We start from the raw sequence: 57,245 nt of genomic DNA, 5'->3' as shown, positions 1-57,245 counted from the left end.
GCCGCGGTCGCCACGGGACTGCTCACCGCCCTCGCCGCCGGCTGGGCGGCCGGGCGTCGGCCCGCGAGGATCAAACCGGGACAGGCGCTCGCCGAGGCGTCGGTGGAGCGGCTGCGGCCCGGCCTGGTCCGTACGGTGCTGGGCGTGGGCGCCCTCGTCGGCGGTGGAGTCCTCACCGGCGTCTCCGCCGGCTCCACGGGAGGTGACGCGGCCGGCGCCGCCCTCGGCGTCGTCATGCTCTTCATGCTGGCCGTCGCGCTGCTCGGCCCGCTGGTGGCGCGGCTGTGCGCGGGCCTGTTCGGCCTCCCCCTGCGGGGCGCGGGCCCGGCCGCGCAGCTCGCGGCCGCCAACTCCCGTACCAACGCCCGCCGCCTCGCCTCCGCGATCACTCCGATCGTCCTCGCCATGGCCTTCGCCTCGACCCTCGTGTTCATGCACACCAGCGAGACCCACGCCGCCGACAAGCAGCTGCGCGCGGGCGTCACCGCGGACCACGTGGTCACGCACCCGGCCGGGCTCCCCGTGGACGCGGTGGCACGGGCCGCCCGCGCGCCGGGCGTGGACGCGGCCGTCGGCCTGCTGAACACGCGGGTGCTGGTGCCGACCGGCTCCGGCGAGTTCACGTCACTGCTGGGCGCGGCGACCCAGGGTGTCAGCGGCTCCGGCGCCGAGCTCGCGAAGGTGCAGGACCTGGACGTACGCGAAGGCAGTCTCGACCGGCTCGGCGAGGGCCGGATCGCCATCGACAAGACCCTCGCGAACGCGGCGGACGCCGGCGTCGGCGACCGGCTCCCGCTCTACCTTCCCGACGGCACCGAGGCCGGCCCCGAGATCGTCGCCGTCTACGGCCGAGGCCTCGGCCTGGCCACGGTGACCATGGACCGGGCGTCCCTCGCCGGGCATGTCACCTCGGGCTTCGACGACACGTTGCTGGTGAGGGGCGGCTCGGAGACGTCACTCAGCGCCCTGGGCGAGGTCACCGACGCCTCCGGCTACGCCACCGAGCGGAACCTCGACGCCGAGCTGGGCGCCTGGATGAACAACACCATGGCCGCGGTCCTCGGCGGCTTCGCCGCCGTCGCCGCCGCCAACACCCTGGTGATGACGGTCCTCGACCGCCGCCGCGAGCTGGGCACACTGCGCCTGGTCGGCTCCACCCGGCGCCAGGTGCTGACGATGCTCGGCTGGGAGGGCCTGCTGGTCTCCACGGTGGGCGTGGTCCTCGGCTCCGCGATCGCCGCGGCCACGCTCATCCCGATGATGCGCGGCACGACCGGCGAGGGGCCGTACGTGCCCCCGCTGATGTACGGATCCTTCGCGGCCGCCGGCGTCGGCCTGGCACTGCTCGCGGTCACGCTGCCGGCGCGAGCGGCGCTGCGCCGCTGGTCGTAGCACGTGCGTACGGCGCGACGGCCGGCCCCACGCCGGCTCCCGCCCCGTACGACCTCTCGGGGCCCAGGGCCGCAGAGCAGCGGGCGCATGGTGCCGCGACGGCCCTGGCCGGCTTGTGGCGCGGGCCGCGACACGGCAGCGCCACGCCTGCCGCCCCCCTTCCACCCGCCCGGCAACGAAGGAAAGGACGTTCATGACCGACACTCTGGCTCCCCCCGTCCGCATCGGGAAGGCAGCCGTCGGGGCCCTCGGCATACTGGCACTCGCCACCGGTGCCCTGGAGTCGGTGGTGACACCGACGCTTCCGCTCCTGCAACGCGAGCTGGACATGAGCCCCTCCGAAGGGGCGCTGCTCAGCATCGTGCTCCTCATCACCGGCGCGCTCATCACACCGCTGGCGGGCAAGTTCGGCGACCGCTACGGCGGGAAACGGATCCTGATCCGGCTGATGGCGGTGGTCTGTGCCGGCGGTCTGGTGTCCGCCCTGGCGCCGAACCTGCCCGTGCTGCTGCTCGGCCAGGTACTCCAGGGGGCGATGGTGGGCGCGCTGCCCCTGTCGTTCATCGTGGTGCGCAAACACCTTCCCGCGGGAGAGTCGAAGGTGGCCATCGGGGTGGTCAGCGGACTGTTCGTCGGGGGCGGGATGGCGGGAACGCTGTCGGCCGGGCCCGTGGCGGAAGCGCTCTCCCGGCACTGGATGTTCGCGCTGCCGACGCTCGCGGTCATCGGGGCCACCCTGCTGGTGAACCGGCTGATGCCGACTGATCCGCCGGGCCGGTCGGACGACGCCGGGATCGACTGGCCCGGCCTGCTCCTCCTGAGCGGGACGCTGGTCACGCTCATGCTCGTACTCGCGCTGGCGCCCGACCTCGTCTCGCAGCCCCTCGTGCTCGGCGCCCTCCTCGTGGCTCTGGCCGCCTTCGTCACCGGATGGGTGGCCGTCGAACGGCGTGCGGCCTCGCCGATGATCGATCTGCGCATGCTGGCACGGCCCGCGATATGGAAGGCGTGCGCGCTGACGTTCGTGATATGCCTCGGTACCTCGATGGGGGTCTATCTCGTTCCGCAGCTGTTCGACGAGACCGGCGACGGATACGGATTCGGGGCCAGCGCCACCCAGATCGGTTTCTTCCTGCTGCCCGGCGCCATCGCCGCGTCGCTGGCCGGGCCGCTCGGCGGGATCGGGGACCGGCGTTTCGGCTCACGTGCCGTCGTCACGGCCGGAGTGGTCATGATGGCCGTCTCCCTGGCCGCCCTGGCAGCCGTGCACACCGAGGTCTGGCACCTCGTCGTCGGCAAGGCGCTGATCGCGCTGGCCAACGGTCTGTGCGTCACGGCGATGATGACCAGCACCGCCACGGCCGTCGACCGGAGCGACACCGGCATCGCCACCAGCCTGGTCCTGGTGAGCCGCGTGCTCGGTTACGCCGTGGGCGGGCAGCTCGGCGGCGCGCTCCTCACCGCCGCGACTCCGTCCGGAGCGGATGTCGCGGCCGAATCGGCCTACGTCACCGGCTTCGTCATCGCCGGCGCCGTCACGGCGCTGGCCCTGCTTGTCACCCGCACCATGAGCAAAGGAGTCAAGGCATGACCCGCACCGATCAGCCGGCAGACACCCGCACCACGCCGAGGCGCACGGTCCTGATCTCGGGGGCCAGCATCGCGGGCCCCGCCCTGGCGTTCTGGCTGAACCGCTGTGGACACGCGGTCACGGTGGTCGAGAAGGCGCCCGCACTCCGAGGCGGTGGTTATCCCGTCGACGTGCGCGGCACCGCACTGGACGTCGTGGAGAGGATGGGCATCCTGCCGCGACTGCGGGACGCGCACATCGACCTGCGCCGGCTGACCTTCCTCGAGGGCGACGGCAGCGAAGTGGCCTCGCTCCATCCGCACACCGTCACCGGCGGCGCCGCGGGACGGGACCTGGAGGTGCGGCGCGGGGACCTGTCCGACGCGCTCTACACGGCGGTCCGCGACGACGTGGAGTTCCTGTTCGACGACTCCATCGACACCCTCGACCAGTCGGGCCACGGGGTCGACGTCACCTTCCGCGGGGGCGGCCGGCGTACCTTCGACGTGGTGGTCGCCGCGGACGGCGTGCACTCACGTACCCGGGAGATGCTGTTCGGACCCGAAGACCGGTTCCACCACTACCTCGGCTACTGCTTCGCCGTGTTCACGATGCCCAACACCCTCGCGCTCTCGCACGAGACCGTGATGTGGAACAGCCCGGGCAGGGCCGCGGCGCTCTACGCGGTGGGGGACGACGACGAAGTGCACGCCTTCCTGAACTTCGCCCGCCCACAACCGCCAGGGGACGCGCTCCGCGACCCGGAAGCCCGGCAGGAGCTGGTCGCCTCGGTCTTCGCCGACGCGGGGTGGGAGATCCCGGGCATGATCGCCGCCATGCGCGACGCGGACGACCTGTTCTTCGACGCGGTCGGCCAGATCCGTATGCCCCGCTGGTCCAGTGGCAGGGTCGCACTGGTGGGCGACGCCGCGTGGGCGCCCTCGTTCCTCACCGGCCAGGGCACCAGCCTCGCGCTCGTCGGCGCCTACATGCTCGCCGCCTCCCTGGCCCGCCAGGACCACGCCGCGGGCTTCGCCGCCTACGAACACGGCACCCGCGAGTTCGTCACCATGAACCAGGCACTGGTCGGCACGGGCGGTGCCACCCTCTTCCCGACCACCCCCCAGGACCTGGAGCGACGCAACAACAGGCTCCGCGAACTCAGCACCATCCCCTCCGGGAAGGGACAGCCCGCCCACTCGGCCCTCACCCTGCCCGAACCCCTCGGGGACAGCCCAGGGAACGGCTGACACTCCGACGCGGCGATCACGTGGCCGCCGCCGGGAGGCTGTGGCCGGCCTCCGCCAGGGCCGGCTTCCAGCCCCGGCCGCTCCCCGTCCGGCAGCGGCTCCGGTCGCCGTGCGAGGTGGTCGGGACCGGCCGCCCGGTGCGCCTCCGCGCTGGGCGAAGCCCGCACCCTCAGCACTCGATGATGTTCACCGCGAGCCCGCCCCGGGCCGTCTCCTTGTACTTGACCGACATGTCCGCGCCGGTCTCCTTCATGGTCTTGATGACCTTGTCGAGGGACACCTTGTGGGAGCCGTCGCCGCGCATCGCCATCCGTGCCGCCGTGACCGCCTTGACGGCGGCCATGCCGTTGCGCTCGATGCACGGGATCTGGACCAGGCCGCCGACCGGGTCGCAGGTCAGGCCGAGGTTGTGCTCCATGCCGATCTCGGCGGCGTTCTCCACCTGCTCCGGCGTGCCGCCCAGCACCTCGGCGAGCGCGCCGGCCGCCATGGAGCAGGCGGAGCCGACCTCGCCCTGGCAGCCGACCTCGGCGCCGGAGATGGAGGCGTTCTCCTTGAAGAGCATGCCGATGGCGCCCGCGGCCAGGAGGAAGCGGACCACGCCGTCCTCGTCGGCGCCCGGGACGAAGTTCATGTAGTAGTGCAGGACCGCCGGGATGATGCCCGCCGCGCCGTTCGTCGGGGCCGTGACGACCCGGCCGCCGGCGGCGTTCTCCTCGTTCACGGCCATCGCGTAGAGGGTGATCCACTCCATCGACAGGGCCAGCGGGTCGCCCTCCGAGCGCAGTTTGCGCGCGGTGTTCGCGGCGCGGCGGCGGACCTTGAGGCCGCCCGGCAGGATGCCCTCGCGGGACATGCCCCGGTCGACGCACGCCCGCATGACGCGCCAGATCTCCAGCAGGCCCTCGCGGATCTCGTCCTCGTCGCGCCAGGCCCGCTCGTTCTCCAGCATCAGGGCGGAGATGGACAGGCCCGTCTCCCGGGCCAGGCGCAGCAGCTCGTCGCCGGTGCGGAAGGGGTACTTCAGCACCGTGTCGTCGAGCACGATGCGGTCCGCGCCCACCGCCTCCTCGTCGACGACGAAGCCGCCGCCGACCGAGTAGTACGTCTTCGAGAGCACTTCCGCGCCGGCCGCGTCGTACGCCCACAGCGTCATGCCGTTGGCGTGGTACGGGAGGGCCTTGCGGCGGTGCAGCACCATGTCGTCGTCGTAGGCGAAGGCGATCTCGCGCTCGCCGAGGAGGCGGAGGCGGCCCGAGGCTTTGATCGTCTCGACGCGTTCGTCCGCCGTCTCCACGTCCACCGTGCGCGGTGAGTCGCCCTCCAGGCCGAGCAGCACCGCCTTGGGCGTGCCGTGGCCGTGGCCGGTGGCACCGAGCGAGCCGTACAGCTCGGCGCGGACCGAGGCGACGGAGCCGAGCAGCTCCTCGTTGCGCAGGCGCCGGGCGAACATGCGGGCCGCGCGCATCGGGCCGACCGTGTGGGAGCTCGACGGGCCGATGCCGATCGAGAACAGGTCGAAGACCGAGATGGCCACGGGGACTCCTCAGAACGGGGGTGGTGCAGAGGGTGGTGCTTGGTCGGGGTGGGACGCGCCGTGCCCGCTTGTGGCGGGCACGGCGCACCTGAACACGTGGGGTGCTACTTGTCCAGACCCGGGTACAGCGGGTGCTTGTCGGCCAGGGTCTTCACCCGTGCCTTGAGGGCCTCGGCGTCGTAGGACGGCTTCAGCGCCTCGGCGATCACGTCCGCGACCTCGGCGAAGTCCTCGGCCGTGAAGCCGCGGGTCGCCAGGGCCGGCGTACCGATGCGCAGACCCGAGGTCACCATCGGCGGACGCGGGTCGTTCGGGACGGCGTTGCGGTTGACCGTGATGCCGACCTCGTGGAGGCGGTCCTCGGCCTGCTGTCCGTCCAGCTCGGAGTCGCGCAGGTCGACCAGGACCAGGTGGACGTCCGTGCCGCCGGTCAGCACCGAGACGCCCGCCGCCTTCGCGTCGTCCTTCACCAGGCGCTCGGCCAGGATGCGGGCGCCTTCCAGCGTACGGCGCTGGCGCTCCTTGAAGTCGTCGCTCGCGGCGACCTTGAAGGCGACGGCCTTGGCGGCCACCACGTGCTCCAGCGGGCCACCCTGCTGACCGGGGAAGACGGCGGAGTTGATCTTCTTGGCCAGTTCGGCCGTGGAGAGGATCACACCGCCGCGCGGGCCGCCCAGCGTCTTGTGGGTGGTGGTGGTGACGACGTGGGCGTGCGGCACCGGGTTCGGGTGCAGGCCCGCCGCGACCAGACCGGCGAAGTGCGCCATGTCGACCATCAGGTACGCGCCGACCTCGTCCGCGACCTTGCGGAACGCGGCGAAGTCCAGCTGACGCGGGTAGGCCGACCAGCCGGCCACGATCAGCTTCGGCCGGGTCTCCTTGGCGAGGCGCTCCACCTCGGCCATGTCGACCTGGCCGTCGTCGCCGACGTGGTACGGGACGACGTTGTAGAGCTTGCCGGAGAAGTTGATCTTCATGCCGTGGGTCAGGTGCCCGCCGTGGGCGAGGTTCAGACCCATGATCGTGTCGCCGGGCTTGAGCAGCGCGAACATCGCGGCCGCGTTGGCCTGGGCGCCCGAGTGCGGCTGGACGTTGGCGTGCTCGGCGCCGAAGAGCGCCTTGACCCGGTCGATGGCGATCTGCTCGACCACGTCGACGTGCTCGCAGCCGCCGTAGTAGCGGCGGCCGGGGTAGCCCTCGGCGTACTTGTTGGTGAGGACCGAGCCCTGGGCCTCCATGACCGCGACCGGGGCGAAGTTCTCCGAGGCGATCATCTCGAGGGTGGACTGCTGGCGGTCCAGCTCGGCGTCGACGGCGGCGGCGACGTCGGGGTCGAGCTCGTGCAGGGGGGTGTTCAGAAGCGACATGCGGTCCGTGACTCCTCAGCCGGCGGTGAAGGCGGTGTACTCGTCGGCGGAGAGCAGGTCGGCCGGCTCGTCCGTGATCCGCACCTTGAACAGCCAGCCGCCCTCGAAGGGCGCGCTGTTCACCAGCGACGGGTCGTTGACGACGTCCTCGTTGACCTCGGTGACCTCGCCGGAGACGGGGGAGTAGAGGTCGGAGACCGACTTGGTCGACTCCAGTTCGCCGCAGGTCTCGCCCGCGGACACCGAGTCGCCGACCTCGGGGAGCTGGACGAAGACGACGTCACCGAGTGCGTTGGCCGCGTGCTCCGTGATGCCGACCGTCGAGGCGCCGTCCTCGGCGCCCGACAGCCACTCGTGCTCCTTGCTGTAGCGCAGCTGCTGGGGGTTGCTCATGGCCTGAATTCTCCTGTACGCGAGGGAGTGCTGGTGACGGGGGGCTGCTGGTGAAGGGGCTGCTGAAACCGCTGGTGAGCAGCGAGGACACGCGCGGGGCGACGAGGACACGCGCGGGGCGACGAGGGCGCCGCCGTCCGCCCGGTGTCTACTTCTGCCGCTTGTAGAACGGCAGCGCCACGACCTCGTACGGCTCGTGGCTGCCCCGGATGTCCACGCCCACACCCGCGGTGCCGGGTGCCGCGTGCGCGGGGTCGACGTACGCCATGGCGATCGGCTTGCCCAGCGTCGGGGACGGCGCCCCGGAGGTGACCTCGCCGACGACCTCGCCGCCGGCGACGACCTGGTACCCGGCGCGCGGCACCCGGCGGCCCTCGGCGACCAGGCCGACCAGGACGCGGGGCGGGTTCTGCTCGGCCCGGGAGGCGGCCTCGGTCAGCGCGGCGCGCCCGACGAAGTCGCCCTCCTTCTCGAACTTCACCACCCGGCCGAGCCCGGCGTCGAAGGGCGTCAGCGCGGTCGACAGCTCGTGCCCGTACAGCGGCATGCCCGCCTCCAGGCGGAGCGTGTCCCGGCAGGACAGTCCGCACGGGACCAGCCCGGCGCCCTCGCCCGCCCGGGTCAGCGCCTGCCACAGCCCGACGGCGTGCTCCGGCTTCACGAACAGCTCGAAGCCGTCCTCGCCGGTGTAGCCGGTGCGCGCGATGAGTGCCGGGACGCCGGCCACGGTGCCGGGCAGACCGGCGTAGTACTTCAGGCCGTCCAGGTCGGCGTCGGTCAGCGACGCGAGGATCGCCGGGGACTCGGGGCCCTGCACGGCGAGCAGCGCGTAGGCGTCGCGGTCGTCGCGCACCTCGGCGTCGAAGCCGGCCGAGCGCCCGGTCAGCGCGTCCAGCACCACCTGGGCGTTGGAGGCGTTGGCGACGACCATGTACTCCTGGTCGCCCAGGCGGTAGACGATCAGGTCGTCCAGGATGCCGCCGTCCTCGCGGCAGATCATGGTGTAGCGGGCGCGGCCCGGCTTCACGCTGCCGATGTTGCCGACCAGCGCGTAGTCCAGCAGGTCGGCGGCCTGGGGCCCGGTGACCGTGATCTCACCCATGTGGGAGAGGTCGAAGAGCCCGGCCCGGGTGCGCACCGCGACGTGCTCGTCCCGCTCGGAGCCGTAGCGCAGGGGCATGTCCCAGCCGGCGAAGTCGGTCATCGTCGCGCCCAGCGCGCGATGCGTGGCATCGAGCGCGGTACGGCGGAGTTCGGTACTGCTCATCGGTCGTTCGTCTCCCAGGACAGGACGTGGCGAGGTCGATCCTCCCCATCTGTCATCGGAACCTGAGAGGTTCGTCACGGCCACCGGAGCGCGGTGGCCGGGACTTGCACCTTGGGTGGGGCAGCCCGTCGAGGGGCGGCCCGCTTTTCAGATGTGCCTCGCCCGCGCGGTAACGGGGCCTGAGAGATTCAAGGGAGGGACTTGCTCCTTCGGCGCCCCGGCGCGGCCGGGGACTCTCCCGCGCGGATTCAAACGGCCGGTATGCAGTTGGCGCCGCCATCATTGCACGCCCCGCCGATCCGTGGGCAGACCGATATCTGTAACCGGCTTGTGGCAGTAAGCGCACGAAAACGCGAGACCTGCGCATTACCTTCTCTTTACACTCGACGGGGATGGGAACTCGTGAACCGCCCCAGGGGAGGACGATCACGGTGAACAGGACCACGGCGTACGCCACCACCTCCGGTCTCGCGCTGCCCGAGCAGCCCGTCGCCCCGGCACCCCAGGCGTGCGCCGAGCTGCCCGCACCCGTCGTCCGCGATCTGCGGGACCGGGACGGCCGCAGCCCGCACGCCCTGCTCTTCGGACCCCGGGACCTGGTGGTGATCACCGGCCTGCCCGGCAGCGGGAAGTCCACGCTGATGGAGCGCACCGTGCGCGGACCGCGCATCGACTCCCAGGACACCCGGGACCGCTGGGACCGCCGCATGCCGCGCTTCGTGCCGTACGGGCTCTACCGCCCCCTCGTCCGCCTCGCCCACTACGCCGGACTGCGCAGGGCCCTGCGCTCCGGCGAGGGCGTCGTCGTGCACGACTGCGGCACCCAGGCCTGGGTGCGCGGCTGGCTGGCCCGCGAGGCCCGCCGCCGTGACGGCACACTCCACCTGCTGCTGCTCGACGTCGAGGCCGACGAGGCCCTGGCCGGCCAGCGCGAGCGCGGCCGGGGCGTGTCGCGGTACGCGTTCCTGCGGCACCGCTCGGCCAACACCCGCCTGCTGCGCGCGGTGACCGAGGGCACCCTGCCCGCCGGCTGCACCTCGGCGGTCCTCCTGGACCGGGCGGCGGCCAACACGCTCCGCCGTATCGCCTTCACGGGGTGACGCACCGTAGGGCCGCGGGGCCGAACGGGTTAGCCTTTCCCGTCACAGCAGCGGTACCAGGCAGGCGGTAGGTAGGCAGATGGACGTCCCGGCACAGGCGCAACACCCGTACGGCGGGTGGCCCGGCAACGAGCTGGAGGAGGTGTTGTCCGCCTCCCTCGGAGTGCCGGGCGCCGGCGGCCGGATCGTGGAGGTGCTCGGCCGCAGCTTCCTGTGGATCCCCCTGCCGAACGGCGGCGGCCCGCACAGCGGCTCCCTCGACCTGCCCTCCCTGGAGGTCGACGGCCAGGCCTACGTACCGGTCTTCAGCTCCGAGGAGCAGCTCCGCCAGGTGGCCGGCGCGCAGATGGCGTACACCGTCGCCCCCGCCGCGGAGTTCGCCCGCGGCCTGCCCCCGCAGGTCGGCATCGCCGTCAACCCGGACGGCGCGGTCGGCATCCCGCTGCCGCCGCCCGCCGTGGCCGAGCTGTGCCGGGCCGGCCGCACCCCGCTGGACGGACCCGCGTCCGGCGGCCGGGTCCGCCTCTTCGAGCCGGACTGGCAGGACGACCCGGTGGACTTCCTCACCGCCGCCTCCGCCGAGTTCGCCGCGATCGGCGTCGTCCGCACCGCCCGCCGCTGCATGGCCGCCGTCGAGACCGCCGACCCCGTCATGTTCGTCGGCGTCGAACTCACCCACTGGGAGGGTGACGCCCGCGCCCTCCCCCTGGACGCCCTGGGCCGGGCCCTGACCAGGGCTCCCCTGAAGTACCAGGTCAACCTGGTCCTCCTGGAGGCGGCCCAGGACCCGGTCTGCGACTGGATGCGGGCGAACGTCCGCCCGTTCTACGACCGGGACTTGTAGAACGCCGGTGAGGCCGACGCCGGTGAGGGGCGCGGGGCTCTGACATGTGCGGCTCCGCCGCGTGGGCGCGACAAGCCACAACGGCGCCGCAGACGCCGGACAACCGCACGCCCCGAGCTCATAGGAGCCCCCCGACCGGCGGAGCCTTAAGCTGGTTTCCACAACCGGGGAACTTCTCGAAGGGGCGATACGCGTGAGCGCCAGCGGCACCACGACCGGACAGGTCGAGCACATGCTGCGCCAGGTGACGCCCGGGCGCTACGACGCCTACGAGGCCCTGCTGCGCGCGCTCGCCACCCCCACATCCGGCCAGGTCTGGATGCTGCTCTGGCACGGCCAGGCCGGCTCCCCCGACGCCCAGTACGGGAACATGGAGGTCGACGGCTACGGCTACGCGCCCTGCGTCACCTCCGCCCAGGAGCTGTCGGCCAGCGGCTGGAACCGGTCGTACGAAGTGGTCGACGGCCTGGAGGTGGCCCGCGCCCTCTACCCGGACCACTACGGCCTGTGGCTCAATCCGCACGCCCCCGGCGGCGGTGTCGGCATCCCGTGGCTCGACCTGCGCCGCATCGCCTCCGGCCTGGACCGCCAGCCGGCGGGCCCCCTGCGCCTGTCCGAACCGGCCATCGAGGTCCCCCAGTTCTACGCCCTGCTCGCGCAGAACGCCCACCGCACCCCGGCGGTCCGCGCGCTGCGCCGCGCCTGGGTGCAGCCGGCGCTGGGCGCGCCGTACCTCGCCATCGGTCTCGACTTGTACGACACCTCCCCGCCGGCCGTCGACGCGGTGCGCGGAATGATGCAGCAGTCCGTCGGCGCGGTGCCGGACGGGCTGCCGGTGTCGACGGTGGCGATGACCGACGCCCACGATCCGGTCGCCATGTGGCTGCGTGCCCACGCCCGCCCGTTCTACGACCGCGAGGCCCATGCGGCCGCCCCCGCCCAGGCGCCGGCGGGCGGGTACGGATACCCTCCGGCCGGAGGACGGTACTGACCGTCGCGGGGCTGGTCCCGCCGGTACCGGGGGACATCTTCGCGCGTAGACGGGGGCGTAAGATCCCGTCTCGCCCTCGATGCCCCAACTCGTCCGTGTCCGGCCCCCGTTACCCAGTGTCCGGATAACGGAACACCTCAAACAGCATCACGGTTGCGCATCCATTCCCCTTCAAGTCTGGCTACAGATCGCCAAAGCGTTGAAGACTCCCGAAACAAGGGGCGATTGCCCGCCCCTGTGTACGACGGACTGATCACGCCGCTACAGCGGCAAGTGCGGGCCGGCTACCGCCGGTTGAGAGGGGTCCCTGCCAGATGACGGCACCATTGCACGAGCCGACCGCGGAAGCGGCCCCAAGTGCTGCCGAGGAAGCGGCGGTTGCCGGCGCCGACGCCAAGGCGGTACAGGGACGTTCCCTGGGCCGGATCGCCTGGGAGCGCCTGAAACGGGACAAGCTGGCCCTGACGGGCGGCGTCGTGGTACTCGCCCTCATCGTGATCGCGGTGCTCGCGCCCCTGATCACCTCCCTCTACGGGCAGGAGCCCAACGCCTTCAACGAGGACAAGATCGACCCGCTGTTCGGCACCCCCACGGGGTCCCTGGGCGGGATCAGCGGCGAGCACTGGCTGGGTGTCGAACCGGTCAACGGCCGCGACGTCTTCGCCCGCATCGTCCACGGTGCCCGGATCTCGCTGCTCGTCGGCTTCCTGTCCGCGATGGTCGCCGTGGTCATCGGCACCGTCCTGGGTGTCCTGGCCGGCTTCTTCGGCGGCTGGGTCGACGCCCTCATCAGCCGGATCATGGACGGCCTGCTGGCCTTCCCGCAGCTGCTGTTCATCATCGCGCTGGTCTCCGTCATGCCCGACAACATGCTGGGACTGAGCGGCACGGGCGTGCGACTGCTCATGATGATCCTGGTCATCGGCTTCTTCGGCTGGCCCTACATCGGTCGCGTGGTCCGCGGCCAGACACTCTCGATGCGTGAACGCGAGTACGTCGAGGCGGCCCGGTCCCTGGGAGCCGGACGGTTCTACATCCTGTTCAAGGAACTGCTGCCCAACCTGGTGGCGCCGATCATCGTCTACACCACGATGATGATCCCCACCAACATCCTCACCGAGGCGGCGCTCAGCTTCCTGGGCGTGGGCGTCAAGCCGCCCACCTCGTCCTGGGGGCAGATGCTCTCGAGCGCGATCGACTACTACAAGTCGGATCCCATGTACATGGTGGTTCCCGGTGTGGCGATCTTCATCACCGTTCTTGCCTTCAACCTCTTCGGCGACGGCGTGCGCGACGCGCTGGACCCGAAGGGCTCCCGCTGACCTGCCGTACCGGCAAGCGACCCGTGGCACCTGCACGGGGTCTCTCATCTAATCCGGAGGATCCGAGATCGTGACTACCCAACGCACCTCAGGGCGGCGCAAGCAGGCTTTGGCCGCTGCCGCAGTGGTCGCCGCGCTGCTGACCACGGCGGCGTGCGGCGGCGGCGGAGACGACAGCAGTGGCGGCTCGAAGAACGGCGCGGCCCAGTTCGACGCGGCCAACAACAAGGTCCTTCAGGCCTCCGAGGCCAAGAAGGGCGGCACGCTGAAGTTCGCGAGCACGCAGGACGCCGACTCGTGGGACACCACGCGCGGTTACTACGGCTTCATGTGGAACTTCTCCCGCTACTACAGCCGCCAGCTCGTCACGAACAAGACGGAGCCGGGCGCCGCCGGAGCGCAGGTCACCCCCGACCTCGCCACCGGGCTCGCCAAGGTCTCGGACGACGGCAAGACCTACACGTACACCCTGCGTGACGGCGTCACCTGGGAGGACGGCAAGCCGATCACCTCCAAGGACGTCAAGTACGGCATCGAGCGCGTCTGGGCGCAGGACGTGCTGTCCGGCGGTCCGGTCTACCTGAAGGACGTCCTGGACCCCAAGGGTGAGTACCCCGGTCCCTACAAGGACACGTCGAAGGACAAGCTCGGTCTGAAGGCGATCGAGACCCCCGACGACAAGACCATCGTCTTCAAGCTGCCGCAGGCCAACTCGGACTTCGAGGAGATGCTGGCGCTGACCTCGGCGTCCCCGGTCCGCCAGGACAAGGACACCAAGTCCAAGTACGGCCTGCGCCCGTTCTCCTCGGGCCCGTACAAGTTCGAGTCCTACAACCCGGGCAAGGACCTCACCCTGGTCCGCAACACCGAGTGGAAGCAGGAGTCGGACCCGGTCCGCAAGGCGTACCCGGACAAGATCACGATCAAGTTCTTCTCCAACGCCAACGACCTGGACGCCCGCCTGATCGCCGGCGACTACGACCTGGACCTGGCCCAGACCGGTCTGTCCCCGCAGGGCCGCACCACCGCCCTGCAGGAGCACAAGGGCAACCTGGACAACCCGGTCTCGGGTTACATCCGGTATGCGTCCTTCCCGCAGAACGTGAAGCCGTTCGACAACGTCCACTGCCGCAAGGCCGTGCTCTACGGGGCCGACCACGTCTCGCTGCAGACCGCGCGCGGCGGCCCGGTCGCCGGTGGCGACATCGGCACCAACATGCTGCCGCCGTCCGTCCCGGGCTCCGAGGGCCAGAAGTACGACCCGTACGGCATGGCCGGTGAGAACAAGAAGGGCAACGTCGCCAAGGCCAAGGAAGAGCTGAAGGCCTGCGGCCAGCCGAACGGCTTCAAGACCACCATCGCGGTCCGCAACAACAAGCCGGTCGAGGTGGCCACCGCCGAGTCGCTCCAGGCGTCGCTGAAGAAGGTCGGCATCGACGTCGAGATCGACCAGTACGACGGTTCGCAGTACGCCAGCGTCATCGGCGCCCCCGCCAACGTCCAGAAGAAGGGCTACGGCATCATCATCATGGGCTGGGGCCCGGACTTCCCGTCCGTGCAGGGCTACGGTCTGCCGCTGTGGCACAGCGACTACATCCTCGACAGCGCGAACAACAACTTCGCGATGATCAAGGACAAGGCCATCGACGGCCTGTTCGCGGACTACCTGACCGAGCTGGACGACGCGGGCAAGGCCAAGATCGCCACGGAGATCAACCACAAGGTGATGGAGGGCGCGTACTACCTGCCCTTCGTCTTCGAGAAGTTCATCAACTGGCGCTCCAACCGACTGGCGAACGTGTACACGACCGACGGCTACAGCGGCATGTACGACTTCGTCAACCTCGGCCTGAAGTCCTCGAAGTAACCGGTACACCCGCCGTACGGCACGAAAGGCAGGTGAAGGCCGGCGCGGCGTGACCGCGGGCCGCCGGACGATCTCCGGCGGCCCTCGGTCCGCAGCGGGCCGCAACCCGTGCTCGCTTATCTCATCAGGCGGCTGTTCGCCGCCGCAGTGATGCTCGTGGTCATCATCCTGGTGGTCTTCGGCATCTTCTTCCTCGTCCCCAAGTGGGCGGGCGTCGACGTCGCCCTGAGCTTCGTGGGCAAGCAGGCGGACCCCGCCGCCGTCGAGGGAGTGCGACAGAAGCTGGGTCTGTCCGACCCGGTCTTCGTCCAGGCCTGGGAGTTCTTCAAGGGCATCTTCGTGGGCCGTACCTACGCGGCCGGCGGTGACGTCACCAACTGCGCCGCGCCGTGCTTCGGCTACTCCTTCCGCACCGAACAGTCCGTGTGGCCGGTGCTGACCGAGCGTTTCCCGGTGACCCTGGCTCTCGCGCTCGGTGCGGCCGTCCTGTGGCTGATCTTCGGCCTCGCCGCCGGTGTGCTCTCCGCCCTCAAGCGGGGCACCCTGTGGGACCGCGGCGCGATGATCGTCGCGCTGGCGGGCGTCTCCCTCCCCATCTACTTCACCGGCCTGGTCAGCCTGGCGGTCTTCTCCTACGGCCTGGGCTGGATCGACGGTGAGTTCGTGCCCCTGGAGGACAGCCTCACCGGCTGGCTCGGCGGCATGATCCTGCCCTGGGTCACCCTGGCCTTCCTGTACGCCGCGATGTACGCCCGGATCACCCGGGCCACCATGATGGAGATCCTCGGCGAGGACTACATCCGCACCGCGCGTGCCAAGGGCCTCAGGGAGGCGGTCGTCATCCGCAAGCACGCCATGCGGTCGACCCTGACCCCGCTGCTCACCATGCTCGGCATGGACCTCGGCGCCCTCATGGGCGGCGCTATCCTGACCGAGACCACGTTCAGCCTCCCCGGCCTCGGCCAGAAGGTGCTGGACGCCATCAAGACCCAGGACCTGCCCTTCATCCTGGGCGTCGTCCTGATCACTTCCCTCGCGGTGCTGATCGCCAACCTCGTGGTGGACATCCTGTACGCCGTGATCGACCCCCGAGTGAGGCTCGCATGACCGAACTCAGCAAGAGCGGAGCAGCCGTGGGCGAGCCCACCGGCACCTCGCCCGCGCCGAGCGCCTTCCTGGAAGTACGCGACCTGAAGGTGCACTTCCCGACCGACGACGGCCTGGTCAAGTCCGTCGACGGGCTCAGCTTCCAGCTGGAGCGGGGCAAGACCCTCGGCATCGTGGGCGAGTCCGGCTCGGGCAAGTCGGTGACCTCGCTCGGCATCATGGGCCTGCACACCGCCGGCCAGTACGGCAAGCGCAAGGCCCAGATCTCGGGTGAGATCTGGCTGGACGGCACCGAGCTGCTCTCCGCCGACCCGGACCACGTGCGCAAGCTGCGCGGCCGCGAGATGGCGATGATCTTCCAGGACCCGCTGTCCGCCCTGCACCCGTACTACACGATCGGGCAGCAGATCGTGGAGGCGTACCGCATCCACCACGACGTGGACAAGAAGACCGCCAAGCGCCGCGCGGTGGAGATGCTCGACCGCGTCGGCATCCCGCAGCCGGACAAGCGGGTGGACAGTTACCCGCACGAGTTCTCCGGCGGCATGCGCCAGCGCGCGATGATCGCGATGTCGCTGGTCAACAACCCCGAGCTGCTCATCGCGGACGAGCCGACCACCGCCCTGGACGTGACCGTCCAGGCGCAGATCCTCGACCTCATCCGGGACCTGCAGAAGGAGTTCGGCTCCGCGGTCATCGTCATCACCCACGACCTGGGCGTCGTCGCCGAGCTGGCCGACGACCTCCTGGTGATGTACGGCGGCCGGTGCGTCGAGCGGGGCCCGGCGGAGAAGGTGTTCTACGAGCCCCGGCACCCCTACACCTGGGGCCTGCTCGGCTCGATGCCGCGGCTCGACCGCGACCAGCAGGAGCGCCTCATCCCGGTCAAGGGCTCCCCGCCCTCGCTGATCAACCTGCCGTCCGGCTGCGCCTTCAACCCGCGCTGCCCGTACGCCGACGTGCCCAAGGACGACGTCACCCGCACGGTCCGCCCCGAGCTGGCCGAGGTCGGCAGCAAGCACTGGGCCGCCTGCCACATGTCGCAGGAGCAGCGGGAGCGTATCTGGACCGAAGAGATTGCGCCGAAGCTGTGAGCGAGAACGCCAAGGACGAAGCAGTGGCCATTCCTGCGCAGAGCGACGGCACACAGGGCGACGCCGCCCGGGCCGCCACCCTCACCAAGGACGCCGCCCCCGGCGAGACCCTGCTGAAGGTGACCGGGCTGCAGAAGCACTTCCCGATCAAGAAGGGCCTGCTGCAGCGCCAGGTCGGCGCGGTGCGCGCCGTCGACGGCATCGACTTCGAGGTCAGGTCCGGTGAGACCCTCGGCGTCGTCGGCGAGTCGGGCTGCGGCAAGTCGACCATGGGCCGGCTCATCACCCGGCTGCTCGAGCCGACCGCCGGCAAGGTCGAGTTCCAGGGCAAGGACATCACCCACCTCGGGGTCGGCGGCATGCGTCCGCTGCGCCGCGACGTGCAGATGATCTTCCAGGACCCGTACTCGTCGCTGAACCCGCGCCACACCATCGGCACGATCGTCAGCGCCCCCTTCAAGCTCCAGGGCGTCGAGCCCGAGGGCGGGGTCAAGAAGGAGGTCCAGCGGCTGCTGTCGGTGGTCGGTCTCAACCCCGAGCACTACAACCGCTACCCGCACGAGTTCTCCGGCGGCCAGCGCCAGCGCATCGGCATCGCCCGCGCGCTCGCGCTCAACCCCAAGCTGGTCGTGGCCGACGAGCCGGTCTCCGCGCTGGACGTGTCGATCCAGGCCCAGGTCGTCAACCTCCTCGACGACCTCCAGCAGGAGCTGGGTCTGACGTACGTGATCATCGCGCACGACCTGTCCGTCGTCCGGCACGTCTCGGACCGGATCGCGGTGATGTACCTCGGCAAGATCATGGAGCTGGCCGACCGCGACCTGCTCTACAAGACGCCGATGCACCCGTACACCAAGGCGCTGATGTCGGCGGTCCCGATCCCGGACCCGGCACGCAAGTCGGCCAAGAGCGAGCGCATCCTGCTCAAGGGCGACGTGCCCTCGCCGATCGCCCCGCCGAGCGGCTGCCGCTTCCACACCCGGTGCTGGAAGGCGACGCAGATCTGCACGACGACCGAGCCGCCGCTGAAGGAGCTGCGCCCCGGCCAGCAGGTCGCCTGCCACCACCCGGAGAACTTCGAGGACCAGGCCCCGCAGGACGTCGTCCTGCTCTCCGACGCCAAGGAGGCGGCGGAGCTGGTGTCCGAGAAGGCACTGGCGGAGTCGGCGGCGACCTCGGCGGCGGTGGCCGCGGAGGTCGAGGCCGGCACCGAGCACTCCGAAGACGCCGCGAGCGGTGACGAGCCCGGCGCGGAGGGCGCGGAGGGCACCGAGAGTGCCGATGGTGCCAAGGGCGCGGAGGGCGCCAAGGGTGCCGAGGGTACGGAGAGCGCCAAGGGCACCGAGAGTGCCGAGGGCGCGGAGAGCGCCAAGGGCACCGAGAGTGCCGAGGGCGCGGAGAGCCCCAAGGGTGCCAAGGGCACCAAGGGTACGGAGAGCCCCAAGGGCGCCAAGGGCACCGAGAGTGCCGAGGCCGCCGACGAGGAGCCTCCCGCCAAGGAGAAGTGAGCTTGCCCTGCCGATGAGCCCCCGCCTTCATTTGTAAGGCGGGGGCTCATCGGCAGGTAAGAATAGAAGGGTGTACGAGCAACTCTTCAGCCCCACCGTCCAGCACACGCTCGACCTGATCGGCATCTTCGTCTTCGCCATCTCCGGCGCCCTGCTGGCCGTACGCAAGAACTTCGACGTGTTCGGCATCGCCGTCCTCGCCGAGGTCACCGCGCTGGGCGGCGGGCTGTTCCGGGACCTGGTCATCGGCGCCGTACCGCCCGCGGCCTTCACGGACCTGGGGTACTTCATCACCCCGCTCTTCGCCACCCTGCTGGTCTTCTTCCTCCACCCCCACGTGGAGCGCCTCCAGACCGGCGTGAACATCTTCGACGCGGCCGGTCTCGGCCTGTTCTGCGTCGCCGGCACGACCAAGGCGTACGACTACGGGCTCGGCCTGACCGCCTCCGCCTGCCTGGGCCTGGCCACGGCCGTGGGCGGCGGCGTTCTGCGGGACGTGCTGGCCAACGAGGTGCCGTCGCTGCTGCGCTGGGACCGCGACCTGTACGCCGTCCCGGCGATCGTCGGCGCCACCATGGCCGCCCTGTGCATCCGCTACGAGGCGCTCACCCCGTTCACCACCGGACTCGCGGTGGTCACGGCCTTCGCCCTGCGCCTGCTCGCCCTGCGGTTCCACTGGCGGGCCCCGCGCGCCTGGAACCGGCGGTCGACGGTGACGGAGGGGGAGTGAGGCCCGGCGGCACTACCGCCTGTCCGGGACGTCCTTGACGAACACCAGCCCGTCGATCGCGGCCAGGTGGGCCGGGTCGAGCGAGGCGTAGCCGAACCAGGGGGACACGCGGGACGCGGGCCGTGTGTCGCCGAGAACGCCGGCCAGCCCGGCGGCGTCGACGACGCAGCGCTCCTCCGGTAGCCCGTACAGGAGCCCTTCGACGGTGTCCGGCGGAGGGACGTCCACGCCCCGGTGCCTGATCGTGCCGAGGGCCGTGGCGACGACGGCGTACTCCTCGCCGAGCCGGGCGCTCACCAGCGCACCGGCGCTCCACCACTCCACCTGCCCCTGCCACATCCGCATCGTGCTCTTCTCCCGCTGGAGGTGGGCGTTCTGGGCGTGGACGAGCACCGGACCCCGGTCGGCGAGCGCGAGGAGGTTGTGGGCCATCATCCGGTCCCGCACGCCCAGCAGCCGGTTCATGCGTGCCGGTGAGGTGTCGGCCATCCAGGAGTGGTAGCGCAGCAGGCCGGTCGCGGCCCGCCCGTACAGGCATGCCCGCTCCCAGTCGTCCCGCGAGGTCGCCGCGAGCAGGTGCGGCGTCTGCTCGTCGAGCAGCGACACCAGGTCGTCGGCGAGCAGCCGCAGCTCCCCGGCCTCGGCCGACCGCCCCACGGACCGGGCCGGGTCCGTCATCGCGGCGGGTTCGGTCCACCGGTCGTCGGCGCCGAGCAGACGGTCGAGTGTCTCCGCGGTGCATGGGAGCAGGCCCGCGTCCACCCGGGCCTGCTCCAGGTAGCCGTGGAGCGCGGTGAGCGCCTGCCGGGGGCTCGCGGCGCCGGTGATCTCCAGCGGGCCGTCGAAACCGGCGAAGCGGAGCCGCTCGGCGGCCGGCCGGCCCTCCTTGTCGGCGCGCTCGTTGTGCGCGCGCATCCAGCGCGCGAGTTCGCGGTTGGCCGCCGAGGCTCCCCAGCCGTGGCTGAACCCGTGCTCCATGACCTCGTCGAGGGTGCCCGTGCCGGAGGTGACGTAGTCGTCCACGACCAGGCCCATCAGACAGTCGCTCTCGAGCGCGATCGTCCGGTAGCCCTCCACTTCGACGAGCTGCCGGAAGAGGTCGTTGCGGATCTCGAGCAGGGCGTCCTCGCCGTGGGTGGGTTCGCCCAGGGCGAGCAGCCGGGGCCGGCCGGGGAGCAGCGCCATGACGGCGGCGGACTCGACGGGGTGGACGGTGTCCTCGATGCCAGTAGCCATGCCTTCAACGCTATCGTTGAACTTCCGGTTGAAACTCTGTCGCGATACTGTCCCGCCCATGGTTCGAAAGTCTCAAAGCAGTGACAGGCTCAGGCCGGTCGATCTCGCGCGCGGGCACGGTCTGTCGACGCAGGCCGTCCGGAACTACGAGGAGGCCGGCATCCTCCCGGCCGCCGGTCGCACGGCCCACGGCTACCGCACCTACACCCCCCTGCACGCCCGGGCGCTGGACGCCTTCCTCGCCCTGGTGCCCGGCCACGGTCACCAGCCGGCGGCGTCGATCATGCGGGCCGTGAACCGGGACGCGGTGGACGAGGCGTACCGGCTCATCGACGAGAGCCACGCCCAGCTGCTCGACGACCGGCGAACGCTCCGGGCAGTGGAGAGCGCGCTGCGCGACCTGGCGCCCACCGCGGACGCCGCTCCCGCCTTGCACCCCGCGCCCGGTGTGCCGGCGGCCGGTTCCGGCGGAACGTTCGTCGGTCCGCTGGCGGCGGAGCTCGGTATCCGGCCCGCGACGCTGCGCAAGTGGGAGCGTGCCGGGCTGGTGCGCCCGCGCCGCGACCCGCTGACCGGATACCGGGTCTACAGCGAGACCGACGTACGGGACGCCCGGCTGGCCCACCAGCTCAGACGGGGCGGCTATCTGCTGGAGCAGATCGCCCGCGTGATCGACCAGGTGCGGGCCGCCGGTGGACTGGAGCCGCTGGAGGCGACCCTGCACGACTGGCACGGCCGGGTGTCCGCTCGTGGACGGGCGATGCTGACCGGCGCGGCCGAACTGGAGGCGTACCTCCGTGAGCGCGGACGAGGGCTCAGTACCCCGAGCGGGGGAGGAGGGGATGAGGAGACGAGGGGGTGAGGGGTTGATGGCCGGGCACCTCCCGTCAGCAGAAAGCTACCGCTTAGTAGACCCCTTGTTGTACCGTGCAGCCATGCCAGAAGCAGCCTCCGCAGCGGCCACGCGTGCCACCATCGGCGACAGCGAGTTCGACCGGGACACCACCGTCACCCGGCGCGCCCCGGGCGTCTACGACATCGACCTCTCCGCCGGCTGGACGATCATCAACGCCGTCAACGGCGGCTACCTGCTGGCCGTCCTGGGCCGCGCCCTGGGGGACGCCCTCCCGCACCCCGACCCCTTCACCATCTCGGCGCACTACCTCACGGCCTCCCGGCCGGGCCCGGCGGTCGTGCGCACCGAGACCGTCCGCACCGGGCGCACCGTCTCCACCGGCCAGGCCTCCCTCTTCCAGTACGACGACGAGGGCAACGAAGTCGAGCGCATCCGCGTCCTCGCCTCCTACGGCGACCTCGACGCGCTGCCCGACGACGTCCGCACCTCGGCGAAGCCCCCCGCGATCCCGCCGATGGACCAGTGCTTCGGCCCGGAGGACGGCCCCGCCCCCGTCGATGGCAGTTCGGCCATCGCCGACCGGCTGATGCTCAAGCTGGACCCGGCCACGCTGGGCTGGGCGCTCGGACAGCCCTCGGGCCGGGGCGAGATGCGGGCCTGGTTCGGCCTGGCCGACGGCCGCGACGCCGACCCCCTGTCGATGCTCCTCGCGGTGGACGCGCTGCCCCCGACCGCCTTCGAGCTCGGGCTCAAGGGCTGGGTGCCGACGGTCGAGCTGACCGTGCACGTGCGGTGCCGCCCGGCGCCGGGCCCGCTGCGCGTCTCCATCACCACCCGCAACCTCGCCGGCGGCTTCCTGGAGGAGGACGCCGAGGTCTGGGACAGCGCCGACCGCCTGGTGGCCCAGTCCCGGCAGCTGGCCCGGGTCCGGCTCGGCTGACCCTTGTCCCTCGCGGCGGGGCCGACGCCGTGAAGTCCGGCCGTCCCGTCGTCCACCGGGACGTCGTCGAGGCACTGTCCGCCTCCGGCGTCCCGGTTCGAGGCCGGTCCGAAGCCGGTCCTTCGACGGCCGGTGAAGCGTCAGTCCAGCCAGTGCCGGCGGCCGAGGCCGATCAGCCGCATCTGGCGGGTCGCGGTGTCGGCGGCGCGCCGGCGCGACTCGTCCGACGTCCCCGGTGTCCCCGGTGTCTCCGGGGCCTCCAGTGCCTCCAGGAACAGGGAGCCCGTGGCGAGCATCTGGTCGACGTACAGACCCGCGAGCATCAGCAGGTCGGCGTCGCTCCAGCCCTCCGACACCGGGTCCTTGGCCAGCTCGGCCTTCACCTCCTCGGCGAACCGGGCCAGTTGCTCCCGTATCGCCTCCCGTACCGGCTGCACCCCGCCGTGCCGCTCGCGGGCGATGAACCGGACGTGGGCGGGGTACGCGGCCACGTGACCCGCGATCAACTCGACCGCCCGGGCGATGCGTTCCTCGCTGCCCCCGGCCGGTGACACCGTCGTCCTGATCATCGGGTGCAGACTGCCCAGCGCCTCCTCCACCAGCGCCACGCCGAGGTCGGCGGTGGAACGGAAGTGCCGGTAGAAGGCGGTCGGGGCGACGCCCGCGGCGCGGGTGACCTCGCGCAGGCCCAGGCTGCTCAGACTCTGCTCCTCCAACAGTCCGAGAGCCGCGTCCATGAGCGCCTGCCGGGTCTTCTGCTTCTGTGCCTGCCGAACGCCGACGGTGTGACTCATGCCATGCAGTTAACAACTGTTCTCTCGAATTGGAAAGCCGTGCGGCGCGCTAGACTGCCAAGTCAGTGAACAACTGTAACCGCAATCGTTCACGAGAGGTCGGAGGATCCGCTCCATGCTGTTTCTCGTCGCCGCACTCCTGCTCTTCGGCCTGGTGCTGGGCACCGTCGCCCACGCCCCGCCCGCCTTCTCCGCCGCCGCCGGACTGGTCATCGCCGTCTGGCTCGGCATCTTCGCGATCCGTGAGCGGCACGGCCGCCGGCGGAGCACCTCGGCCCGCTGACGCACGGACCGTCGCCCAGTAGGGAGATCACCATGCAGCTCACCGCACCGGCCACCACCCACCGGACCGGCATCCGGGACACCGACGGCATGGCCGTCGCCTCCTTCGTCCTCGGCCTGCTCGGTCTGCTCGTGCTCAACGTCCTCCTCGGCCCGATCGCCATCGTCCTGGCGTGCGTCGCCCTGCGGCACGGCACCGCACGCCGCGGCCGGGCCCTGCTCGGTCTCGGACTGGGCGTCGCCGACCTGCTGGTCCTGGCGGCGTTCATGGCCGCGGACAACACGATGTCGTGGAGCGTGTGAGTCACGCCGCGGACCGCACGAGCAGCGGCGCCAACCGTGCGGGCCGCGCACCAAGAGGTTGAGCGCGCAGGGGCCGAACATGAAGCGGTCGAACACCAAGGGGCCGAACGTGAAGAAGCCGAACACGAAGGGGCCGAACGCAAAGAGACCGGCCTTGATCTGAGGCCCGGCGGGAGTGCCCCGTAGAATCGGGCCCACCATGGCTTACCTCGACCACGCCGCGACCACCCCGATGCTTCCCGAGGCGGTCGAGGCACTCACCGCGCACCTGGGCGCCACCGGCAACGCCTCCTCCCTCCACGCGTCCGGCCGCCGCGCGCGGCGTACCGTCGAGGAGGCCCGCGAAACCCTCGCCGAGTCCCTCGGCGCCCGCCCCAGCGAGGTGGTCCTCACCTCCGGCGGCACCGAGGCCGACAACCTCGCCGTCAAGGGCCTGTACTGGGCCCGCCGCGACGCCGACCCGGCCCGCACCCGCGTCCTGACCAGCCCTGTCGAGCACCATGCGGTCCTCGACGCCGTCCACTGGCTCGGCGAGCACGAGGGCGCGAGGGTCGAGTACCTGCCGGTCGACGCGCACGGCCGCGTCCACCCCGAGGCCCTGCGCGAGGCCATCGCCCGTGACCCCGCCGACGTGGCCCTCGCCACCGTCATGTGGGCCAACAACGAGATCGGCACGATCATGCCGGTCCGTGAACTCGCCGACGCGGCCGCCGAGTTCGACGTGCCCCTGCATGCCGACGCGGTCCAGGCCGTCGGCCAGCTCCCCGTCGACTTCGCCGCTTCCGGACTCGCCGCCATGACGGTTTCCGGCCACAAGATCGGCGGCCCCTACGGCATCGGCGCGCTGCTGCTCGGCCGCGAGCACAGCCCCGTACCCGTCCTGCACGGCGGCGGCCAGGAACGCCACGTCCGCTCCGGCACCCTCGCCGTCCCCGCCGTCGCCTCCTTCGCGGTCGCCGGCCGCCTCGCCACCGGGCAGCGCGAGTGGTTCGCCCGCGAGATCGGAGCCCTGCGCGACGACCTGGTCGACGCCGTCCGCACGGCGGTCCCGGACGCCATCCTCGGCGGCGACCCGGCGCCGCAGGGCCGCCTCCCCGCCAACGCCCACTTCACCTTCCCGGGCTGCGAGGGCGACTCCCTCCTCCTCCTGCTCGACGCCCAGGGCATCGAGTGCTCCACCGGGTCCGCCTGCACCGCGGGCGTCGCCCAGCCCAGCCACGTACTGCTGGCCACCGGCACCGACCCCGACCTGGCCCGCGGCACGCTGCGCTTCTCCCTCGGCCACACCTCCACGGAGGCCGACGTCGAGGCGCTCGCCAAGGCGATCGGCCCGGCGGTGGAACGGGCCCGGGCGGCGGGGCTGACCTGAGCGCGGCGGGGCCGACCTAAGCGCCGGACGGGGACGGCCCCCCCGACGGACTGCCCGTCGGACTGCCCGACGGGGCGCTCGTGGCCGCCCGCCGGACCAGCTCCATGTACCGGTCCCAGTCCCAGTGCGGCCCCGGATCGGTGTGATCGGTGCCCGGCACCTCCACGTGGCCGATGATGTGCTCGCGGTCCATGGGTATCTCGTACCGCGCGCAGATCCCCGCCGTCAGCCGCGCGGAGGCCGCGTACATCGCGTCGGTGAGGTCCTGCGGGCGGTCCACGAAACCCGCGTGCTCGATGCCGACACTGCGCTCGTTGTAGTCGCGGTTGCCCGCGTGGTAGGCCACGTCCAGCTCACGGATCATCTGGGTGACGCGCCCGTCCTGCCCGACGATGTAGTGCGAGGCCGCCTTGTGCGCCGGGTTCTGGAACGCCCTCACCGCGCTCTCGAAGCTGCCCTGCGTGACATGGACGATCACCATGTCGACGCCGAAGTCGTCCGGCCGGTCCGCACGCCGCCAGTTCTCGTCCGAGGCCGCCACCCACCGCGCGCCGCTGTAGTCGACCGCGCCCTCCTCGCGGGGCCGCTCGACTCCCGGCACCCGCCACCACAGGCGCGCCAGCTCGTCGCGCGCCAGCACGGCGGTGCCCACGGCCGTCGCCGCACCGCCGACGAGCAGCGCCCGCCGGCCGATACGCCGGTCCGCGTCCTTGGACCCGCCGGTGGACCCGCGGGCAGACCCGCCGGGGGGCCCGCCCGTCGCGCCACCGGTCGATCCGCCGGTCGAACCACCGGTGGATCGACCAGTGGATGAGCTTCTGGATCCGTGCTTCGCCCCCATACGATCTTCAACGCATACTCGCGCGCTCCGGTTCCCGCCTCCCCGTACCCTGGAAGGGTTATGACTGACACCCCGCAGCGCACCCGTCCCCTCCGCGTCCTCGCCGCCATGTCGGGCGGAGTCGACTCCGCCGTCGCCGCCGCCCGTGCGGCCGAGGCGGGGCACGACGTGACCGGCGTCCACCTCGCTCTCTCCGCCAACCCGCAGTCCTTCCGCACCGGCGCGCGGGGCTGTTGCACCATCGAGGACTCGCGGGACGCCCGCCGCGCCGCGGACGTCATCGGCATCCCCTTCTACGTCTGGGACCTCGCCGACCGCTTCCGGGAGGACGTCGTCGAGGACTTCGTCGCCGAGTACGAGGCGGGCCGCACCCCGAACCCGTGCCTGCGCTGCAACGAGAAGATCAAGTTCGCCGCGCTGCTCGACAAGGCGCTCGCCCTCGGCTTCGACGCCGTCTGCACCGGTCACTACGCCCAGGTGATCCTCCGGGAGGACGGCACGCGAGAGCTGCACCGCGCCTCCGACATGGCCAAGGACCAGAGCTACGTCCTCGGCGTGCTGGACGACCGTCAGCTCGCGCACGCCATGTTCCCGCTCGGCGACACGGTCACCACCAAGGACGAGATCCGCGCGGAGGCCGAGCGGCGGGGCCTCGCGGTGGCCAAGAAGCCCGACTCGCACGACATCTGCTTCATCGCCGACGGCGACACCCAGGGCTTCCTGGCCGACCGGCTGGGCAAGGCGGAGGGCGACATCGTCGACGAGGCGGGCAACCGGCTCGGCACCCACGAGGGCGCGTACGGCTACACCATCGGCCAGCGCAAGGGCCTCAGGATCGGCACCCCGGCCCCCGACGGCAAGCCGCGCTACGTGCTGGACATCTCCCCGGTGAACAACACCGTCACCGTCGGCCCGGCGGAAGCCCTGGACGTCGACGCCCTGCGCGCGATCAAGCCCCGCTGGTGCGGCGCCGCCCCGACCGGCCCCGGCACCTACACCGCCCAGCTCCGCGCCCACGGCGGCGAGACCGAGGTCCGGGCGGAACTGGTCGACGGGACCCTGGAGGTGACGTTCACCGAGCCGGTGCGGGGTGTGGCCCCCGGCCAGGCGATCGTGCTGTACGACGGCACGCGCGTGGTGGGCTCGGCGACGATCGCGTCCACGACGCGCGTGACGGCCGGCGCGGTCTGAACCGCGGGGGCGCCGTCCCGGGGCCGCTCACCTCGCGGGGCCGCTCACCTCGCGAAGAACTCCGCCGGCACCGGGCCCAGTACGCCCGGCTCCACAGAACCGCCCGGGAACGGCTCGGCTCAGGACACTTCGACCTCGTAGAAGCAGAGGTGGTCCTTGATCTCCGCCACCTCCGGCTTCGGGTCCGGGTAGGCCCAGACCAGGTCCGCCGCGTCCGGCAGCGACCAGTAGGAGGCGTCGCCCTTGAAGGGGCAGTGCGTCTGCGTGTCGGACGGGGTCAGCAGGTCCAGGCGTACGTCCTGGGCCGGGATGTAGTACCGCTCGGGAAGGCCCGTCTCCCGCAGCACCAGCGCCTTGTCGCTCTCCGCCAGGACCTGCCCGCCGTGCACCACGCGCACGTGCCGGTCGCTCGGCTCGACGGTGATGCGGTGTCCCTTGGTCACGGTCGTCCTCCTCGGTGACAGTGGTCTCGGTCACTACAGCGTGCCCGCAGGCCGGGTTCTTCCCCGCCGGGCGCCGAACGTACCGTTGCCCCATGAACATCTGCGTCTTCCTCTCCGCCGCCGACCTCGACGAGCGCTACACGCGCCCCGCGAAGGAGTTCGCCGAACTGCTCGGAAAGGGCGGTCACACCCTGGTGTGGGGCGGCTCCGACGTCGGACTGATGAAGGTGGTCGCCGACGGCGTACAGGGGGCCGGAGGACGGCTGCTGGGAGTCTCCGTGGACTTCCTGGCGGCCAAGGCGCGCGAGGGCGCCGACGAGATGGTCGTCGCCCGGGACCTCGCCGAGCGCAAGCGGCTGCTGCTGGAGAAGGCCGACGCCGTCGTCATCATGGTGGGCGGCACCGGCACGCTGGACGAGGCCACGGAGATCCTGGAGCTGAAGAAGCACGGGCACACCGACAAGCCGGTCGTCCTGCTCAACACGGCCGGCTTCTACGACGGCCTCAAGGAGCAGTTCCGCCGGATGGAGGACGAGGGCTTCCTGCCCCGCCCCCTCACCGAGCTGGTGTTCTTCGCCGAGGAGCCCGTCGGGGCGCTGGCCTACCTGGAGGAGAGCCAGGGCGTCGCATGACCCCGCGGTGATGCGAGCATGGCGGGCATGGCTACACATGTGATCACCGGAGCGGGCTCCGGCATCGGCGCGGCCGTGACCCGCCGCCTGCACGAACGCGGTGACGAGGTCGTGCTGCACGCGCGCGACGCGGGCCGCGCGAAGGAACTGGCGGCCGCGTTCCCCGGCGCGAAGACGCTGGTCGGCGACCTGGCCGACCCCGACAAGCTCTCCTGGGCCTTCTCCCACCAGACCCTGCCCGACCGCGTGGACTCGCTGCTGCACATCGCCGGCGTGGTCGACCTCGGCCCGGTCGGCGACCTCACGTCCAGGACCTGGCGCAACCAGCTCAACGTCAACCTGGTCGCGCCCGCCGAGCTGACCCGCCTCTTCCTGCCCCAGCTGCGCGTCGCCCAGGGCCACGTGCTGTTCGTCAACTCCGGTTCCGGCCTGAACGCCCACGCCGGCTGGTCCGCGTACGCCGCCTCCAAGCACGGCCTGAAGGCCCTGGCCGACGCCCTGCGCCAGGAGGAGCACGCGAACGGCGTCCGCGTCACCTCGGTCTACCCCGGCCGCACCGCCAGCCCCATGCAGGCCAAGGTCCACCAGCAGGAGGGCAAGGAGTACGACCCCGCCCAGTGGATCGACCCCGAGTCGGTCGCCACGACGATCCTGATGGCCCTGGACCTGCCGAGGGACGCGGAGGTCAACGACCTGACGGTGCGGCCGGGACGGTGACCGCAGGCGGGGGAGCGGGCGCCGGGGCGATGCCGCCCGCATAGGCTGGCCGGGTGAGCGACAACAGCCAGACCAGCCCGCGTTTCGGCCCCGCCACCGGCGTCGGCTCCCAGCCGGGGGACGACGCCCGCGAGGCCGTCAAGACCGCCACCGGCACCTTCGAGGACTTCCCGTACCTGCCCGAGCTGCCCGCCCGCGGCCCCGGAGCCGACATGATCGGCCGCACCGCCGGAATGCTCGTCGAGCTGTACGCGCGCGTGGAGCCCAGCGGATGGCGGCTCGGCGACCGCCCGGGACGGGACACCAAGCGGGCCCGGGCCTGGCTCGGGCAGGACCTCGACGCCCTGGAGGAGTTCACCCAGGGCTACGAGGGGCCGCTGAAGGTCCAGGCCGTCGGCCCCTGGACGCTCGCCGCCGCCCTGGAGCTCAGGAACGGCGAGGCGGTCCTCTCCGACGCCGGCGCCTCCCGCGACCTCGCCGCCTCGCTCGCGGAAGGCCTGCGCCTGCACCTGGCGGAGGTCCGGCGCCGCGTACCGGGCGCCCGGCCCGTGCTCCAGCTCGACGAGCCGTCCCTCACCGCCGTACTGCGCGGCCAGGTGCGCAGTGCCAGCGGCTACCGCACCCACCGGGCCGTCGACCGCCAGGTCGTCGAGGCAGCGCTCCGCGACGTCGCCGGGGTGCACGGGGACGGCCCCGTCGTGGTCCACTCCTGCGCACCGGACGTGCCGTTCGCCCTGCTGCGCCGGGCCGGCGTCGCGGGTGTCTCCTTCGACTTCTCGCTCCTCACCGAGCGTGACGACGACGCGATCGGTGAGGCGGTCGAGGGCGGCACCCGGCTGTTCGCCGGTGTCGTCCCGGGCACGGATGCCGCATTGTCGGACCCTGCCGGTAGCGTCATGGGGGTCAGGACGCTGTGGCGCAGGCTGGGGCTGCATCCGGGGCTTCTCGCGGAGGCGGTCACCGTCACGCCGGTGTGCGGACTCGCGGGCGCGTCCCCCGAGTACGCCCGCCGGGCACTCGCCCACTGCGCCCGGGCGGCGAGATCCCTCGCGGACGACCCAGAGTAACGGGAGGACAACACGGTGGCCGGCGACAAGCAGGCGGAGACGACGAGCGTGCCCGCCGAGGCGCGCGAGAAGCACGTGCAGCTCGCTGAGCGGATCGAGGAGCACCGCTTCCGGTACTACGTGAAGGACGCCCCCGTCGTCAGCGACGCGGACTTCGACCGGCTGCTGCGTTCCCTGGAGGAGCTGGAGGAGGAGTATCCGGAGCTGCGCACCCCGGACTCCCCGACCCAGAAGGTCGCCGGGTCCTACGAGACGGAGTTCACGGCCGTCGAGCACCGCTCCCGCATGCTCTCCCTCGACAACACCTTCAACGACGAGGAGCTCGCCGCCTGGACCGAGCGCATCGCCAGGGAGCTCGGCGAGCAGGAGTACCACTTCCTGTGCGAGCTGAAGGTCGACGGACTCGCCGTCAACCTCACCTACGAGCGCGGCCGGCTCGTCCGCGCGGCCACCCGCGGCGACGGCCGCACCGGCGAGGACATCACGCCCAACGTCCGCACCATCGCCGAGATCCCGGAGCGCCTGAAGGGGGACGAGGTCCCCGACCTCGTGGAGATCCGCGGCGAGGTCTACTTCCCGATGGAGAAGTTCCAGGAACTCAACCAGCGGTTGAACGAGGCGGGCGACAAGCCCTTCGCCAACCCGCGCAACGCGGCGGCCGGTTCGCTGCGCCAGAAGGACCCGCGCGTCACCGCCACCCGCCCGCTGCACATGGTGGTCCACGGCATCGGCGTCCTGGAGGGCTTCAAGGGCATGACCCGCCTCTCCCAGGCCTACGACCTGCTGAAGACCTGGGGCCTGCCCACCTCCCCGCACAACAGGGTGGTCGACGGACTCGACGGCGTACGCGAGTTCATCGCGTACTACGGCGAGAACCGGCACTCCGTGGCCCACGAGATCGACGGTGTCGTCGTCAAGCTCGACGAGATCCGCCTCCAGGGACGCCTCGGCTCCACCGCCCGGGCACCGCGCTGGGCCATCGCCTACAAGTACGCGCCGGAGGAGGTCAACACCAAGCTCATCGACATCAAGGTCGGCGTCGGCCGCACCGGCCGCGTCACGCCGTACGCGCAGGTCGAGCCGGTCACGGTGGCCGGCAGCGAGGTGGAGTTCGCCACCCTGCACAACCAGGAGGTCGTCAAGGCCAAGGGCGTGCGCATCGGCGACACCGTGGTGCTGCGCAAGGCCGGCGACGTCATCCCGGAGATCCTCGGGCCGGTCGCCGACCTGCGGGACGACACCGAGCGGGAGTTCGTCATGCCGGCCGAGTGCCCCGAGTGCGGGACGCCGCTGAAGGCCATGAAGGAGGGCGACATCGACCTCCGGTGCCCCAACGCCCGTACCTGCCCGGCCCAGTTGCGCGAGCGCGTCGCCTACCTGGCCGGCCGGCAGTGCCTGGACATCGAGCACTTCGGCGGCGTCGTCGCGGCCGCGCTGACCGGGCCGCTGGAGCCGGCCGACCCGCCGCTGGTGGACGAGGGCGACCTCTTCGACCTCACCGTCGAGAAGCTGCTGCCCATCAAGGCGTACGTCCTCGACCCGGACAGCGGGCTGCCCAAGCGCGACCCGAAGACCGGCGAGGAGAAGATCGTCACGGTCTTCGCCAACAAGGAGGGCGAGCCGAAGAAGAACACGCTCGCGCTGCTGAAGCACATCGAGGAGGCCAAGACACGTCCGCTCGCCCGCTTCCTCAACGGACTCTCCATCCGGCACGTCGGGCCCGTCGCCGCCCAGGCCCTGGCCCGCGAGTTCCGCTCGCTCGACCGCATCGAACAGGCCACCGAGGCGGAGTTGTCGATCACCGACGGCGTCGGCCCGATCATCGCCGGGGCCCTCAAGGAGTGGTTCGCCGAGGAGTGGCACCGCGAGATCGTCCGCAAGTGGAAGGCGGCCGGAGTCCCGTTGGAGGACCGGTCGACGGGGGAGGACGAGGGGCCGCGCCCGCTCGAGGGACTCACCGTCGTCGTCACCGGCACCCTGGAGGACTTCACCCGGGACGGAGCCAAGGACGCCCTGCAGAGCAGGGGTGCGAAGGTGACCGGATCGGTGTCCAAGAAGACGTCGTTCGTCGTGGTCGGTGACAACCCGGGATCGAAGTACGACAAGGCGATGCAACTGAAGGTGCCGGTTCTGAACGAGGACGGTTTCACCGTCCTGCTCGAACAAGGACCCGAAGCGGCGGCCGGCGTCGCGCTTTCGGCTGAGGAATAGCGGTTGAAGGCCACCCGATCGGCGCATACCAGATGCATACGGGTGGCCTGGTCGCATTCGGGCAACCGTCGACGACCGGTGCCCCTGGAAGCCTTCCGCGGCCTACTGTTGAGATGTGCGCCCGCCGTGCCCAGTTGCGGTCGGGGCATCCCCCTGCCCCCGAGGGACGGGGGGAAGGGTTGTCCGACGCGGAGCCGTTGATGGTGGTCGAGGCGGGGGCCGCGTGGCGTGGGCACCGCCGGCTGTGAGAGGGACGGGAATGGAACCGACCGAGAGCGCCGCCGCGGGCTCACGGCTGAGCCTGCGTCGCATGGTGGGCGCGCGGCACGTGGGCCGGTGGCTCGGGCAGCGCGGTGGCGGCGCACCGCATCCCGCGCCCGCCGCCCGCGGCTCCGCGCCGCCGCCCGCCGGCCGTGGCTCCGCGCCGCCGCCCGCCGGCCGTGGCTCCGCGCCGCCGTCCGCCGGCCGTGGCTCCGCGCCGCCGTCCACCGCCCGTGACTCCGCGCGCCCGTCCGCCGGCCGCGGCTCCGGACCGTCGGCCGCCCGCCACCCCTCCGTGCTGTCCGACGCCGACGCCGACGGCGAACGGCACCTGTCCTGGCCCGCGTTGCCCGCGGCGATCGTCGCGGCCGCGGCCTTCGTGCTGGGCGCCGGGTTCTACCGCGCGTTCACCGACGGCCACGCCCTCTTCCCGTCCGGCACCGCCGGCTGGTCCCTGGCCGTGCTGACCGGCATCGTCGTCGGCCACCTGGTGATGCTCGGCCGCTCCCGCTGGTGGGGCGGCACCGGCTCCGGCGCCGCCCTCACCCTCGCCGTCCTGATGCTGTACGGCTGGGTTCCGGCCGGCATGGTCAGCCTCACCGTCGTGGTCCTGGTCGGCGTAGCCCGCCGGGGCCGCTGGCGACAAGGACTCCTGCACGGCGCGGTGGACATCCTCGGCATCGCCGCGGGCGCCCTGCTGCTGGGCTTCTGCGGCTCCGAGCCGTCCGTGGAGGAACCCTGGGACCCGGACACCTGGGGGGTGGCCGCGGCACCCAAGGTGGTGCTCGTCGCGGTCGCCTACCTCGCCGTCACCCGCGCCCTGCTGTGGTACCTGCAGACACCGCGCCCCGGTCTGCCCACCGTCGCCCGCACCGCCCTGGTCAGACAGGGCCTGGTCGCCGTCGCGCTGCTCGGCATCGCCCCGCTGGTCTGCGTGGTAGCCGTCGCCAAACCGCTGCTGCTGCCGCTGTTCTCCATCCCGCTGATCGCCCTCGACTCCACGCTGTGGATAGCCCGCGCCCGGGCCGAGGAGCAGTTGCGGGACCCGCTCACGGGACTGCCCAACCGGCAGTGGCTGCTCGAGCGGACCTGGACCGCGCTGGACGACGCCGAGCGCATCGGTGCCCGCGCCGCCCTGATGCTGATCGACCTGGACCGATTCCGGTCGGTCAACGACACGCTCGGACACCTCGCCGGCGACCGGCTGCTGCTGCAGACCGCCGACCGGCTGCGGCAGGCCCTGCCGCGCGGAGCGGAGGCCGCGCGGCTCGGTGGCGACGAGTTCGCCGTCCTGCTGCCCGTCGCCGACTCCACCACGTCGGCGACCCGGGTGGCCCGGGGCCTGGTGGCCGCGCTCAGCTCCCCGATGGACCTGGACGGACTCACCCTCGTCCTGGAGGCCAGCGCCGGGGTCGCCGTCTTCCCCGACCACGCGCTGGACGCCGAAGGCCTGCTGCGCCGCGCCGATGTGGCGATGTACCAGGCGAAGCGGGACCGTACGGGCGTGGAGGTCTACGAGTCCAAGCGGGACTCCAACACCCCGGACCGGCTCGGGCTGCTGGGCGACCTGCGCCGGGCCCTGGACGCCCACGAGGTCGAGCTGCACTACCAGCCCAAGGTCCGCTTCGACGGACAGGTCGCGGGTCTGGAGGCCCTGGTCCGCTGGGTGCACCCCGAGCGCGGCAAGGTGCCCCCGGACGAGTTCATAGCGATCGCCGAGTCCTCGGGCCTGATGCCCCATCTGACGGAGTACGTGCTGGAGACGGCCCTCGGGCAGGTCGCCCGCTGGCGCTCCCAGGGCCTGTTCGTGCCCGTCGCGGTCAACGTATCCCCGCGTGACGTCCACACCCCCGGCTTCGCGGGCGCGGTCGCCGCCCGGCTCGCCCGGCACGGCGTCCCGGCGGGGGCACTCCAACTGGAGATCACGGAACACGTCCTCCTCGAGGACCCGCAGCGCGCCGCCGACACCCTCAACGCGCTGACCGGCCACGGCGTGAAGATGTCCCTGGACGACTTCGGCACCGGGTACTCCTCCCTCGTCCACCTGCGGCGGCTTCCGGTCAGCGAGCTGAAGATCGACCGCTCGTTCGTGGCCCGGCTGGCCGTCGACACCGAGGACGCGGCGATCGTGCGCTGCACCGTCGACCTCGCGCACTCGCTCGGTCTGCTCGTCGTCGCCGAGGGGGTGGAGGACGACGAGACCTGGGAGCGCCTGCGCGACCTGGGCTGCGACGCCGTACAGGGCTGGCTGGTGGCGGCCGCGATGCCGCCCGAGGAGACGACGGCGTGGCTGCGTGCGCGGGGCTCGCGGGGCTGGGTGAGGCCGGCCGCCGCGCTGCCCGTGGCGGCGACCGACGAGTGACCCCGCCCGCCTGCCGGACCCTGTCACCCGTCCGGCGGGTGCGCCCCTCGCGAAGGAGACGTCCGCCGATTCCGCCGACGGCCGTCGACCGGGTGCGGCGCGGCGGACCTCCCGGCTCGGCCCGTTCAGTCCGTGGTTCGGCCCGCGGTGCGGTCCGCGGTGTTCTGCGGCACGAAGTGAGAGATCAGCAGGGACAGCCGGTGCTCGTGGGCCCCCTCCGGTAGCCGGCCGCTGCGCATCAGGGTCACCAGCCCGTGCAGGCCCGCCCAGTACGTCTCCGTGAGCAGCCGCGGGTCCTCGCCCTCCGCCGCGGTCGGCTCGACGGCCTTCAGCAGTTCGCCGAACGCCTCCTGGAGGGCTGCCGGAGCCTCGGGTGTGGCGAACGGCAGGTCCACCCGGTGCGTGAACACCACGTCGTAGAGCGCGGGGCGCCGTCGTGCGAAGGCCGTGTACGCCCGGCCGACCGCCGCCAGCGTCTCGCGCGTGCCCGCGGTCGCCGCGGCAGCCGCCCGCAGTTCGGCCGTGAGTTCCTCGCAGCCCCGCACCGCGACCGCCGCCATGATCGCGTCCTTGCCCTTGAAGTGGCTGTAGAGGACCGGCTGGCTGTACTCGATCTCGGCGGCCAGCCGACGGGTGGTGACCGCGTCCCAGCCCTCCGCCTCGGCCAGGTCCCGCGCGGCCGTCACGATCAGTCGCTCGCGTTCCGCTCGTTCGCGCTCCCGGCGCCCCTGGATCGTCATGTCCGGGATTCTAGCAGTGCTAGCCATTCTGTCGATGCTCTGCTAGCGTCACTCGCATCCCTAGCGCTGCTAGCAAGGAGTGGTCGTGACCGTCACCGCGTACACCCTGGCCATCGTGCTCAACCTGTTCTGCTTGTTCCTCGGCTACCGCTTCCTGTTCCGGCCCGCCCCCGCCGCCACCGGCTACGGCGTCCCGGCCGACCCGGGTGGCGACGCCGGCGCCTATCTGACGGTCAAGGGCCTGAGGGACGGGACGTTCGGCCTGGTGGGTCTGGCGCTGCTGGTCTTCGCGGGCGCCCGTGCCGAGGCGTGGTTCATGCTGGCGGTGGCCCTCGTGCCGCTCGGCGACACGCTCGTAGTGCTGCGCCACGGGGGTACGAAAGCCGTGGCCTTCGGCGTTCACTTCGCCACCGCGCTCGTCGTCCTCGTCGGCGCCGGCCTGCTCTTCGCGGTCTGAGCGGCTCCACGCCCGCGGCCGGGAGGGAGCGGCGGAGGGAAACCGTTTAACGGGCACGGGGCGCCGCCCCATAGGATTGGGCCAAACCGACTTGCCAAAGCCGATTTGCCCACACCACACACACTCACCCCAGAGGAACGCTGCATGCCTGGCATCACGCGCGAGGAGGTCGCCCACCTCGCCCGGCTGGCGCGTCTGGAGCTGAAGCCCGAAGAGCTCGAGCACTTCGCGGGACAGCTGGACGACATCATCGGCGCGGTCGCCCGCGTCAGTGAGGTCGCCGACCAAGACGTACCGCCGACCTCGCACCCGCTCCCGCTGACGAACGTCATGCGGCCGGACGAGGTCCGTCCGTCGCTCACGCCCGAGCAGGCGCTCTCCGGCGCCCCGGCCCAGGAGCAGCAGCGTTTCAAGGTGCCGCAGATCCTGGGGGAGGAGTAACCGCCATGAGCGATCCCATCATCAAGCTCACCGCGGCCGAGATCGCCGCGAAGATCGCCTCCGGCGAGCTGACGGCCGTCGAGGTCACCGAGGCCCACCTGGCCCGCATCGAGGCCGTCGACGAGAAGGTGCACGCCTTCCTGCACGTCGACCGCGAGGGTGCCCTCGCGCAGGCCCGCGCCGTCGACGAGAAGCGCGAGCGCGGCGAGAGGCTCGGCCCGCTGGCCGGCGTCCCGCTCGCGCTCAAGGACATCTTCACCACCGAGGGCGTCCCCACGACCGTCGGCTCGAAGATCCTCGAGGGCTGGATCCCGCCCTACGACGCGACCGTCACCCAGCGCCTGAAGGCCGCCGACGTCGTCATCCTCGGCAAGACCAACATGGACGAGTTCGCCATGGGGTCCTCCACCGAGAACAGCGCGTACGGCCCGACCGGCAACCCCTGGGACCTCACCAAGATCCCCGGCGGCTCCGGCGGTGGCTCCTCCGCCGCCCTCGCCGCCTTCCAGGCGCCGCTCGCCATCGGTACCGACACCGGCGGCTCCATCCGCCAGCCGGCGGCCGTCACCGGCACGGTCGGCGTCAAGCCGACGTACGGCGGTGTCTCCCGCTACGGCATGGTCGCCTTCTCCTCCTCCCTCGACCAGGGCGGCCCCTGCGCCCGTACGGTCCTGGACGCGGCCCTGCTGCACGAGGTGATCGCCGGGCACGACCCGATGGACTCCACCTCCATCGACGCCCCGGTCCCCGCGGTCGTCGAGGCCGCCCGCAACGGCAGCGTCGCCGGCATGCGCGTCGGCGTCGTCAAGCAGTTCCGCGGCGAGGGCTACCAGGCCGGTGTCATCCAGCGCTTCGACGAGTCCGTCGAACTGCTGAAGGAACTGGGCGCCGAGGTCGTCGAACTGGACTGCCCGTCCTTCGACCTGGCCCTGTCGGCGTACTACCTGATCGCCCCCTCGGAGTGCTCCTCCAACCTCGCCCGCTTCGACGGCCTGCGCTACGGCGCGCGCGTCGGCGACGACGGCACGCACTCCGCCGAGGAGGTCACCTCCCTGACCCGCGAGGCCGGCTTCGGCCCCGAGGTCAAGCGCCGCATCATGCTCGGCACGTACGCCCTGAGCTCGGGCTACTACGACGCGTACTACGGCAGCGCCCAGAAGGTCCGCACCCTGATCAAGCAGGAGTTCGAGCGGGCCTTCGAGCAGGTGGACGTCATCGTCTCCCCGACGACGCCGACCACCGCCTTCGCGATCGGCGAGCGCGCCGACGACCCGATGGCGATGTACCTCGCCGACCTGTGCACCATCCCCACCAACCTGGCGGGCAACGCGGCCATGTCGCTGCCCTGCGGCCTCGCCCCCGAGGACAACCTGCCGGTGGGCCTGCAGATCATCGCCCCCGCCATGAAGGACGACCGGCTCTACAAGGTCGGCGCCGCCGTCGAGGCCGCGTTCGTGGAAAAGTGGGGCCACCCGCTGATCGAGGAGGCACCGTCGCTGTGAGCGCACTGACCAAGGCAAAGGGCTTCAAGAAGTCCCGGTCCGGCCTGTACGTCTCGATGGCCACGTCGGCGTTCGGCGCCGTCGGGGTGTACAAGCAGATCAAGAAGGCCCGGAGCGACAGCGACACCCTGCGGCTGCTCGACGCCGTCGTGACGGGTGCCGCGGTCGTCACCAACCTCGCCATCCTGTACCGCGAGCTGAAGCGTCTCGGCGACGACGACGTCCTGCTGGGCTGAGAGGGAAGTTACACCGTGACCACCACGACCGACCTGGTGTCGTACGAGGACGCGCTGGCGTCGTACGACCCCGTCATGGGCCTCGAGGTCCATGTCGAACTCGGCACCCACACCAAGATGTTCTGCGGCTGTTCGACCGCACTGGGCGCCGACCCCAACACCCAGACCTGCCCCGTCTGCCTCGGCATGCCCGGCGCGCTCCCGGTCGTCAACGCGACCGGTGTCGAGTCCGCCATCAAGATCGGTCTCGCGCTGAACTGCGAGATCGCCGAGTGGTGCCGCTTCGCCCGGAAGAACTACTTCTATCCGGACATGCCGAAGAACTTCCAGACCTCCCAGTACGACGAGCCGATCGCCTTCGACGGCTACCTCGACGTGCAGCTGGAGGACGGGGAGACCTTCCGCGTGCAGATCGAGCGCGCGCACATGGAGGAGGACACCGGCAAGTCGCTGCACGTCGGCGGCGCGACGGGCCGTATCCACGGCGCCTCGCACTCCCTCCTCGACTACAACCGCGCCGGCATCCCGCTCATCGAGATCGTCACCAAGCCGATCGAGGGAGCGGGCGAGCGGGCCCCCGAGGTCGCGCGGGCCTACGTCCGTGAACTGCGCGAACTCATCCGTGCCCTCGGCGTGTCCGAGGCCCGCATGGAGATGGGCCAGATGCGCTGCGACGTGAACCTGTCGCTGCGCCCGCACGGCCGGGAGAAGTTCGGCACCCGCAGCGAGACCAAGAACGTCAACTCGCTGCGTTCCGTCGAGCGCGCGGCCCGCTTCGAGATCCAGCGGCACGCCGCCGTGCTGAACGACGGCGGCACGATCATCCAGGAGACCCGCCACTTCCACGAGGACACGGGGTCCACGACCTCGGGCCGCGTGAAGGAGGAGGCCGAGGACTACCGGTACTTCCCGGAGCCCGACCTGGTGCCGGTGGCCCCCTCGCGCGAGTGGGTCGAGGAGATCCGGTCCGCCCTGCCCGAACTGCCGCTGGTGCGCCGCAACCGGCTCCGCGAGGAGTGGGGCATCTCCGGCACCGACATGCAGTCGATCCTCAACGCCGGCGCGCTGGACCCGATCGTCGCCACGATCGACGCCGGTGCCGACGCCGCGTCCGCCCGCAAGTGGTGGATGGGCGAGCTGGCCCGCAGCGCCAACGAGTCGGGCAAGGCGCTCGACGAGCTGGCGATCACGCCGGAGCAGGTCGCCCGGGTCACCGAGCTGGTCACCAAGGGCGACCTGAACGACAAGCTGGCCCGCCAGGTCATCCTGGGCGTCCTCGCCGGTGAGGGCACGCCGGACGAGGTCGTCGACAAGCGCGGCCTGAAGGTCGTCTCCGACGAGGGCGCGCTGACCGCCGCCGTCGACGAGGCCATCGCCGGCAACCAGGGCGTCGTGGACAAGATCCGCGGCGGCAAGGTGGCCGCGGTCGGCGCCCTGGTCGGTGCGGTCATGAAGGCGACCCGGGGTCAGGCGGACGCGGCGCGCGTCAAGGAGCTGATCCTTCAGAAGCTGGGCGTCGAGGGCTGAGCGCCCGCCCGCGCCACGTGACGGGGCGGTGTTCCAGGACCTCGTGTCCCGGAGCACCGCCCCTCGTGCTCACCTCGTCAGCGTGGGGTCGGCGAGCAGCAGGTCGCCCATGTCGCAGCTGTTGTCCGGGTCGCTGTACGCGATGCGCAGCCGCAGCCCGTTCTCGATTTTGATTGTCAGCTCGCGCGGCTTGCCCAGATCGACCTGCCCGGTGAACAGGGACTGTCCGTCCACGGACACCTCGACGCGGGACGACGTGTTCGCCGATACGTCGGACACCCCGGCGGTCAGGGTGAGGTTTTTCCACTCACGACCCAGGTTGTACTCGGCCCACCCATCGCACGCCCTGTCCCCACCGTCGGGAACGAGAGCCGTCTCGTAATGCCGGTTGTTCATGGTGCCGTCGCCGACGGCGAGCGAGGCGCTCACGGCTTGGGCGACCGTCTCGAAGGTCGTCAGCGACACCGAGGACGCCTGGTCCGCCACCCCGTCGTTCCCGGTACCCGCCGAAGACTCGTCCGAGGACGGACCGGCGGTCGTCCCCCCGTCCGCCACCGGGCTCTCCTCCGGCGCGCTCGGCGCCGCCGTGACCGTGGCCGTCGCCGTGACCGTCCTGGTCACGGCGGGGGACGCGCCGTTCGTGGTGCCGTCGTCGTCGGCCATGGCCTGGACGCCGATGACGGCCAGCGAGGCGACGAGCGCCACGGCCAGCACGGGGACCAGTACCCGCCGCGCCCCGTCCCCGCCGGCCGGACGACCCGGAACGGCGCCGGTCGTGGCGCCGGTAGCGGTCCCGGCACCGGGGAGCGGCGCGACGGGTGGTCCGAAGCTCCCGAGCGGGGCAGGGTGCTCGGGCCCGCTGCCGCCCGCGTCCGCCTCCGGCACCGCCGGGGCCACCGGAGCCGCCGGGGCGCCGACCGGCCCGGGCTCGGGCGAGTGCGTCACCGTGGTCGGCGGCGCCTGGGTCTCCGCCGGGCCGGAGACGGCCGAACCGGTCACCGTCGTCGGCGGAGCCTGGGTCGGGCGCGGCGGCGGTGCCGTCGGTGCGGCCGTCACCGTCGTGGGCGGCTGCTGGGTGCCGGTGAACCCGGGGGGTACGGCGTCCCGCACCGGGTTCGTCGTCGACACCACCGCGTCCCGTACGTCGCTCAGCCAGGCGCGCAGGCTCTCCGGCCGCTGTGCCGGGTCCGTGGCGCAGATCGTCAGGACCTGCTCGGCACGGTCCGGGGCGAGCGCCCGTACCGACGGCAGCTCCGCCAGCGCGGCGCGCAACTGCTCCGGGGTGCTCGGCGGCGTCTGCCCGCTCAGCAGGAAGTACGCGATGGCCCCGAACGCGTACCGGTCCGTGTTCGGGGTGCGCTTGCCGTCGAACACCTCGGGCGCCGCGTACCCGGGGGTGAACCAGACCTCCGCGGTCTGGTGGTCCGCGGTGAGCTTGCTGAGGCCGAAGTCGACGAGCGTGGCCTGCCCGTGGACGTCGACCATGATGTTGCCCGGCGACAGGTCACCGTGGACCACGGTGCGCCCGGACGGTGTGGCCCGGCCGGAGTGCAGCCAGTCGAGGGTGTCGGCGAGCTGCTCCAGCACCCGGCCGGCCTCGCGCCGCTCGGCATGCGTGGCGAGGGTGCGTTCGGCCCGCCAGTCCCGCAGGTCGAGGCCGTCGACGTGGTTCATGACCAGGACCAGCGCCCGCCCCGCGGCGGACGCCGCCCCGCCCTGCGAGTGGATCGGCGGCCCCTCGAAGTGCTCCCGGACCCCCACGACCCCCGGCCGCCCCACGAAACGCAGCAGCTCCGCCTGGTCGTTCCACTTGGCGCTCAGCCGCTCGAACTGGTCCGGCGTGAGCGTGTTCTTCGCGTCGAGTACCTTGACGACCACCGTCTCGGGCTCGCCGTCCAGCTGGATCGTCGCCCGGTACAGCACGGCCTCGCCGCCCCGGCCGATCGAGTTGAGGAGCCGGTACCGGTCGGGTGCCGTGTCCGGTCCGATGTAGTGCATGGCACTGTTCAAGTCGATTGTCCCCCGGCGTAGACGTGTTGACGGCCCAGTACGAGCGTGCGGTGCCGTAGGTGAGCGCGCGTCAGCTTGCCCGGCACTCGTCGCCCAAGTCAACGACAGCACCATGCGGCCCAGCGGTTCCCTCGGGAGTTGCCTCGGGAGTTCCCGCGGGTCGATGCGGCGGAATTGTGAATAAGCCCACGAAAACCTCAAACGATCATCTATGCCTGAAAGAGTGGCTCGGCATCGCTGATGCGTTCTTTGCGGGCTGTTCACACGATGAACGACTGTTCCCGGTCAAAGATCAACAATCGGACACCCTGGGAGCACGTTCGTGGCAGCCCTAGCACGCTGGTGCATCCAGCGCCGCCTCGTCGCCGTCCTGCTCTGGCTCGTCGCCTTCGGCGGCGCCGCCACGGCCGCCGCGGTCACCGGCTCGGCGTACTCCAACGACTACGGGGTACCGGGCACCGACGCCGACCGTGCCTCCCGGCTGCTCGCCTCCGGCTTCCCCGGCCTCGGCGGCGGCAGCGACACGATCGTGTGGCACACGACGACGGACACCGTCCGCGCCACCGACGTCGAACAGGCCATGACCCGCACCCTGGACCGTATCGCGGAGCTGCCCGGGGTGGCCTCGGTGACCAACCCGTACGACGACCCCGACTCGCCCCTGATCAGCGAGAACGCCCACACCGCGTACGCCCCGGTCACCTTCGAGGACGCCTCCCAGGACATCGACGCGGGCGAGGCGCGCGCCGTGGCCGACGCCGCCGAGGCGGCCGAGACCGCCGGGCTCCAGGTCGAACTGGGCGGCGGCGCCGTCGCGCTCACCGAGGCGCCGGACGGCCATCTCGCCGAGGCCCTCGGTGTGGCCGTGGCCGCGGTCGTGCTCTTCCTCGCCTTCGGTTCCCTCGCCGCCGCCCTGCTGCCCATCGCCACCGCGCTGGTCTCCGTCGGCACCGCCTACGCCGGCATCACCCTGCTCGGCCACGCCATGACCGTCGCGGACTTCGCGCCCATGCTGGGCACCCTCATCGGACTCGGCGTCGGCATCGACTACGCGCTGTTCATCGTCACCCGGCACCGGCGCGGACTGAAGCGTGGACTCTCCGTGGCCGAGGCCGCCGAGAACGCCGTGGCGACCACTGGACGGGCGGTCGTCTTCGCGGGTGCCACCGTCTGCATCGCCCTGCTGGGCATGCTGATCCTCCGGCTCAGCTTCCTGGGCGGCGTGGCCGTCGCCGCCGCGCTGACCGTCGTCCTCACCGTCGCGGCCTCCGTGACCCTGCTGCCGGCGCTGCTGTCGTACATCGGCCCGCGCTCCCTGAGCAGGCGCGAGCGGCGCCGGATCGCGGAACACGGGCCCGAGCCCGAGCTGCCGACCGGGTTCGCCGCCCGCTGGTCGGCGCTGGTCGAGCGCCGCCCCAAGCTGCTCGGCGCCGTCGCCCTCGTCGTCATCACCGTCCTCGCGCTGCCCACCCTGGGGCTGCGCCTGGGCACCTCCGACCAGGGCAACGACCCCAAGGGCACCACCACCCGCCAGGCCTACGACCTCCTCGCCGAGGGCTTCGGACCCGGCGTGAACGGCCCTCTCACCCTGGTCACCGAGGTCGGCGGAGCCGAGGACCGGCTCGCGCTGGACAACCTCGGAGCCTCCCTGCGCACCACCGAGGGCGTCTCCTCGGTGACCCCGGTGACGTACGACTCCGGCGGCGACACCGCGTACCTCACCGTCGTACCCGAGTCGGCCCCGCAGTCCCGGACCACCAGCGACCTCGTCGACCGGCTGCGCTCCGAGGTGCTGCCGCGCGCCGAGTCCGGCACCACGCTCGACGTGCACGTCGGCGGCGTGACGGCCGGCTACGACGACTTCGCCGACGTCATCGTCGGCAAGCTGCCCCTCTTCGTCGGCGTCGTCATAGGCCTGGGCAGCCTGCTGCTCCTGCTGGCCTTCCGCTCCGTCGGCATACCGGTCAAGGCCGCCGCGATGAACGTCGCCGCCGTCGCCGCGTCCTTCGGTGTCGTCGTGGCGATCTTCCAGTGGGGCTGGGGGAGCGAACTGCTCGGCCTCGGCAGCGCAGGCCCGATCGAACCCTTCCTGCCCGTGATCATGGTGTCGGTCCTCTTCGGGCTCTCCATGGACTACCAGGTCTTCCTGGTCAGCCGGATGTACGAGGAATGGCTGGAGACCGGCGACAACCGCCGTGCCGTCCGCGTCGGCCTCGCCGAGACCAGCCGGGTGATCAACTCCGCCGCCGTCATCATGATCGCGGTGTTCCTCGCCTTCGTCCTCAGCGGCGACCGCGTGATCGCCATGTTCGGCATCGCGCTCGCCGCCGCCGTCGCCCTGGACGCCTTCGTCCTCCGTACGCTCCTGGTGCCCGCCCTGATGCACCTGCTCGGAAGCGCCAACTGGTGGCTGCCGCGACGGCTGGACAAGCTCCTGCCGCGCATCAGCATCGAGCCGCCCGAGTGCCGCGTCGCACATGAGAGGCTGGCCGCGGCGACGGACGCCGAAGTGGCGGACGTCCTTGCGGAGGAGGAACGGCAGCAGGATGTACGCGATACCACTGGGTGACGACGGAGCCGAACTGCGCCCCCTGGAGACCTGGCACGCCGAGGAGTTCCTGGCCCACCTGGACCGGGGCAGGGAGTTCATCACACAGCACATCCCCTTCGGGGTGAAGGCCACCGACCTCGACTCCGCCCGCGAACTGATCCAAACCTACGCCGACCGCCGTGCCGCCGGCAGCGGCTTCCTGCACGGGCTGTGGCTGGACGGCAAGCTCGTCGGCGGCCTGCTCTTCCGGGTCTTCGACGCCGCCACCGGCGTCTGCGAGATCGGCTGCTGGCTGGAGCCCGCCGGGACGGGCCGGGGCCTCGTCACACGCGGCGCCCGGGTCCTGATCGACTGGGCGTTCGACGAGCGCGGCATGCACCGCGTGGAGTGGCACGCGTCGTCCGCCAACACCCCGAGCGTCAACGCCGCACGGCGACTCGGCATGATGCGGGAGGGCGTGCTGCGCGAGAGCTTCCCCTACCGGGGCGCCCGCCAGGACATGGAGGTGTGGGCGGTGCTCGCGCCCGAGTGGCGTGCGGCACGAGAGGCACGCGCGCGTGCCGCTCACAAGGATCATTAAGGGACCTCTCAGACAGCGTCCGTACGGTGCGAGACATGGGAACGAAGACAGTGGACGAGACCGGCGTGAAGACCGACAAGGACAAGACGGGCGAGGCCACGGAGTCTCCTGAGAACACCGGGGCCGAGACCGTCGCGGCCGAGACCCCGGACGGCGCCGGCACCGCGGACCTCGACGACGTGGACCTCGACGACGCGGCCGGCGAAGACACGGCCATCGACAAGGCCGGGACCGGCACTGCCGGGGACCAGGCCGCAACCGGCGTCGGCCAGGGCGCGGGCGCCGTCGTCTCCGCGGGGCTCGGCATCGTGTCCCTGACGGGGAGCTGGGTCGGCACCGTCGCCTCCGCGCGCGAGTCGGTCTTCGGACAACTCGAGACGACCGCGTCCTCGAACGTCCAGACCATGCTCGAGAAGGGCTACGGTGAGGCCTGGCAGGCCACCGCGCTCTGGGGCGGCGTCTTCGCGCTGATCGCGCTGATCGTCGGCGTCGTGGTCCTGGTCCGGCCCGCGTTCGGCGTGCCCGGCAAGCCGCAGGCCGCGTGGATCAAGTCGGTCTCCTGGGCCGGTGTCGCGCTGGGCGTGATCGGCCTGATCCTGGCCGTGCTCAAGTACACCAACGTCATGCTGGACGTGCCGTCCGTGGGGTGACGCTTCCCCCGCCCCTGAGGGGTCTTAGGGCACCCGGCGTTCATCAGGCGCCGGCCCTGAGACCCCTCACGCACGTCTGAGGTCCCGCCCTCCGCCCGAAGACGCGGAACTCGCCCGATGTGGCGGACCCACCTGGGAGAAGACGGTCGAGGCACCGCAGCGAGCGAAGCGGATACCGACCTCTCACCGAGGGACGCACCATGTACGCGTACGAGCTCCAGCAGACCCGTGCCGCCGAACTGATCCGCCGCGCCGACCGGGCCAGGCCGGCCCGCGAGGCCGTCCGCGCCCGTCGCGCAGCCCGCCGGGAAACCCGCCGCGGTGCCGTCCCGGTGGAGAGTCATACGTCCCGGTTCCGCCGGCACCGGTTCGCCCGGGCCGCGTGAGCGCGGGGACCGGGGAGGGCTGCCGCACGACCGCCCTCCCCGTCGCCGTCGGGCACGCCGCCCTCCTTCCGGAGACCGCTGCCCCGCTGTCGTACCCGCGTGCGATGCCCGGGCCCGTGGAGACCAGGTCCGTAAGCCCCGTGTTCGTCGGCCGCGCAGGTGAACCGGACACGTTGAAGGGCGCCCTCGTGCGCGCCGACGCCGCCGAGCCGCAGGCACTGCTGCTCGGCGGCGAGGCAGGCGTCGGCAAGACCCGCCTCGTCGACGAGTTCGCCACCGCCGCACACCGGCCGGCGCCGTTCACGGCCGGACAACTCACCCCCCGTTCCGCGGAATCAGGCTTACGCTGGACGGGACACCGACCGACGGAGGCTCTGTGTTCAACACATTCGAGGAACTCTTCTCCCCGGGCCACAAGCACACCCACGACGAGCAGAACCGACTGGAACTGACCCGCGAGGACGTCGGCGACGGCGACCCGAGCCACGGCCCGATAGACCTCACCTCGGGCAAGGTCGTCGTCGTCCACCTGCCGCGCCCCAAGGAGGCGGAGACCCTCACAGAGGACGAGTGACGGCGGCGCCTACGTCACCTCCAGCTCCAGGATCCGGTCGTCGCCGCCCTTCGCGTCGCCCCGGCCGTCCGTGTTGCTGGTCACGAGCCACAGCTTGCCCTCGCCCGTCGGGGCCACCGTGCGCAGCCGGCCGTACTCGCCCTCCAGGAACGCCTGCGGGTCGGCTGCGGCCTCCGTGCCCTTCAGCGGGACACGCCACAGCCGCTCGCCGCGCAGGCCCGCCATCCACACCGAGCCCTCGGCGTGGGCGATGCCGCTGGGGGAGGCCTCGTCGGTGCTCCACTGCGCGAGCGGGTCGTGGAACTGCGACCCCTCGGAGTCGCCCTCCGCCTCCGGCCAGCCGTAGTTGTCGCCCGGCTTGATCGCGTTCAGCTCGTCCCAGGCCTTCTGCCCGAACTCCGCCGCGAACAGCCGCTGCTTGTCGTCCCAGGCCAGCCCCTGCACGTTCCGGTGGCCGTACGAGTAGACGGTGGAGTCGGGGAAGGGGTTGCCGGGCGCCGGGTCGCCGTCCGGTGTCATCCGCAGGATCTTCCCGCCGAGGGACTCCTTGTTTTGTGACAGGCCCGTGTCACCGCTCTCGCCCGTGCCCGCGTACAGCATCCCGTCGGGTCCGAACGCGATCCGGCCGCCGTTGTGGACGACGCCCTTGGGGATGCCCCGGAAGACCGTGTCCGGCGCGCCCAGCTGCTCACCGGCCGGCTTCTTCTCGTCGTACCGCATGCGCACGATGCGGTTGTCCGACGCCGAGGTGAAGTAGGCGTAGACCATCCGGTCCGACGCGTAGTCGGGGGAGAGCGCGATGCCGAGGAGGCCGCCCTCGCCGGACGGCGCCACCCCGGGCACCTCGCCCAGCTCCGTCTTCTCGCCCGTCTCCTCGTCCACCCGGGTGACCGTCGCCTCGTCACGGGAGGAGACCAGCAGGTCACCGCCCGGCAACGGGGCCAGACCCCAGGGACTCGTCAGCCCCGTGGCGACCGTACGGACCACCTTCACGGAGCCCTTCGCGGGCGGCGTCTCCTCGGTGGCGGAACCCGAGGGCGACGACTGCGCCGCCGTACGGCTCGGGGCGGTGCTCCCGGCCGCGCCGGACGGTTCTCCACCGCCGGAGGAGCAGCCGGCCGTCAGCAGCAGGGCGGTGGCGGCCAACACGGCCGACACGGCTCGACGTTGCACGATCATGGTCCCTTCGACGCGGCGGTTCTCCTTGTCATACACCGCACGCGTCCTCCAAGTTCCCGAACGCCGGATCCCGAACCCGGCCATCACGCGCGCGTCACTCCCACGACCCCTGCGCCGCCGGCAGCCCCCGCACCTCCGCCAGGTCCCGCTCGGTCAGCCGCAGCCGGGCCGCGCCCGCGTTCTCGGCCACCCAGCGTTCCCGCTTGCTGCCCGGCACCGGCACCACGTGCCGGCCCTGCGCGAGAACCCATGCCAGCGCCACCTGCGCCGGTGTGACCCCGTCCCCGTGCCGGGCCGCGATCCGGCGCAGACCGGCCACGATCGGCTGGTTGGCGGCCATCATCTCGGCGGTGAAGCGGGGGTGCCGGGCGCGCAGGTCCTCCGGCTCGAAGCCCTGCCCGGGCGTCAGCGTGCCGGTCAGGAAGCCGTTGCCGAGCGGCATCGCGGCGAGGAAACCGACACCGCGCGAGACGCACCACGGCAGCAGCGTCCGCAGCGCCTCCGGCGACCACACCGACAGCTCGGCCTGCACCGCGCTCACCGGGAAGACCTGCTGCACCCGCTCCAGCTGCCGGATCGTCGCGTCGTGCAGCCGCGCCCCCGGCCGCCGGGCCGACCGCGCACCGACCGCGCAGAGCCCGAGCGCCCGTACCTTCCCGGCCCGGACCAGCTCCGCCATCGCGCCCCAGGTCTCCTCGACGGGTATCTCCGGGTCGGCACGGTGCAGTTGGTAGAGGTCGATGACGTCCGTCTGCAGCCGGCGCAGCGAGGCGTCGCAGGCACGTCTCACATAGCCGGGGCGGCCGTTGGCCACGATGTGCTGATCGCCCACCAGCAGACCGACCTTGGTCGACACGAAGGCCTCGGACCGCCGCTCCCGCAACACCCGCCCCAGCAGCAGCTCGTTGGTGAACGGGCCGTACATGTCCGCCGTGTCCAGCAGGGAAGCACCCAGGTCGAGGGCCCGGTGCACCGCCCTGACCGACTCCTCGCCGCGCTGCCGCGACGCGCTGTACGCCCAGTTCATCGGCATGCACCCCAGTCCGACGGCCCCCACCGCGAGTGCCGTCGCGCCGATCGTCCTGCGCTCCACCTGGTCGTGACCCTCCCTCGTCAGGCCACCCAACCTAACCTCTGCCCTTCCGCGCTCCTGACGTAGCCTCCCGACCATGACTCCTGACGTGTGGCTGCCCATCCCGCCGGACGAGATCGAGGGCCTCCCCGAGGGCCCCGCCTACCGCTACTGGAACGGCGAGGAGTCGTTCCCCGCGGATCCGGCCGACTGCGCGTACTACGTCGTCCCCTACATGAAGCCCAGCGGGATCGGCGTACGCCCGCTGCCGCGGATGCGCTCCGTCCAGGTCGTCCAGACCCTCTCCGCCGGCATCGACCACGTGGAGCCCGGACTGAAGCACCTGCCCGCGGGCGTACGGCTGTGCAACGCGCGCGGCGTGCACGAGGCCAGCACCGCGGAACTCACCCTGGCCCTGATCCTGGCGTCGCTGCGCGGCATCCCCGACTTCGTCCGGGCCCAGGACCGGGGCGAGTGGCTCGGCGGGTTCCGGCCCGCGCTCGCCGACCGGAAGGTGCTCGTCGTCGGGTACGGCTCGATCGGCGCCGCGATCGAGGACCGGCTCGTGCCCTTCGAGGTCGCGCCGGTGGTGCGCGTCGCGCGCTCCGCCCGCACCACGGCGCGCGGCCCGGTGCACCCGCTCACCGCACTTCCCGCCCTGCTGCCGGATGCCGACGTCGTCGTCCTCTCCACACCGCTCACCGAAGCCACCCGGGGCATGGTCGACGCGGAGTTCCTGGCCCGGATGAAGGACGGCGCCCTGCTGGTCAACGTCGCGCGCGGCCCCGTCGTCGACACGAAGGCGTTGCTCGCCGAACTGGAGAGCGGGCGCCTCACCGCCGCCCTCGACGTGACCGACCCCGAGCCGCTGCCGCCGGGCCATCCCCTGTGGCAGGCTCCGGGCATACTCGTCAGCCCGCACGCAGGGGGGCCGACCTCCGCCTTCCCGCCCCGGGCCAAGCGGCTGCTGGTGGACCAGTTGAGCCGTTTCGTGAACCAGGAGCCGCTGCGCAACGTGATTTTGACGACGGGCGCGTAATCCGCTTCAGGTACCCTCCGCGACGCCCCGGATGCGCAGGGTACGCGCATACCCGCTGGTCGTCACGGAGCGTAGAGAACCTATGTCCCTGAGTGACGAGACTGGTGTATCGTCCGACAGGGGATGCGCCGCGCACCGTTCGGCGCCGGGGATGGACATCTCAGACTGTGAGGGGGGCGACGGGCGATGCACTGCCGATGGACGAACGACCCGACGCGGCGGAGCCGCCGCCGACGACCCTGGCGCACGACCACCACGAGCGCGACCACGACCGCGACCGCGACCACGGCCGTGCGCAGACGCGGTCAGCTCGGCAGCCCCGGCGACCACGACGGTCGGTACGGCCCTCACCGGCGTCGGCGGAGCGGGCGCGGGAGGCCGCCCCACCCGGTGCGGCGGGGCCCGGGGAACGCGGGAGCGGCGAGGGCCGGGAGGCTCCGGTGAGTCCGCCACCCCCCGTGTCCACCCTGGACGGAGCGCTGCGGACGCAGTCCTCCCCCGGGTCGTCGCTGCCCCGGCCGTCGGCCGCCGTCGGCGGACCGAACCTCGTCCGCCAGCTCGTACTGGCCCTGGTCTGCGCGGGATATGCCGTCGGTTCCGCGTTCGGCTGGGGTTCGGAGCACGTCGCCAAGATCATGGGTGACTTCGGGCTGAGCGCCGCCGCGGCCACCGCCGCCGTCTCCTGCTTCCTCTACGCCCGCGGGCGCCACGTCCGTTTCCGTCCGGCTTGGCTGCTGTTCGCCCTCTCCTCGGCGATGGCGGCCCTGGGCAACCTGGTCTGGGGGTGGTACGAGGTCGTCCTGCGCCAGCCCGTGCCCACCCCCAGTTACGCGGACCTGTTCTTCCTGTGCTTCGCGCCGCCCGCCATCGTGGGGCTGCTGGTGCTGGCCAAACGGCCGGTGACGAAGGCCGGCTGGATCTGCCTGGGCCTCGACGCCTGGCTGATCGGCGGTTCGCTGCTGACTCTGGCGTGGAGCCTGGCGCTCGCCCAGGCGGCGAAGGCCGGCGGCGGGTCCAGCGTGGCGCACTCCGCGCTCTCGGTGGCGTACCCGCTGCTCGACATCGCACTGGTCAGCATGGTGCTCGCGCTGCACTTCAGGCGCTCGCCCGTCTGCAGGTCGGCCGTCAACACGGCGATCTGCGCGCTCGCCCTGACCGTGATGTGCGACGCCCTGTTCACCTCGCCGCTGCTGCACAACAATTACCGCTCCGGTCAACTGCTCGACGCGGGCTGGTTCGCGGGCTCGCTGCTGCTCGCGTACGCCCCCTGGGCGGCGTCCCGGCGCGGGCTGCCGATCGCCGAGGAGGGTTCCGACGGGCACCCGAGCGTGACGCGCGAGGACGTACCCGCACCACGCGGCACCGTCGGCCAGGAGACCTCCGTGTCCATGACCGGGCCCGTACCGGGACCCGGACCGGTGGGCGAGCGTGGCCGCTATCCGGCGGCCCGGCCCATCGCCGGGTCGCTGGCCGCGCTCACGCCGTACCTGGCCGCCGCGGTCTGCACCCTGGGCATCCTCTACAACGTCCTCAACGGCCGCAGCGTCGACCGTGTGGTGCTGCTGACCGGCGGCACCGTGGTGCTCGCGCTCGTCGTGCGCCAGGGCATCATGCTGCTCGACAACATCACCCTCACCCAGGAACTGGCCCAGAAGGAGAACCACTTCCGGTCCCTGGTGCAGGGGTCCAGCGACGTCATCATGATCGCCGCGCCCAACGGCATCCTCCGCTACGTCTCCCCGGCCGCCGCCGGGGTCTACGGAAGCCCCGCCGAGGAGCTCGTCGGCAGCGAGCTGGCCGGTCTCATCCACCCGGAGGACCTCGGCTGCGTGGTGCACGAGGTGCGCCGGTTCCTCGCCGCGAGCCCGGTCGAGGAACCCACCACGCGCATCGAGTGCCGTTTCCGCTCGGGGGGCGGCGGCTGGCTCAACGTCGAGTCCACCGTCAACCGCCACCACGGGGGCCTGATCTTCAACAGCCGGGACGTGACCGAGAGAGTGCGCCTCCAGGCGCAGCTCCAGCACAACGCCGAACACGACCCGCTGACCGACCTGCCCAACCGCGCCCTGTTCACCCGGCGCGTCCAGCAGGCCCTGTCCGGCCGCCGTGCCTCCGACCGCGGCGCCGCCCTGCGCGGCACGGCGGTGCTCTTCATCGACCTCGACGGCTTCAAGGCCGTCAACGACACCATCGGGCACCAGGCCGGCGACGAGCTGCTCGTGCAGGCAGCCCGCAGACTCCACGAGGCCGTCCGCAAGGGGGACACCGCCTCCCGGCTGGGCGGCGACGAGTTCGCGGCCCTGATCGTCGGGGACGGAGCCCGGGACCGTGCCGCCCGCGAGAGGCACATCGTGGAACTGGCCGACCGGCTCCGGATGACCCTCTCGCAGCCCTACCTCATCGACGGCAACGACGTCCGGGTCAACGCCTCCATCGGGGTCGCCTTCGCCGAACCGGGCCTGGGCGCGGGCGAACTGCTGCGCAACGCCGACCTCGCCATGTACCGCGCCAAGGCGGCCGGCAAGGGGCGTGTCGAGCTGTACCGGCCACAGATGCAGCAGGACGTCGTACGCAAGGCCGAGCTGGCCACCCGCCTGCGCGCCGCGCTGCACGACGGCGAGTTCGCGCTGCTGCACCAGCCCGTGGTCTCCCTGACGGACGGCCGGATCACATCCGTCTGCGCCCAGGCGCGCTGGCGCTCCTCGCAGGGGGTGCTGTTCACCCCCACCGAGTTCCTGCGGGTGGCCGAGGGCGGCGACAAGACCGCCGAACTGGACCGCTGGGTGCTCGAGGAGGCCGTGGAGCAGGCCGCCGAACGCGCGGGCGCCGGGCTGCCGGTGGCCGTGGCCGTACGCATCGGAGCCCGCCGGCTGCTGGACCGGTCCATGCCGCTGGGTTCCGTGGAGGCCCTGCTGACCCGACACGGGCTTCCTCCTGGTTCCCTTGTGATCGAGCTGTCGGACATCGACCCACGGGTCGGACTGGACGAGCTGGACCGTCGGCTGAACGCCCTGCGGAGGGTGGGCGTCCGCATCGCCCTGGACGGCTTCGGGAGCGGTTACGCGGCGATCACCGCGCTGCGGCGACTCCCCGTGGACGTCATCAAGCTCGACCGCGGCCTGGTCGAGGGCGTGGTGGAGTCGGCGCGGCTGCACAAGATCACCAGTGGTCTGCTGCGCATCGCCACCGACCTCGGGCTGAAGTCCGTGGCCGACGGGGTGGACCTGCCCGAGCAGATCGTCGCCCTGCGCGCGATGGGCTGCACACACGGGCAGGGCATGGCGTTCTCCGGGCCGCTGGACGAGTACCGGCTGCGCAGAGTGCTCGGGACCGGCCACTACCCGGTGCCGCACGGACCCGCCGAACCGGCCTTCGCGGGCGGTGGCGCGGGAGTGTACGCGAAGGGTGTCGGCACGGGAGGCGGCGCAGGGGTCGGTACGGGCGTCGGCCCCGGCATCGGCAACGCCGCCGCCGGCCAGATCGTCGGCGGTGTCGCCCCCGGACTGCCCGCGGTCCTGGGTGGTGGCACGGCCCTCCGCTCACATGATGAGACTCCCGTCCCACCTACTTGACAGTGGGTGCGTGCCGGGGGGAGGGTCAGTGCCATGCGCACCCGAATTCTCGTACTTGGACAGCGCGTCGGCTGAGCTGGTGACGTCCGGACCGACCCGGACTCCCAGCGCCCCACACCCGACGCGCTCCCCTCGCTTGCCTATGGCACGAGGGGTTTTTTGTTGCACAGGCACCTGCCGAGCAGCAGCCGCACGTCGTACAAACCTCGCATAAACCCTCAGCATCGAGAAGAGAATGCCGATGACCGAGCAGGCCACCGGGGCCCATCACCCGCAGCCCCGGCCCCGATCCGGAGGACAGTCCGCCCCCGAGCACGTCACGGGTGCGCAGTCCCTCATCCGCTCCCTCGAGGAGGTCGGAGTCGACACGGTATTCGGCATTCCCGGCGGCACCATCCTCCCGGCGTACGACCCGTTGATGGACTCCACCCGGGTGCGCCACGTCCTGGTCCGCCACGAGCAGGGCGCCGGCCACGCGGCCACCGGCTACGCGCAGGCCACCGGCAAGGTGGGCGTCTGCATGGCGACCTCGGGCCCCGGCGCCACCAACCTGGTCACCCCGATCGCCGACGCGCACATGGACTCCGTGCCGCTGGTCGCGATCACCGGCCAGGTGGTGTCCTCCGCGATCGGCACGGACGCCTTCCAGGAGGCGGACATCGTCGGCATCACCATGCCGGTCACCAAGCACAGCTTCCTGGTCACCAAGGCCGAGGACATCCCCCGGGTGATCGCGCAGGCGTTCCACATCGCGTCCACCGGCCGCCCCGGCCCGGTCCTGGTCGACATCCCCAAGGACATCCTCCAGAAGAAGACCACCTTCTCCTGGCCGCCGGTCATGGACCTGCCCGGTTACCGCCCGGTCACCAAGCCGCACGCCAAGCAGATCCGCGAGGCCGCCAAGCTGATCACCGCCGCCAAGCGGCCGGTGCTGTACGTCGGCGGCGGCGTCCTCAAGGCACAGGCCACCGCCGAGCTGAAGGTCCTCGCCGAGCTCACCGGAGCGCCCGTCACCACCACCCTGATGGCGCTCGGCGCGTTCCCCGACAGCCACCCGCTGCACGTGGGGATGCCGGGCATGCACGGTTCGGTCAGCGCCGTCACCGCGCTGCAGAAGGCCGACCTGATCGTCGCCCTCGGAGCCCGCTTCGACGACCGTGTCACCGGCAAGCTGGACAGCTTCGCGCCGTACGCCAAGATCGTCCACGCCGACATCGACCCGGCCGAGATCGGCAAGAACCGCGCCGCCGACGTGCCGATCGTGGGCGACGCCCGCGAGGTCATCGCCGACCTCGTGCAGGCCGTCCAGAAGGAGCACAGCGAGGGCAGCACGGGCGACTACAGCGCCTGGTGGAAGGACCTCAGCCGCTGGCGCGACACCTACCCCCTCGGCTACGACCAGCCGGAGGACGGCTCGCTCTCCCCGCAGGCGGTCATCGAGCGCATTGGGCAGCTCGCGCCCGAGGGCACGGTCTTCGCGGCCGGCGTCGGCCAGCACCAGATGTGGGCCGCGCACTTCGTGCAGTACGAGCAGCCCGCCACCTGGCTGAACTCCGGCGGCGCCGGGACCATGGGCTACGCCGTCCCGGCCGCCATGGGCGCCAAGGCGGGCGTCCCCGACCGCACCGTCTGGGCGATCGACGGCGACGGCTGCTTCCAGATGACCAACCAGGAACTGACCACCTGCGCCCTGAACAACATCCCGATCAAGGTCGCCGTCATCAACAACGGCGCCCTCGGGATGGTCCGCCAGTGGCAGACCCTGTTCTACAACCAGCGGTACTCCAACACCGTGCTGCACTCCGGCCCCGACGACGTCAACCCGGGGGCCCGCGGCACCCGCGTCCCCGACTTCGTGAAGCTGTCGGAGGCCATGGGCTGCTACGCCATCCGCTGCGAGGACCCGGCCGACCTCGACAAGGTCATCGAGGAGGCCAACTCCATCAACGACCGCCCGGTCGTCGTGGACTTCATCGTCCACGAGGACGCGATGGTCTGGCCGATGGTCGCCGCCGGCACCTCCAACGACGAGATCATGGCCGCCCGGGACGTCCGCCCCGACTTCGGCGACAACGAAGACGACTGAGCGAGAGAGACCGAAGAGACCATGTCCAAGCACACGCTCTCCGTCCTGGTGGAGAACACCCCCGGCGTCCTGGCGCGGATCACCGCCCTCTTCTCCCGCCGCGGCTTCAACATCGACTCCCTCGCCGTCGGCGTCACCGAGCACCCCGACATCTCCCGCATCACCATCGTGGTGAGCGTCGAGGACTTCCCGCTGGAGCAGGTCACCAAGCAGCTCAACAAGCTGGTGAACGTGCTCAAGATCGTCGAGCTGGAGCCGACCCAGGCCGTCCAGCGCGAACTCGTCCTGGTGAAGGTGCGCTCCGACAACGAGACGCGTTCCCAGATCGTCGAGATCGTCCAGCTCTTCCGCGCCAAGACCGTCGACGTCTCCCCGGAGGCCGTGACCATCGAGGCCACCGGCAGCAGCGACAAGCTGTCCGCCATGCTCAAGATGCTGGAACCGTACGGCATCAAGGAACTCGTCCAGTCCGGCACGATCGCCATCGGCCGCGGCGCCCGTTCGATCACGGACCGCTCGCTGCGCGCACTCGACCGGTCCGCATAACGACGGAAACGGGCGGCCGGTGAGAATTCCTGCCGCCCGCATTCCGAGACCCCGAAACTTCCTTCCGCCCACCGGCATACGGTGGGACGCAACACCTGCACACAAGGAGAGAACCCAGTGGCCGAGCTGTTCTACGACGCCGACGCCGACCTGTCCATCATCCAGGGCCGCAAGGTCGCGGTCATCGGGTACGGCAGCCAGGGCCACGCCCACGCCCTGTCGCTGCGCGACTCCGGCGTCGACGTGCGCGTCGGTCTGCACGAGGGCTCCAAGTCCAAGGCCAAGGCCGAGGAGCAGGGCCTGCGCGTGGTGAGCCCGTCCGAGGCGGCCGCCGAGGCCGACGTCATCATGATCCTCGTCCCGGACCCGATCCAGGCCCAGGTCTACGAGGAGCACATCAAGGACAACCTGAAGGACGGCGACGCCCTGTTCTTCGGCCACGGCCTGAACATCCGCTACGGCTTCATCAAGCCCCCGGCCGGCGTGGACGTCTGCATGGTCGCCCCGAAGGGCCCGGGCCACCTGGTGCGCCGCCAGTACGAGGAGGGCCGCGGCGTTCCCTGCATCGCGGCCGTCGAGCAGGACGCCACGGGCAACGGCTTCGCGCTGGCCCTGTCGTACGCGAAGGGCATCGGCGGCACCCGCGCCGGCGTCATCAAGACGACCTTCACCGAGGAGACCGAGACCGACCTCTTCGGCGAGCAGGCCGTCCTCTGCGGTGGCACGGCCGCGCTGGTCAAGGCGGGCTTCGAGACCCTGACCGAGGCCGGCTACCAGCCGGAGATCGCCTACTTCGAGTGCCTCCACGAGCTGAAGCTGATCGTGGACCTCATGTACGAGGGCGGCCTGGAGAAGATGCGCTGGTCGATCTCCGAGACCGCCGAGTGGGGCGACTACGTCACCGGCCCGCGGATCATCACCGACGCCACCAAGGCCGAGATGAAGAAGGTCCTCGCCGAGATCCAGGACGGCACGTTCGCCAAGAACTGGATGGACGAGTACCACGGCGGTCTGAAGAAGTACAACGAGTACAAGCAGCAGGACTCCGAGCACCTCCTGGAGACCACCGGCAAGGAGCTGCGCAAGCTCATGAGCTGGGTCGACGAGGAGGCGTAAGCCCTCACGGCCGAGGGGGGGGGGGGGACACCCCCCCCCCCCCCCCGGGAAAACAAGGGAACGCCCTGGGGGGGGGGGTGTTCCCCACCCCCCGCCAAGGAAAGGGGGGCCCTCTCCCCAAGAAAAGGAAAAACCCC

At 71.6% G+C, this 57,245-nt stretch carries 51 protein-coding genes and 2 riboswitches (1 of these 53 only partly in view); of the genes, 39 read left to right on the top strand and 12 right to left on the bottom strand.

The features are described 5' to 3' along the window. From ACZ7G3_RS25170 to ACZ7G3_RS25160, 3 genes are all read left to right on the top strand, one after another. Positions 1-1,392, top strand: the 3' portion of a protein-coding gene (locus ACZ7G3_RS25170; protein ID WP_470928331.1) for an ABC transporter permease. It extends 1,152 nt beyond the left edge of the window; only the last 1,392 of its 2,544 coding nucleotides appear in the window; the start codon falls outside the window, past its left edge; its stop codon occupies positions 1,390-1,392. Between the two features lie 193 nt (positions 1,393-1,585). Further along, entirely contained in the window at positions 1,586-2,983 is a 1,398-nt protein-coding gene (locus tag ACZ7G3_RS25165) for an MFS transporter (protein WP_470928330.1), read from the top strand. Continuing rightward, a complete protein-coding gene (locus ACZ7G3_RS25160; RefSeq protein ID WP_470928329.1) occupies positions 2,980-4,212 on the top strand; it encodes an FAD-dependent monooxygenase in 1,233 nt (410 codons plus the stop codon). The genes ACZ7G3_RS25165 and ACZ7G3_RS25160 overlap by 4 nt, the downstream gene beginning before the upstream one ends. 169 nt (positions 4,213-4,381) lie before the next feature. Here the strand turns inward: ACZ7G3_RS25160 and ACZ7G3_RS25155 are convergent, their stop codons facing one another. The 4 genes from ACZ7G3_RS25155 to gcvT all read right to left on the bottom strand — a co-directional run bounded on the left by ACZ7G3_RS25155 (position 4,382) and on the right by gcvT (position 8,776). Further along, complete coding sequence (locus ACZ7G3_RS25155) at positions 4,382-5,749, bottom strand: L-serine ammonia-lyase (RefSeq protein WP_470928328.1); 1,368 nt, start codon at positions 5,747-5,749, stop codon at positions 4,382-4,384. Positions 5,750-5,853: 104 nt separating this feature from the next. Continuing rightward, complete coding sequence (gene glyA / locus ACZ7G3_RS25150; RefSeq protein WP_470928327.1) at positions 5,854-7,116, bottom strand: serine hydroxymethyltransferase; 1,263 nt, start codon at positions 7,114-7,116, stop codon at positions 5,854-5,856. 15 nt (positions 7,117-7,131) lie between these two features. Then, on the bottom strand, positions 7,132-7,509 hold the full coding sequence (gcvH, locus tag ACZ7G3_RS25145; protein ID WP_053137363.1) for a glycine cleavage system protein GcvH: 378 nt from the start codon (positions 7,507-7,509) through the stop codon (positions 7,132-7,134). Between the two features lie 148 nt (positions 7,510-7,657). Further along, positions 7,658-8,776: a glycine cleavage system aminomethyltransferase GcvT gene (gene gcvT / locus ACZ7G3_RS25140; protein WP_470928326.1), complete on the bottom strand. Its 1,119-nt coding sequence runs from the start codon at positions 8,774-8,776 to the stop codon at positions 7,658-7,660. A gap of 39 nt (positions 8,777-8,815) precedes the next feature. Beyond that, a riboswitch (glycine riboswitch) is annotated at positions 8,816-8,933 on the bottom strand. Then, a riboswitch (glycine riboswitch) is annotated at positions 8,934-9,027 on the bottom strand. Positions 9,028-9,207: 180 nt separating this feature from the next. On the opposite strand from gcvT, the gene ACZ7G3_RS25135 reads away from it, so the two are divergent. The 9 genes from ACZ7G3_RS25135 (at position 9,208) to ACZ7G3_RS25095 (ending at position 19,339) form a co-directional block, all read left to right on the top strand. Continuing rightward, positions 9,208-9,876, top strand: a complete 669-nt coding sequence (locus ACZ7G3_RS25135) for an AAA family ATPase (RefSeq protein WP_426600282.1) — start codon at positions 9,208-9,210, stop codon at positions 9,874-9,876. A 79-nt stretch (positions 9,877-9,955) separates the two neighbouring features. Then, complete coding sequence (locus tag ACZ7G3_RS25130) at positions 9,956-10,720, top strand: enhanced serine sensitivity protein SseB (protein WP_470928325.1); 765 nt, start codon at positions 9,956-9,958, stop codon at positions 10,718-10,720. Between the two features lie 193 nt (positions 10,721-10,913). Beyond that, the gene (locus ACZ7G3_RS25125; protein WP_470928324.1) at positions 10,914-11,711 is read left to right on the top strand and encodes an enhanced serine sensitivity protein SseB C-terminal domain-containing protein; all 798 of its coding nucleotides are present in this window, start codon (positions 10,914-10,916) and stop codon (positions 11,709-11,711) included. Positions 11,712-12,025: 314 nt separating this feature from the next. Continuing rightward, positions 12,026-13,033, top strand: coding sequence for an ABC transporter permease (locus ACZ7G3_RS25120; protein WP_426524798.1), 1,008 nt, complete (start codon positions 12,026-12,028; stop codon positions 13,031-13,033). 70 nt (positions 13,034-13,103) lie between these two features. Continuing rightward, positions 13,104-14,900: an ABC transporter substrate-binding protein gene (locus ACZ7G3_RS25115; protein WP_426600279.1), complete on the top strand. Its 1,797-nt coding sequence runs from the start codon at positions 13,104-13,106 to the stop codon at positions 14,898-14,900. Between the two features lie 108 nt (positions 14,901-15,008). Next, positions 15,009-16,007 (top strand): ABC transporter permease, encoded by a 999-nt coding sequence (locus ACZ7G3_RS25110; protein WP_426600278.1) that lies wholly within the window; start codon positions 15,009-15,011, stop codon positions 16,005-16,007. Beyond that, positions 16,004-17,101, top strand: coding sequence for an ABC transporter ATP-binding protein (locus tag ACZ7G3_RS25105; protein ID WP_426600277.1), 1,098 nt, complete (start codon positions 16,004-16,006; stop codon positions 17,099-17,101). The genes ACZ7G3_RS25110 and ACZ7G3_RS25105 overlap by 4 nt, the downstream gene beginning before the upstream one ends. A gap of 23 nt (positions 17,102-17,124) precedes the next feature. Continuing rightward, positions 17,125-18,609 (top strand): ABC transporter ATP-binding protein, encoded by a 1,485-nt coding sequence (locus ACZ7G3_RS25100; protein ID WP_470928323.1) that lies wholly within the window; start codon positions 17,125-17,127, stop codon positions 18,607-18,609. A gap of 70 nt (positions 18,610-18,679) precedes the next feature. Further along, positions 18,680-19,339 carry a trimeric intracellular cation channel family protein gene (locus tag ACZ7G3_RS25095; protein WP_426600275.1) on the top strand — a complete coding sequence of 220 codons (660 nt, stop codon included), beginning with the start codon at positions 18,680-18,682 and terminating at the stop codon, positions 19,337-19,339. A 12-nt stretch (positions 19,340-19,351) separates the two neighbouring features. On the opposite strand, the gene ACZ7G3_RS25090 is transcribed toward ACZ7G3_RS25095, so the two are convergent. Beyond that, a complete protein-coding gene (locus ACZ7G3_RS25090) occupies positions 19,352-20,575 on the bottom strand; it encodes an erythromycin esterase family protein (protein ID WP_470928322.1) in 1,224 nt (407 codons plus the stop codon). 58 nt (positions 20,576-20,633) lie between these two features. On the opposite strand from ACZ7G3_RS25090, the gene ACZ7G3_RS25085 reads away from it, so the two are divergent. Beyond that, positions 20,634-21,437 (top strand): TioE family transcriptional regulator, encoded by an 804-nt coding sequence (locus tag ACZ7G3_RS25085; protein ID WP_470928321.1) that lies wholly within the window; start codon positions 20,634-20,636, stop codon positions 21,435-21,437. 73 nt (positions 21,438-21,510) lie between these two features. Then, complete coding sequence (locus ACZ7G3_RS25080; protein ID WP_470928320.1) at positions 21,511-22,371, top strand: thioesterase family protein; 861 nt, start codon at positions 21,511-21,513, stop codon at positions 22,369-22,371. 140 nt (positions 22,372-22,511) lie between these two features. Here the strand turns inward: ACZ7G3_RS25080 and ACZ7G3_RS25075 are convergent, their stop codons facing one another. After that, complete coding sequence (locus tag ACZ7G3_RS25075) at positions 22,512-23,165, bottom strand: TetR family transcriptional regulator (protein WP_470928319.1); 654 nt, start codon at positions 23,163-23,165, stop codon at positions 22,512-22,514. A 115-nt stretch (positions 23,166-23,280) separates the two neighbouring features. On the opposite strand from ACZ7G3_RS25075, the gene ACZ7G3_RS25070 reads away from it, so the two are divergent. The 3 genes from ACZ7G3_RS25070 to ACZ7G3_RS25060 all read left to right on the top strand — a co-directional run bounded on the left by ACZ7G3_RS25070 (position 23,281) and on the right by ACZ7G3_RS25060 (position 25,119). After that, positions 23,281-23,448, top strand: coding sequence for a hypothetical protein (locus ACZ7G3_RS25070; protein ID WP_426524818.1), 168 nt, complete (start codon positions 23,281-23,283; stop codon positions 23,446-23,448). A gap of 32 nt (positions 23,449-23,480) precedes the next feature. Then, positions 23,481-23,750: a DUF4190 domain-containing protein gene (locus ACZ7G3_RS25065; RefSeq protein ID WP_470928318.1), complete on the top strand. Its 270-nt coding sequence runs from the start codon at positions 23,481-23,483 to the stop codon at positions 23,748-23,750. Between the two features lie 199 nt (positions 23,751-23,949). Continuing rightward, positions 23,950-25,119, top strand: coding sequence for a cysteine desulfurase family protein (locus ACZ7G3_RS25060; RefSeq protein ID WP_470928317.1), 1,170 nt, complete (start codon positions 23,950-23,952; stop codon positions 25,117-25,119). A gap of 16 nt (positions 25,120-25,135) precedes the next feature. Here ACZ7G3_RS25060 and ACZ7G3_RS25055 read toward each other — a convergent pair whose 3' ends face one another. Then, entirely contained in the window at positions 25,136-25,960 is an 825-nt protein-coding gene (locus ACZ7G3_RS25055; RefSeq protein WP_470928316.1) for an N-acetylmuramoyl-L-alanine amidase, read from the bottom strand. 60 nt (positions 25,961-26,020) lie between these two features. Here ACZ7G3_RS25055 and mnmA point away from each other — a divergent pair, with 60 nt between their 5' ends. Beyond that, positions 26,021-27,151 carry a tRNA 2-thiouridine(34) synthase MnmA gene (gene mnmA, locus ACZ7G3_RS25050; protein WP_470928315.1) on the top strand — a complete coding sequence of 377 codons (1,131 nt, stop codon included), beginning with the start codon at positions 26,021-26,023 and terminating at the stop codon, positions 27,149-27,151. Positions 27,152-27,270: 119 nt separating this feature from the next. Here mnmA and ACZ7G3_RS25045 read toward each other — a convergent pair whose 3' ends face one another. Further along, the gene (locus ACZ7G3_RS25045; protein ID WP_470928314.1) at positions 27,271-27,594 is read right to left on the bottom strand and encodes a DUF427 domain-containing protein; all 324 of its coding nucleotides are present in this window, start codon (positions 27,592-27,594) and stop codon (positions 27,271-27,273) included. A 92-nt stretch (positions 27,595-27,686) separates the two neighbouring features. Here ACZ7G3_RS25045 and ACZ7G3_RS25040 point away from each other — a divergent pair, with 92 nt between their 5' ends. The 5 genes from ACZ7G3_RS25040 to ACZ7G3_RS25020 all read left to right on the top strand — a co-directional run bounded on the left by ACZ7G3_RS25040 (position 27,687) and on the right by ACZ7G3_RS25020 (position 34,844). Further along, positions 27,687-28,226, top strand: a complete 540-nt coding sequence (locus ACZ7G3_RS25040) for an LOG family protein (RefSeq protein ID WP_426600264.1) — start codon at positions 27,687-27,689, stop codon at positions 28,224-28,226. Between the two features lie 27 nt (positions 28,227-28,253). After that, positions 28,254-28,943 carry an SDR family oxidoreductase gene (locus tag ACZ7G3_RS25035; RefSeq protein WP_426600263.1) on the top strand — a complete coding sequence of 230 codons (690 nt, stop codon included), beginning with the start codon at positions 28,254-28,256 and terminating at the stop codon, positions 28,941-28,943. Positions 28,944-28,996: 53 nt separating this feature from the next. Next, positions 28,997-30,010 carry a methionine synthase gene (locus ACZ7G3_RS25030; RefSeq protein ID WP_470928313.1) on the top strand — a complete coding sequence of 338 codons (1,014 nt, stop codon included), beginning with the start codon at positions 28,997-28,999 and terminating at the stop codon, positions 30,008-30,010. Between the two features lie 15 nt (positions 30,011-30,025). Next, positions 30,026-32,221, top strand: coding sequence for an NAD-dependent DNA ligase LigA (ligA, locus tag ACZ7G3_RS25025; protein ID WP_470928312.1), 2,196 nt, complete (start codon positions 30,026-30,028; stop codon positions 32,219-32,221). 259 nt (positions 32,222-32,480) lie between these two features. After that, entirely contained in the window at positions 32,481-34,844 is a 2,364-nt protein-coding gene (locus ACZ7G3_RS25020; protein ID WP_470928311.1) for a putative bifunctional diguanylate cyclase/phosphodiesterase, read from the top strand. Between the two features lie 125 nt (positions 34,845-34,969). Here ACZ7G3_RS25020 and ACZ7G3_RS25015 read toward each other — a convergent pair whose 3' ends face one another. Continuing rightward, positions 34,970-35,584: a TetR/AcrR family transcriptional regulator gene (locus ACZ7G3_RS25015; protein ID WP_470928310.1), complete on the bottom strand. Its 615-nt coding sequence runs from the start codon at positions 35,582-35,584 to the stop codon at positions 34,970-34,972. 85 nt (positions 35,585-35,669) lie between these two features. On the opposite strand from ACZ7G3_RS25015, the gene ACZ7G3_RS25010 reads away from it, so the two are divergent. The 5 genes from ACZ7G3_RS25010 (at position 35,670) to gatB (ending at position 39,747) form a co-directional block, all read left to right on the top strand. Next, positions 35,670-36,041, top strand: coding sequence for a DUF4267 domain-containing protein (locus ACZ7G3_RS25010; protein ID WP_470928309.1), 372 nt, complete (start codon positions 35,670-35,672; stop codon positions 36,039-36,041). Between the two features lie 144 nt (positions 36,042-36,185). After that, positions 36,186-36,482: an Asp-tRNA(Asn)/Glu-tRNA(Gln) amidotransferase subunit GatC gene (gatC, locus tag ACZ7G3_RS25005; protein WP_003973500.1), complete on the top strand. Its 297-nt coding sequence runs from the start codon at positions 36,186-36,188 to the stop codon at positions 36,480-36,482. Positions 36,483-36,487: 5 nt separating this feature from the next. Continuing rightward, the gene (gatA, locus tag ACZ7G3_RS25000) at positions 36,488-37,984 is read left to right on the top strand and encodes an Asp-tRNA(Asn)/Glu-tRNA(Gln) amidotransferase subunit GatA (RefSeq protein WP_470928308.1); all 1,497 of its coding nucleotides are present in this window, start codon (positions 36,488-36,490) and stop codon (positions 37,982-37,984) included. Next, a complete protein-coding gene (locus tag ACZ7G3_RS24995; protein WP_395574885.1) occupies positions 37,981-38,220 on the top strand; it encodes a hypothetical protein in 240 nt (79 codons plus the stop codon). Before gatA ends, ACZ7G3_RS24995 begins: the two co-directional genes overlap by 4 nt. A gap of 15 nt (positions 38,221-38,235) precedes the next feature. Continuing rightward, positions 38,236-39,747 (top strand): Asp-tRNA(Asn)/Glu-tRNA(Gln) amidotransferase subunit GatB, encoded by a 1,512-nt coding sequence (gatB, locus tag ACZ7G3_RS24990; RefSeq protein WP_470928307.1) that lies wholly within the window; start codon positions 38,236-38,238, stop codon positions 39,745-39,747. 69 nt (positions 39,748-39,816) lie between these two features. Here the strand turns inward: gatB and ACZ7G3_RS24985 are convergent, their stop codons facing one another. Then, positions 39,817-41,757, bottom strand: coding sequence for a protein kinase domain-containing protein (locus tag ACZ7G3_RS24985; protein ID WP_470928306.1), 1,941 nt, complete (start codon positions 41,755-41,757; stop codon positions 39,817-39,819). Between the two features lie 322 nt (positions 41,758-42,079). Here ACZ7G3_RS24985 and ACZ7G3_RS24980 point away from each other — a divergent pair, with 322 nt between their 5' ends. The 6 genes from ACZ7G3_RS24980 to ACZ7G3_RS24955 all read left to right on the top strand — a co-directional run bounded on the left by ACZ7G3_RS24980 (position 42,080) and on the right by ACZ7G3_RS24955 (position 46,498). Further along, complete coding sequence (locus ACZ7G3_RS24980; RefSeq protein ID WP_470928305.1) at positions 42,080-44,326, top strand: MMPL family transporter; 2,247 nt, start codon at positions 42,080-42,082, stop codon at positions 44,324-44,326. After that, positions 44,304-44,888 carry a GNAT family N-acetyltransferase gene (locus ACZ7G3_RS24975; RefSeq protein ID WP_426600253.1) on the top strand — a complete coding sequence of 195 codons (585 nt, stop codon included), beginning with the start codon at positions 44,304-44,306 and terminating at the stop codon, positions 44,886-44,888. The genes ACZ7G3_RS24980 and ACZ7G3_RS24975 overlap by 23 nt, the downstream gene beginning before the upstream one ends. Positions 44,889-44,923: 35 nt before the next feature. Beyond that, complete coding sequence (locus ACZ7G3_RS24970; protein ID WP_470928304.1) at positions 44,924-45,538, top strand: hypothetical protein; 615 nt, start codon at positions 44,924-44,926, stop codon at positions 45,536-45,538. 200 nt (positions 45,539-45,738) lie between these two features. After that, positions 45,739-45,924 carry a hypothetical protein gene (locus ACZ7G3_RS24965; protein WP_470928303.1) on the top strand — a complete coding sequence of 62 codons (186 nt, stop codon included), beginning with the start codon at positions 45,739-45,741 and terminating at the stop codon, positions 45,922-45,924. A 104-nt stretch (positions 45,925-46,028) separates the two neighbouring features. Continuing rightward, the gene (locus ACZ7G3_RS24960; RefSeq protein WP_470928349.1) at positions 46,029-46,376 is read left to right on the top strand and encodes an ATP-binding protein; all 348 of its coding nucleotides are present in this window, start codon (positions 46,029-46,031) and stop codon (positions 46,374-46,376) included. Beyond that, on the top strand, positions 46,301-46,498 hold the full coding sequence (locus tag ACZ7G3_RS24955) for a DUF6191 domain-containing protein (RefSeq protein ID WP_426600250.1): 198 nt from the start codon (positions 46,301-46,303) through the stop codon (positions 46,496-46,498). Before ACZ7G3_RS24960 ends, ACZ7G3_RS24955 begins: the two co-directional genes overlap by 76 nt. Positions 46,499-46,507: 9 nt before the next feature. Here the strand turns inward: ACZ7G3_RS24955 and ACZ7G3_RS24950 are convergent, their stop codons facing one another. Next, the gene (locus ACZ7G3_RS24950) at positions 46,508-47,677 is read right to left on the bottom strand and encodes a PQQ-dependent sugar dehydrogenase (RefSeq protein WP_470928348.1); all 1,170 of its coding nucleotides are present in this window, start codon (positions 47,675-47,677) and stop codon (positions 46,508-46,510) included. Between the two features lie 94 nt (positions 47,678-47,771). Further along, a complete protein-coding gene (locus tag ACZ7G3_RS24945) occupies positions 47,772-48,770 on the bottom strand; it encodes an aldo/keto reductase (protein WP_426600248.1) in 999 nt (332 codons plus the stop codon). 76 nt (positions 48,771-48,846) lie between these two features. On the opposite strand from ACZ7G3_RS24945, the gene ACZ7G3_RS24940 reads away from it, so the two are divergent. The 5 genes from ACZ7G3_RS24940 to ilvC all read left to right on the top strand — a co-directional run bounded on the left by ACZ7G3_RS24940 (position 48,847) and on the right by ilvC (position 57,108). Continuing rightward, positions 48,847-49,788: a 2-hydroxyacid dehydrogenase gene (locus tag ACZ7G3_RS24940; RefSeq protein WP_426600247.1), complete on the top strand. Its 942-nt coding sequence runs from the start codon at positions 48,847-48,849 to the stop codon at positions 49,786-49,788. A gap of 440 nt (positions 49,789-50,228) precedes the next feature. Continuing rightward, positions 50,229-53,360 (top strand): putative bifunctional diguanylate cyclase/phosphodiesterase, encoded by a 3,132-nt coding sequence (locus tag ACZ7G3_RS24935; protein ID WP_426600246.1) that lies wholly within the window; start codon positions 50,229-50,231, stop codon positions 53,358-53,360. A 241-nt stretch (positions 53,361-53,601) separates the two neighbouring features. Next, positions 53,602-55,446, top strand: coding sequence for an acetolactate synthase large subunit (locus ACZ7G3_RS24930; RefSeq protein WP_426600245.1), 1,845 nt, complete (start codon positions 53,602-53,604; stop codon positions 55,444-55,446). 21 nt (positions 55,447-55,467) lie between these two features. Beyond that, positions 55,468-55,992, top strand: a complete 525-nt coding sequence (gene ilvN / locus ACZ7G3_RS24925) for an acetolactate synthase small subunit (RefSeq protein WP_189234138.1) — start codon at positions 55,468-55,470, stop codon at positions 55,990-55,992. Between the two features lie 117 nt (positions 55,993-56,109). After that, positions 56,110-57,108, top strand: a complete 999-nt coding sequence (gene ilvC, locus ACZ7G3_RS24920) for a ketol-acid reductoisomerase (protein ID WP_073936415.1) — start codon at positions 56,110-56,112, stop codon at positions 57,106-57,108. Positions 57,109-57,245: the final 137 nt, after the last annotated feature.

The sequence above is a fragment of the Streptomyces sp. NPDC037271 genome (genome assembly GCF_055603605.1).
The sequence above is the reverse complement of the archived record's forward strand: the minus strand, read 5'-3'. Positions and strand labels throughout refer to the sequence as shown.

Bases quoted from the DNA above. Each gene is read 5' to 3' on its own strand.
- ACZ7G3_RS25165 (WP_470928330.1), top strand. From the start codon at position 1,586: ATGACCGACACTCTGGCTCCCCCCGTCCGCATCGGGAAGGCAGCCGTC.
- ACZ7G3_RS25160 (WP_470928329.1), top strand. From the start codon at position 2,980: ATGACCCGCACCGATCAGCCGGCAGACACCCGCACCACGCCGAGGCGC.
- glyA (WP_470928327.1), bottom strand. From the start codon at position 7,116: ATGTCGCTTCTGAACACCCCCCTGCACGAGCTCGACCCCGACGTCGCC.
- gcvH (WP_053137363.1), bottom strand. From the start codon at position 7,509: ATGAGCAACCCCCAGCAGCTGCGCTACAGCAAGGAGCACGAGTGGCTG.
- gcvT (WP_470928326.1), bottom strand. From the start codon at position 8,776: ATGAGCAGTACCGAACTCCGCCGTACCGCGCTCGATGCCACGCATCGC.
- ACZ7G3_RS25130 (WP_470928325.1), top strand. From the start codon at position 9,956: ATGGACGTCCCGGCACAGGCGCAACACCCGTACGGCGGGTGGCCCGGC.
- ACZ7G3_RS25120 (WP_426524798.1), top strand. From the start codon at position 12,026: ATGACGGCACCATTGCACGAGCCGACCGCGGAAGCGGCCCCAAGTGCT.
- ACZ7G3_RS25105 (WP_426600277.1), top strand. From the start codon at position 16,004: ATGACCGAACTCAGCAAGAGCGGAGCAGCCGTGGGCGAGCCCACCGGC.
- ACZ7G3_RS25090 (WP_470928322.1), bottom strand. From the start codon at position 20,575: ATGGCTACTGGCATCGAGGACACCGTCCACCCCGTCGAGTCCGCCGCC.
- ACZ7G3_RS25085 (WP_470928321.1), top strand. From the start codon at position 20,634: ATGGTTCGAAAGTCTCAAAGCAGTGACAGGCTCAGGCCGGTCGATCTC.
- ACZ7G3_RS25080 (WP_470928320.1), top strand. From the start codon at position 21,511: ATGCCAGAAGCAGCCTCCGCAGCGGCCACGCGTGCCACCATCGGCGAC.
- ACZ7G3_RS25075 (WP_470928319.1), bottom strand. From the start codon at position 23,165: ATGAGTCACACCGTCGGCGTTCGGCAGGCACAGAAGCAGAAGACCCGG.
- ACZ7G3_RS25070 (WP_426524818.1), top strand. From the start codon at position 23,281: ATGCTGTTTCTCGTCGCCGCACTCCTGCTCTTCGGCCTGGTGCTGGGC.
- ACZ7G3_RS25065 (WP_470928318.1), top strand. From the start codon at position 23,481: ATGCAGCTCACCGCACCGGCCACCACCCACCGGACCGGCATCCGGGAC.
- ACZ7G3_RS25060 (WP_470928317.1), top strand. From the start codon at position 23,950: ATGGCTTACCTCGACCACGCCGCGACCACCCCGATGCTTCCCGAGGCG.
- ACZ7G3_RS25055 (WP_470928316.1), bottom strand. From the start codon at position 25,960: ATGGGGGCGAAGCACGGATCCAGAAGCTCATCCACTGGTCGATCCACC.
- mnmA (WP_470928315.1), top strand. From the start codon at position 26,021: ATGACTGACACCCCGCAGCGCACCCGTCCCCTCCGCGTCCTCGCCGCC.
- ACZ7G3_RS25040 (WP_426600264.1), top strand. From the start codon at position 27,687: ATGAACATCTGCGTCTTCCTCTCCGCCGCCGACCTCGACGAGCGCTAC.
- ACZ7G3_RS25035 (WP_426600263.1), top strand. From the start codon at position 28,254: ATGGCTACACATGTGATCACCGGAGCGGGCTCCGGCATCGGCGCGGCC.
- ACZ7G3_RS25020 (WP_470928311.1), top strand. From the start codon at position 32,481: ATGGAACCGACCGAGAGCGCCGCCGCGGGCTCACGGCTGAGCCTGCGT.
- ACZ7G3_RS25015 (WP_470928310.1), bottom strand. From the start codon at position 35,584: ATGACGATCCAGGGGCGCCGGGAGCGCGAACGAGCGGAACGCGAGCGA.
- gatC (WP_003973500.1), top strand. From the start codon at position 36,186: ATGCCTGGCATCACGCGCGAGGAGGTCGCCCACCTCGCCCGGCTGGCG.
- gatA (WP_470928308.1), top strand. From the start codon at position 36,488: ATGAGCGATCCCATCATCAAGCTCACCGCGGCCGAGATCGCCGCGAAG.
- ACZ7G3_RS24975 (WP_426600253.1), top strand. From the start codon at position 44,304: ATGTACGCGATACCACTGGGTGACGACGGAGCCGAACTGCGCCCCCTG.
- ACZ7G3_RS24970 (WP_470928304.1), top strand. From the start codon at position 44,924: ATGGGAACGAAGACAGTGGACGAGACCGGCGTGAAGACCGACAAGGAC.
- ACZ7G3_RS24965 (WP_470928303.1), top strand. From the start codon at position 45,739: ATGTACGCGTACGAGCTCCAGCAGACCCGTGCCGCCGAACTGATCCGC.
- ACZ7G3_RS24960 (WP_470928349.1), top strand. From the start codon at position 46,029: ATGCCCGGGCCCGTGGAGACCAGGTCCGTAAGCCCCGTGTTCGTCGGC.
- ACZ7G3_RS24950 (WP_470928348.1), bottom strand. From the start codon at position 47,677: ATGATCGTGCAACGTCGAGCCGTGTCGGCCGTGTTGGCCGCCACCGCC.
- ACZ7G3_RS24940 (WP_426600247.1), top strand. From the start codon at position 48,847: ATGACTCCTGACGTGTGGCTGCCCATCCCGCCGGACGAGATCGAGGGC.
- ACZ7G3_RS24930 (WP_426600245.1), top strand. From the start codon at position 53,602: ATGACCGAGCAGGCCACCGGGGCCCATCACCCGCAGCCCCGGCCCCGA.
- ilvN (WP_189234138.1), top strand. From the start codon at position 55,468: ATGTCCAAGCACACGCTCTCCGTCCTGGTGGAGAACACCCCCGGCGTC.